The sequence below is a fragment of the Streptomyces harbinensis genome, from assembly GCF_900116145.1.
In the GTDB taxonomy this organism is placed as follows: domain Bacteria; phylum Actinomycetota; class Actinomycetes; order Streptomycetales; family Streptomycetaceae; genus Streptomyces; species Streptomyces carpaticus.
Genome location: NZ_FPAB01000005.1, coordinates 225934 through 281533 on the forward strand (window position 1 = coordinate 225934; position 55600 = coordinate 281533).

The 55600-nt window shown below is 73.8% G+C and carries 54 protein-coding genes, 3 tRNA genes and 1 pseudogene (2 of these 58 running past the window's edge); 37 read left to right on the forward strand and 21 right to left on the reverse strand.

Going from position 1 to position 55600, the window contains the following annotated elements; genetic code table 11:
- Positions 1-257 carry the 3' portion of a DUF4231 domain-containing protein gene (locus BM385_RS15990; protein ID WP_254791603.1) on the forward strand. The gene continues 235 nt to the left of window position 1, outside the view, so 257 of the gene's 492 nt are visible here — the last part of the coding sequence; its start codon lies beyond the left edge, outside the window; its stop codon occupies positions 255-257.
- Between the two features lie 27 nt (positions 258-284).
- Here the strand turns inward: BM385_RS15990 and BM385_RS15995 are convergent, their stop codons facing one another.
- Together BM385_RS15995 and BM385_RS16000 are read right to left on the reverse strand one after the other, a co-directional pair.
- Positions 285-821: an NUDIX hydrolase gene (locus BM385_RS15995; RefSeq protein ID WP_019435645.1), complete on the reverse strand. Its 537-nt coding sequence runs from the start codon at positions 819-821 to the stop codon at positions 285-287.
- A complete protein-coding gene (locus BM385_RS16000) occupies positions 818-2290 on the reverse strand; it encodes a zinc-dependent metalloprotease (RefSeq protein WP_019435646.1) in 1473 nt (490 codons plus the stop codon). The genes BM385_RS15995 and BM385_RS16000 overlap by 4 nt, the downstream gene beginning before the upstream one ends.
- Positions 2291-2423: 133 nt before the next feature.
- On the opposite strand from BM385_RS16000, the gene BM385_RS16005 reads away from it, so the two are divergent.
- From BM385_RS16005 to BM385_RS16020, 4 genes are all read left to right on the forward strand, one after another.
- The gene (locus tag BM385_RS16005; RefSeq protein WP_026047760.1) at positions 2424-3563 is read left to right on the forward strand and encodes an SDR family oxidoreductase; all 1140 of its coding nucleotides are present in this window, start codon (positions 2424-2426) and stop codon (positions 3561-3563) included.
- A gap of 160 nt (positions 3564-3723) precedes the next feature.
- Positions 3724-4167 (forward strand): molybdenum cofactor biosynthesis protein MoaE, encoded by a 444-nt coding sequence (locus tag BM385_RS16010; RefSeq protein WP_093843440.1) that lies wholly within the window; start codon positions 3724-3726, stop codon positions 4165-4167.
- A gap of 104 nt (positions 4168-4271) precedes the next feature.
- Positions 4272-4469: a hypothetical protein gene (locus BM385_RS16015; protein ID WP_019435649.1), complete on the forward strand. Its 198-nt coding sequence runs from the start codon at positions 4272-4274 to the stop codon at positions 4467-4469.
- A 25-nt stretch (positions 4470-4494) separates the two neighbouring features.
- Positions 4495-5586 (forward strand): YlbL family protein, encoded by a 1092-nt coding sequence (locus tag BM385_RS16020; RefSeq protein WP_093843441.1) that lies wholly within the window; start codon positions 4495-4497, stop codon positions 5584-5586.
- An 86-nt stretch (positions 5587-5672) separates the two neighbouring features.
- Here BM385_RS16020 and BM385_RS16025 read toward each other — a convergent pair whose 3' ends face one another.
- Entirely contained in the window at positions 5673-6233 is a 561-nt protein-coding gene (locus tag BM385_RS16025; protein WP_019435651.1) for a PPA1309 family protein, read from the reverse strand.
- A 129-nt stretch (positions 6234-6362) separates the two neighbouring features.
- Between BM385_RS16025 and BM385_RS16030 the strand changes: the two genes are divergently transcribed.
- The 5 genes and pseudogenes from BM385_RS16030 (at position 6363) to BM385_RS28385 (ending at position 12312) form a co-directional block, all read left to right on the forward strand.
- Entirely contained in the window at positions 6363-9320 is a 2958-nt protein-coding gene (locus BM385_RS16030; RefSeq protein ID WP_093843442.1) for a UPF0182 family membrane protein, read from the forward strand.
- Positions 9321-9387: 67 nt separating this feature from the next.
- Positions 9388-9461, forward strand: a tRNA-Met gene (locus BM385_RS16035).
- Between the two features lie 328 nt (positions 9462-9789).
- Complete coding sequence (locus BM385_RS16040) at positions 9790-11487, forward strand: tetratricopeptide repeat protein (RefSeq protein WP_093843443.1); 1698 nt, start codon at positions 9790-9792, stop codon at positions 11485-11487.
- A gap of 187 nt (positions 11488-11674) precedes the next feature.
- Positions 11675-11797 (forward strand): annotated as a pseudogene (locus BM385_RS28380) (alpha/beta fold hydrolase); the annotation flags it as partial.
- A gap of 122 nt (positions 11798-11919) precedes the next feature.
- The gene (locus BM385_RS28385; protein ID WP_367889605.1) at positions 11920-12312 is read left to right on the forward strand and encodes an alpha/beta fold hydrolase; all 393 of its coding nucleotides are present in this window, start codon (positions 11920-11922) and stop codon (positions 12310-12312) included.
- Between the two features lie 19 nt (positions 12313-12331).
- Here the strand turns inward: BM385_RS28385 and BM385_RS16050 are convergent, their stop codons facing one another.
- Complete coding sequence (locus tag BM385_RS16050) at positions 12332-13840, reverse strand: MDR family MFS transporter (protein WP_093843444.1); 1509 nt, start codon at positions 13838-13840, stop codon at positions 12332-12334.
- A 191-nt stretch (positions 13841-14031) separates the two neighbouring features.
- Between BM385_RS16050 and BM385_RS16055 the strand changes: the two genes are divergently transcribed.
- Positions 14032-14622 (forward strand): TetR/AcrR family transcriptional regulator, encoded by a 591-nt coding sequence (locus BM385_RS16055; protein ID WP_019435656.1) that lies wholly within the window; start codon positions 14032-14034, stop codon positions 14620-14622.
- Here BM385_RS16055 and BM385_RS16060 read toward each other — a convergent pair.
- Positions 14619-15227 carry an SACE_7040 family transcriptional regulator gene (locus BM385_RS16060; RefSeq protein ID WP_093843445.1) on the reverse strand — a complete coding sequence of 203 codons (609 nt, stop codon included), beginning with the start codon at positions 15225-15227 and terminating at the stop codon, positions 14619-14621. The two genes, BM385_RS16055 and BM385_RS16060, sit on opposite strands and share 4 nt — an antisense overlap.
- Before the next feature lie 82 nt (positions 15228-15309).
- Between BM385_RS16060 and BM385_RS16065 the strand changes: the two genes are divergently transcribed.
- From BM385_RS16065 to BM385_RS16085, 5 genes are all read left to right on the forward strand, one after another.
- On the forward strand, positions 15310-16938 hold the full coding sequence (locus tag BM385_RS16065; RefSeq protein WP_093843446.1) for a carboxyl transferase domain-containing protein: 1629 nt from the start codon (positions 15310-15312) through the stop codon (positions 16936-16938).
- Positions 16939-16961: 23 nt separating this feature from the next.
- Positions 16962-19004, forward strand: a complete 2043-nt coding sequence (locus BM385_RS16070; RefSeq protein WP_093843637.1) for an acetyl/propionyl/methylcrotonyl-CoA carboxylase subunit alpha — start codon at positions 16962-16964, stop codon at positions 19002-19004.
- 14 nt (positions 19005-19018) lie between these two features.
- On the forward strand, positions 19019-19948 hold the full coding sequence (locus BM385_RS16075) for a hydroxymethylglutaryl-CoA lyase (RefSeq protein ID WP_093843638.1): 930 nt from the start codon (positions 19019-19021) through the stop codon (positions 19946-19948).
- Between the two features lie 3 nt (positions 19949-19951).
- The gene (locus BM385_RS16080; RefSeq protein ID WP_019435661.1) at positions 19952-21115 is read left to right on the forward strand and encodes an acyl-CoA dehydrogenase family protein; all 1164 of its coding nucleotides are present in this window, start codon (positions 19952-19954) and stop codon (positions 21113-21115) included.
- 149 nt (positions 21116-21264) lie between these two features.
- The gene (locus BM385_RS16085; RefSeq protein ID WP_019435662.1) at positions 21265-22164 is read left to right on the forward strand and encodes a DUF4429 domain-containing protein; all 900 of its coding nucleotides are present in this window, start codon (positions 21265-21267) and stop codon (positions 22162-22164) included.
- Between the two features lie 17 nt (positions 22165-22181).
- On the opposite strand, the gene BM385_RS16090 is transcribed toward BM385_RS16085, so the two are convergent.
- Together BM385_RS16090 and BM385_RS16095 are read right to left on the reverse strand one after the other, a co-directional pair.
- Positions 22182-22898, reverse strand: coding sequence for a hypothetical protein (locus BM385_RS16090; RefSeq protein WP_093843447.1), 717 nt, complete (start codon positions 22896-22898; stop codon positions 22182-22184).
- 35 nt (positions 22899-22933) lie between these two features.
- Positions 22934-23938, reverse strand: coding sequence for an ABC transporter substrate-binding protein (locus BM385_RS16095; RefSeq protein WP_093843448.1), 1005 nt, complete (start codon positions 23936-23938; stop codon positions 22934-22936).
- 122 nt (positions 23939-24060) lie between these two features.
- Here BM385_RS16095 and BM385_RS16100 point away from each other — a divergent pair, with 122 nt between their 5' ends.
- The 5 genes from BM385_RS16100 to glmS all read left to right on the forward strand — a co-directional run bounded on the left by BM385_RS16100 (position 24061) and on the right by glmS (position 29309).
- Positions 24061-25128: a FecCD family ABC transporter permease gene (locus tag BM385_RS16100; protein WP_093843449.1), complete on the forward strand. Its 1068-nt coding sequence runs from the start codon at positions 24061-24063 to the stop codon at positions 25126-25128.
- Entirely contained in the window at positions 25125-26213 is a 1089-nt protein-coding gene (locus tag BM385_RS16105) for a FecCD family ABC transporter permease (protein WP_093843450.1), read from the forward strand. The genes BM385_RS16100 and BM385_RS16105 overlap by 4 nt, the downstream gene beginning before the upstream one ends.
- 1 nt (position 26214) lies before the next feature.
- The gene (locus BM385_RS16110; protein ID WP_019435667.1) at positions 26215-27066 is read left to right on the forward strand and encodes an ABC transporter ATP-binding protein; all 852 of its coding nucleotides are present in this window, start codon (positions 26215-26217) and stop codon (positions 27064-27066) included.
- Positions 27067-27145: 79 nt separating this feature from the next.
- On the forward strand, positions 27146-27421 hold the full coding sequence (locus BM385_RS16115; RefSeq protein ID WP_026047765.1) for a hypothetical protein: 276 nt from the start codon (positions 27146-27148) through the stop codon (positions 27419-27421).
- Between the two features lie 67 nt (positions 27422-27488).
- On the forward strand, positions 27489-29309 hold the full coding sequence (gene glmS, locus BM385_RS16120; protein ID WP_093843451.1) for a glutamine--fructose-6-phosphate transaminase (isomerizing): 1821 nt from the start codon (positions 27489-27491) through the stop codon (positions 29307-29309).
- Positions 29310-29662: 353 nt separating this feature from the next.
- Here the strand turns inward: glmS and BM385_RS16125 are convergent, their stop codons facing one another.
- Positions 29663-30184, reverse strand: a complete 522-nt coding sequence (locus tag BM385_RS16125) for a universal stress protein (protein ID WP_026047766.1) — start codon at positions 30182-30184, stop codon at positions 29663-29665.
- Between the two features lie 645 nt (positions 30185-30829).
- On the opposite strand from BM385_RS16125, the gene BM385_RS16130 reads away from it, so the two are divergent.
- From BM385_RS16130 to BM385_RS16145, 4 genes are all read left to right on the forward strand, one after another.
- Positions 30830-31948, forward strand: a complete 1119-nt coding sequence (locus BM385_RS16130) for a GlxA family transcriptional regulator (RefSeq protein WP_019435671.1) — start codon at positions 30830-30832, stop codon at positions 31946-31948.
- A gap of 85 nt (positions 31949-32033) precedes the next feature.
- On the forward strand, positions 32034-32630 hold the full coding sequence (orn, locus tag BM385_RS16135) for an oligoribonuclease (RefSeq protein ID WP_019435672.1): 597 nt from the start codon (positions 32034-32036) through the stop codon (positions 32628-32630).
- A 163-nt stretch (positions 32631-32793) separates the two neighbouring features.
- Positions 32794-32866 (forward strand) — tRNA-His (locus BM385_RS16140).
- A gap of 194 nt (positions 32867-33060) precedes the next feature.
- Complete coding sequence (locus tag BM385_RS16145; RefSeq protein WP_093843452.1) at positions 33061-34053, forward strand: AraC family transcriptional regulator; 993 nt, start codon at positions 33061-33063, stop codon at positions 34051-34053.
- Positions 34054-34734: 681 nt separating this feature from the next.
- Here BM385_RS16145 and BM385_RS16150 read toward each other — a convergent pair.
- The gene (locus BM385_RS16150; RefSeq protein WP_175543008.1) at positions 34735-35076 is read right to left on the reverse strand and encodes a hypothetical protein; all 342 of its coding nucleotides are present in this window, start codon (positions 35074-35076) and stop codon (positions 34735-34737) included.
- A 114-nt stretch (positions 35077-35190) separates the two neighbouring features.
- Here BM385_RS16150 and BM385_RS16155 point away from each other — a divergent pair, with 114 nt between their 5' ends.
- The 3 genes from BM385_RS16155 to rsgA all read left to right on the forward strand — a co-directional run bounded on the left by BM385_RS16155 (position 35191) and on the right by rsgA (position 38352).
- A complete protein-coding gene (locus BM385_RS16155; RefSeq protein WP_093843454.1) occupies positions 35191-35913 on the forward strand; it encodes a M50 family metallopeptidase in 723 nt (240 codons plus the stop codon).
- A gap of 69 nt (positions 35914-35982) precedes the next feature.
- The gene (aroA, locus tag BM385_RS16160; protein ID WP_019435675.1) at positions 35983-37329 is read left to right on the forward strand and encodes a 3-phosphoshikimate 1-carboxyvinyltransferase; all 1347 of its coding nucleotides are present in this window, start codon (positions 35983-35985) and stop codon (positions 37327-37329) included.
- A 15-nt stretch (positions 37330-37344) separates the two neighbouring features.
- Positions 37345-38352 (forward strand): ribosome small subunit-dependent GTPase A, encoded by a 1008-nt coding sequence (gene rsgA / locus BM385_RS16165; RefSeq protein ID WP_093843455.1) that lies wholly within the window; start codon positions 37345-37347, stop codon positions 38350-38352.
- 173 nt (positions 38353-38525) lie between these two features.
- Here the strand turns inward: rsgA and BM385_RS16175 are convergent, their stop codons facing one another.
- Together BM385_RS16175 and BM385_RS16180 are read right to left on the reverse strand one after the other, a co-directional pair.
- A complete protein-coding gene (locus tag BM385_RS16175; RefSeq protein ID WP_254791605.1) occupies positions 38526-39329 on the reverse strand; it encodes a sensor domain-containing protein in 804 nt (267 codons plus the stop codon).
- Positions 39330-39378: 49 nt separating this feature from the next.
- On the reverse strand, positions 39379-40437 hold the full coding sequence (locus tag BM385_RS16180; RefSeq protein ID WP_093843457.1) for an NAD(P)H-dependent flavin oxidoreductase: 1059 nt from the start codon (positions 40435-40437) through the stop codon (positions 39379-39381).
- A gap of 103 nt (positions 40438-40540) precedes the next feature.
- Between BM385_RS16180 and BM385_RS16185 the strand changes: the two genes are divergently transcribed.
- Both BM385_RS16185 and BM385_RS16190 read left to right on the forward strand, forming a co-directional pair.
- Positions 40541-41299 (forward strand): ABC transporter ATP-binding protein, encoded by a 759-nt coding sequence (locus tag BM385_RS16185; protein WP_093843458.1) that lies wholly within the window; start codon positions 40541-40543, stop codon positions 41297-41299.
- Positions 41300-41997: 698 nt separating this feature from the next.
- A complete protein-coding gene (locus tag BM385_RS16190; protein WP_437438503.1) occupies positions 41998-44331 on the forward strand; it encodes an FtsX-like permease family protein in 2334 nt (777 codons plus the stop codon).
- Here the strand turns inward: BM385_RS16190 and BM385_RS16195 are convergent.
- On the reverse strand, positions 44321-44965 hold the full coding sequence (locus BM385_RS16195) for a LuxR C-terminal-related transcriptional regulator (RefSeq protein ID WP_093843460.1): 645 nt from the start codon (positions 44963-44965) through the stop codon (positions 44321-44323). The genes BM385_RS16190 and BM385_RS16195 overlap by 11 nt on opposite strands.
- A complete protein-coding gene (locus BM385_RS16200; RefSeq protein ID WP_093843639.1) occupies positions 44953-46116 on the reverse strand; it encodes a sensor histidine kinase in 1164 nt (387 codons plus the stop codon). Before BM385_RS16200 ends, BM385_RS16195 begins: the two co-directional genes overlap by 13 nt.
- 108 nt (positions 46117-46224) lie before the next feature.
- On the opposite strand from BM385_RS16200, the gene BM385_RS16205 reads away from it, so the two are divergent.
- Both BM385_RS16205 and hisN read left to right on the forward strand, forming a co-directional pair.
- The gene (locus tag BM385_RS16205; RefSeq protein WP_026047768.1) at positions 46225-46404 is read left to right on the forward strand and encodes a hypothetical protein; all 180 of its coding nucleotides are present in this window, start codon (positions 46225-46227) and stop codon (positions 46402-46404) included.
- 22 nt (positions 46405-46426) lie between these two features.
- Entirely contained in the window at positions 46427-47245 is an 819-nt protein-coding gene (gene hisN / locus BM385_RS16210) for a histidinol-phosphatase (RefSeq protein WP_019435683.1), read from the forward strand.
- A 172-nt stretch (positions 47246-47417) separates the two neighbouring features.
- Here the strand turns inward: hisN and BM385_RS16215 are convergent, their stop codons facing one another.
- A complete protein-coding gene (locus BM385_RS16215; RefSeq protein WP_019435684.1) occupies positions 47418-48881 on the reverse strand; it encodes a catalase in 1464 nt (487 codons plus the stop codon).
- Between the two features lie 158 nt (positions 48882-49039).
- Between BM385_RS16215 and BM385_RS16220 the strand changes: the two genes are divergently transcribed.
- The 3 genes from BM385_RS16220 (at position 49040) to tesB (ending at position 50555) form a co-directional block, all read left to right on the forward strand.
- The gene (locus BM385_RS16220) at positions 49040-49465 is read left to right on the forward strand and encodes a Fur family transcriptional regulator (RefSeq protein ID WP_019435685.1); all 426 of its coding nucleotides are present in this window, start codon (positions 49040-49042) and stop codon (positions 49463-49465) included.
- Positions 49466-49509: 44 nt separating this feature from the next.
- Positions 49510-49583 (forward strand) — tRNA-Met (locus BM385_RS16225).
- A 78-nt stretch (positions 49584-49661) separates the two neighbouring features.
- On the forward strand, positions 49662-50555 hold the full coding sequence (gene tesB, locus BM385_RS16230; RefSeq protein WP_019435686.1) for an acyl-CoA thioesterase II: 894 nt from the start codon (positions 49662-49664) through the stop codon (positions 50553-50555).
- 40 nt (positions 50556-50595) lie between these two features.
- On the opposite strand, the gene BM385_RS16235 is transcribed toward tesB, so the two are convergent.
- The 3 genes from BM385_RS16235 to BM385_RS28220 are packed head-to-tail and all read right to left on the reverse strand — an operon-like array spanning position 50596 to position 52534.
- A complete protein-coding gene (locus BM385_RS16235) occupies positions 50596-51540 on the reverse strand; it encodes a GNAT family N-acetyltransferase (RefSeq protein WP_139275183.1) in 945 nt (314 codons plus the stop codon).
- Positions 51541-51550: 10 nt separating this feature from the next.
- Positions 51551-52342 carry a phosphatase gene (locus BM385_RS16240; RefSeq protein WP_019435688.1) on the reverse strand — a complete coding sequence of 264 codons (792 nt, stop codon included), beginning with the start codon at positions 52340-52342 and terminating at the stop codon, positions 51551-51553.
- A 57-nt stretch (positions 52343-52399) separates the two neighbouring features.
- On the reverse strand, positions 52400-52534 hold the full coding sequence (locus tag BM385_RS28220) for a hypothetical protein (RefSeq protein ID WP_019435689.1): 135 nt from the start codon (positions 52532-52534) through the stop codon (positions 52400-52402).
- Positions 52535-52587: 53 nt separating this feature from the next.
- On the opposite strand from BM385_RS28220, the gene BM385_RS16245 reads away from it, so the two are divergent.
- Positions 52588-52851: a helix-turn-helix domain-containing protein gene (locus BM385_RS16245; protein WP_019435690.1), complete on the forward strand. Its 264-nt coding sequence runs from the start codon at positions 52588-52590 to the stop codon at positions 52849-52851.
- A gap of 86 nt (positions 52852-52937) precedes the next feature.
- On the opposite strand, the gene BM385_RS16250 is transcribed toward BM385_RS16245, so the two are convergent.
- From BM385_RS16250 to BM385_RS28225, 4 genes are all read right to left on the reverse strand, one after another.
- The gene (locus BM385_RS16250; RefSeq protein WP_093843461.1) at positions 52938-53192 is read right to left on the reverse strand and encodes a Txe/YoeB family addiction module toxin; all 255 of its coding nucleotides are present in this window, start codon (positions 53190-53192) and stop codon (positions 52938-52940) included.
- The gene (locus tag BM385_RS16255; RefSeq protein ID WP_093843462.1) at positions 53189-53470 is read right to left on the reverse strand and encodes a type II toxin-antitoxin system Phd/YefM family antitoxin; all 282 of its coding nucleotides are present in this window, start codon (positions 53468-53470) and stop codon (positions 53189-53191) included. Before BM385_RS16255 ends, BM385_RS16250 begins: the two co-directional genes overlap by 4 nt.
- A 122-nt stretch (positions 53471-53592) precedes the next feature.
- Positions 53593-54363 carry a 23S ribosomal RNA methyltransferase Erm gene (gene erm, locus BM385_RS16260; RefSeq protein ID WP_380979086.1) on the reverse strand — a complete coding sequence of 257 codons (771 nt, stop codon included), beginning with the start codon at positions 54361-54363 and terminating at the stop codon, positions 53593-53595.
- Positions 54364-54447: 84 nt separating this feature from the next.
- Positions 54448-54576 (reverse strand): hypothetical protein, encoded by a 129-nt coding sequence (locus BM385_RS28225; RefSeq protein ID WP_259453444.1) that lies wholly within the window; start codon positions 54574-54576, stop codon positions 54448-54450.
- A gap of 123 nt (positions 54577-54699) precedes the next feature.
- On the opposite strand from BM385_RS28225, the gene BM385_RS16265 reads away from it, so the two are divergent.
- Positions 54700-55600 carry the 5' end (the start) of an ABC transporter ATP-binding protein gene (locus BM385_RS16265; protein ID WP_093843464.1) on the forward strand. It continues 2846 nt past the right edge of the window, so only the first 901 of its 3747 coding nucleotides appear in the window; its start codon is at positions 54700-54702; the stop codon falls past the right edge of the window.

The window sequence follows — 55600 nt, forward strand, 5'->3', positions numbered from 1 at the left end:
GGCTGACGCTGTTCATCGGCGGCTTCCGGCAGCTCTTCAACGATCAGGAACGCCACATCCTGGCCGCCGAGGCCTGGGTCCGGCTGCGGCTGGCGACCCAGCGGTACCGGCTGCTGCCGGCGCCGGAGCGGGACGAGGCCGCCCGCCGCCGCCTGCTGGAGCGGATCGAGTCGGTGGCCACCGCCGAACTCCGGGGCTGGGCCGGCGCCCACCGGGGCGCGCGGACGGCCGCCCCGCCCGAGGACGCCGGACCGTGACGGGCGCACGCCCCCGGCCGGGGCGGCTCAGCGCAGCGCGGCCCGGGTGCGCTCCAGCAACCGCACCACCGAGGCGTCCGCGACCTCCCGGACCTCCTCGTAGCCGAACCAGCGCAGTTCGAGCGATTCCTCGCTCACCGTCTCCCGCGCACCGGAGGGCGCCAGCGCCGCGTACTGGACGTCCAGGTGCGTCGCGCACGGCGTGTCGTGCCGGTCGAGATTGACCGGCTCCGGCAGCAGCCGCAGACCCGGTACGCCCGACTCCTCGGTCGCCTCGCGCAGCGCGGCACCGGCCAGCGAACGGTCGGCCGGCTCGCAGTGGCCGCCGGTCTGGAGCCACATCCGCAGCTTGCGGTGCAGGGTGAGCAGCACCCGCTCCCGCTCCGGGTCCACGATCAGCGCGCTCGCCGTCAGATGACCGGCTCCGCAGGACTTCCACATGCCGTCCGGGTGCGCGGCCAGATGCTCCGTGTACGCGGCGCGCAGTTTGTCCTGCGCACCGTCCGGCGCCTGCCACGCGGCCAGCACCCGGGCCGCGTCCCGGTGCAGCGGATCGGCGCTCATGCGGGACGGCCCCCGCCGTTCCCGGTGCCCGTCCCGCCGTCGTCCTCGCCGCCGTCCCGCTTCTCCGGGCCGCCCGCCGCGCCGCCGTCCGTCTCCGCGCCGCCCGTCTCGCGGCCACCGGCCTCCGGACGCGGCGACTCCGTCGCCTCGCCCAGCATCCGGTCCAGCTCGGAGAAGTCCGGCTGCTCACGGTGGACGAACCCGTCCGGGTCGGCCAGATCCTCCGCAGTGGGCAGCAGATCCGGGTGCGCCCACAGCGCCTCCCGGCCCGACACCCCGCGCGCGTCCGTCAGCGACGCCCACAGCCGGGCCGCGTCCCGCAGCCGGCGCGGGCGCAGTTCGAGACCGATCAGCGTCGCGAACGTCTGCTCCGCCGGGCCGCCGGTCGCCCGGCGCCGCCGCAGCGTCTCGCGCAGCGCCGAGGCCGCCGGCAGATGCGGCTCGGCCGCCGCGTGCACCACGGCGTCCACCCAGCCCTCGACCAGCGCGAGCGCCGTCTCCAGCCGGGCCAGCGCCGCCTTCTGCTGCGGGGTGTCCTCCGGCTGGAACAGGCCCTGCTGCAGCTTCTCCTGCAACTCCTCGGGCCGGCTCGGGTCCAGCTGCCCGACCAGGCCCTCCAGCTTGTCGGTGTCCACCTGGATGCCGCGCGCGTACCCGTCCACCGCGCCGAACAGATGCGAGCGCAGCCACGGCACATGCGCGAACAGCCGCTGGTGCGCGGCCTCGCGCAGCGCCAGATACAGCCGCACCTCGTCCTGCGGTACGCCCAGGCCCTCGCCGAAGGCCGCCACGTTCACCGGAAGCAGCGCCGCCTTGCCGGCCGGGGCCAGCGGCAGCCCGATGTCGGTGGAGCCCACCACCTCACCGGCCAGCATCCCGACCGCCTGGCCGATCTGGGTGCCGAACATCGCGCCGCCCATCGAGCGCATCATGCCCAGCAGCGGGCCGGCCATGGCCCGCATCTCCTCGGGCAGCACATCGCTCATCGCCGCCCCGACCCGCTCCGCGACCGGGTCCACCAGCTCCTTCCACACCGGAAGGGTCGCCTCGATCCACTCGGCGCGGCTCCAGGCCACCGCCGTGCCCGCGCCCGAGGGCAGCGCCGTCACCCCGTCCAGCCACAGGTCGGCCAGCCGCATGGCCTCCTCGACCTGCTCCCGCTCGTGCCGCCCCACGCTGGCGTCCTTGGAGCCGTCGGCGGCGCCCTGCGCCACCGTCTGCCGCGCCACGTTCTGCGCCAGCTCCCAGTTCACCGGGCCGCCCTCGTAACTCAGCAACTGCCCCAGCTGCTGGAACGCGGCGCCCAGGTCCTGCGGGCTCATCTGGCCGCCCGCCCCCAGCGAACCGAACATCGCGGACAGCGGGTCGCCGCCCGGCAGCTCTCCGCCGCCCTGGCCGTCCTTCTTCTTGCCGGAGTCGCCGTCGTCGGGGTCATCCGGGAGGCCGAATCCGAAGGGGAAGTTACTCACGGGAATCCTCGGCTCTGTGTCGTCGGACGGAACCAACGTGCCTGAATCGCTGGTCTCTGCCTCCAGCCTAGACACCTCTCAGGCAGGATGGGGCCTGCGCACGTCGTACTGAAACAACCGCTGGAGAGATCCTGTGAGTTCCCCGGAGCCAACCGTTCGCGCAGCGCGAAACGCCCCCAGGGCGCCGCTGACCGTCGCGGTCACCGGCGCCGCCGGCGGGGTGGGGGCGCTGCTCACCGAGCGGCTGCTCGCCACGCCCGGCGTCCAGCGGGTGCTGGCGCTCGACGAGCGTCTCGGGGACGCCAGGGGCGCCGAATGGCACACCCTGGACGTCCGCGACCCCGCCATCGCCGACCTGCTGCGCAGCCGCGGCGTCTCGCGGGAGAGCGGCGACCACGACAGCCCGGTGGACGTGGTGGTGCACCTCGCGCTCGACCTCGATCTGGAGTCGGACCCGGCCGTCCGCTCCGCGTACAACGTGCGCGGGACGCAGACGGTGCTGACCGCCGCCGCGGCGGCCGGGGTGCGGCGGGTGGTGCTGGTCACCTCCGCCATGGTCTACGGGGCGCTGGCCGACAACCCGCTGCCGCTCGCCGAGGACGCGGAGCTGCGCGCCACGGCCGAGGCCACCTGCGTCGGGGACTTCCTGGAGATCGAGGACCTGGCCCGCCGGGCGCCGCGCGCGCACCCCGGGCTGAACGTCACGGTGCTGCGGCCCGCGGTGCTGGTGGGCGGCACGGACACGGCGCTGACCCGGTACTTCGAGTCGCCCCGGCTGCTGGTGGTGGCCGGCTCCCGGCCGCGCTGGCAGTTCTGCCATGTGCAGGACCTGGTCGGGGCGCTGGAGTACGCGGCGCTGGAGCGGGTCGAGGGCGAGCTGGCGGTGGGCTGCGACGGCTGGCTGGAGCAGGAGGAGGTCGAGGAGCTGTCCGGCATTCGCCGCATGGAGCTGCCCCCGGCCGTCGCCCTGGGCGCGGCGGGGCGGCTGCACCGGCTGGGCCTGACGCCCTCACCGGCCGGCGACCTCGCGTACACCATGCATCCGTGGGTGGTCAGCGGCAGCAAGCTGTACGAGGCGGGCTGGCGTCCGGAGTGGACGAACGAGGAGGTGCTGGCCGAACTCCTCACCGAGGTCGCGGGCCGGCACACGGTCGCCGGGCGGCGGCTGGGCCGCAAGGACGCGGCGACCACCCTGGGCGCGGCCGGTGCCACGGTCGCCCTGGTCGGTACGGCGGCGCTGGTGCGCAGGGCGCGCAAGGCCCGCCGCCGCTGAGGACCGGCCCCGTCGCCCTTCGCCCGCCACGCGGCGCGGTGGGGCGGTGGTGTGTCCGGTGGCCGGTGGTGTTGGGTGGGGAGCCGGAGCGCACGCGGGTGCGCACCGGCGCACGCGCACCGTGGGCACGCACCCTGGCAGGAAGGCAGGCGAAGCCATCATGAGGTCGTCCGGTCCGTTGCGGCTGCTCGCCGTCCGGGAGGAGCCGCTGTCCGTCGACGAGGTGTTCCGCGCGGTGGGGGACGACGCGGCCGGCGGGACGGCGCTGTTCGTCGGCACCGTCCGCGACCACGACGGTCACCCGTCCGGCGCAGCCGTCACCGCGCTGGAGTACTCCGCCCATCCCGGCGCCGAGGAGGCGCTGCGCACGGTCGCCGGGAAGGTGGCCGCGGACTTCCCCGTCCGGGCGCTGGCCGCCGTGCACCGCACCGGCACGCTGGCGGTCGGCGACCTGGCCGTGGTGGTGGCGGTGTCCTGTCCGCACCGGGCCGAGGCGTTCGCCGCCTGCCGCCGCCTCATCGACGACCTGAAGCGGGAGGTGCCCATCTGGAAGCGGCAGACGTTCGACGACGGCACCGAGGACTGGGCCGGCGCGTGCGGATGATCACACGCCCGGGGGCGTGCGCTGCTCCAGTTGCGTAACCCCTACCGCCGTACGAGCGTTGTCCTGCCGAAGCATTCAGCACTCGCCGAGGTGGGAGGTCGGTCATGGCCGTGCTGGTATGGCTGCTGATCCCGGTCGCCGGTGCGCTGGTGGCCGGCCTGTGGAGCGCCTGGGCCGTCCGCTACCGGACCGGCGCCGGCGGCATCGCGGACGCCGCGGGGGTACGCGGCTACGACCGGTTCCGGGCCGCCATGGAACGCTCCCCCTTCCCGTCCGCCGGACGGGCCCCGGCCGACGGCTGAGGGGCCGTTCCCGTACTGTCAAGACATGCCACGCCGCACCGCGACGCTGCTGACGTCCACCCTGCTGCTGATAGCTCTGCTGACCGCCGGAGTGCTGGTCAAGGTGCCGTACTCGGAGATGTCGCCCGGCCCGACCGTCAACACCCTGGGGGAGTACTCGGGCGAGCCGGTGCTGAGCATCGAGGGCCACGAGACGTACGAGGCCACCGGCCACCTCAACATGACCACCGTCCGGGTCACCGGGATCAACTACCGGATGAACCTGCTGGAGGCGATGGGCGGCTGGCTGGCCGGCGACCGCGCCGTGGTGCCGCACCGCACGCTCTACCCGGAGGACGTCAGCGCGGACGAGGTGGAGCAGGAGAACGCCGAGCAGTTCAGCCGCTCCCAGGAGAGCGCCAAGGTGGCCGCGCTCAACCAGCTGGGCATCGAGTACACCACCCAGACCATCGTGGACTCGGTGGTCAAGGACAGCCCCTCCGAGGGCCGGCTGCACGCCGGTGACGCCATCGTCGCCGTCGACGGCACGAAGATCAGCGATCCGGCGCAGGTGGCCGAGGAGGTCACCAAACACACCGCGGGCGAGGACGTGGTGTTCACCATCGTGCCCGCGGAGGCGGCGGAGGCCGCCCGGGACGCGGGGGAGGACCTGCCCTCCCGGACCGAGGACGTCACCATCACCACCGGCACGGCCGACGACGACGGGCGCGCCATCGTGGGGATCGTGGCCGGGGTGGCGCACACCTTCCCGTTCACCATGGACATCGAGCTGGCCGATGTCGGCGGCCCCAGCGCCGGGCTGATGTTCTCGCTCGGCCTCATCGACAAGCTGAGCCCCGAGGACCTGACCGGCGGCGCGTTCGTGGCCGGCACCGGGACGATCGACGACGCGGGCACGGTCGGCCCGATCGGCGGCGTCACCATGAAGACCATCGCGGCCCGGGACGCGGGCGCCGAGTACTTCCTCACCCCGAAGGACAACTGCGCCGCCGCCGCGGCCGACAAGCCGGGCGGGCTCACGCTGATCGAGGTGGCGGACCTCCGGGGCGCGCTGGACGCGCTGGAGAGCATCAGGACGGGTGACACGGCCGCGCTGCCGCAGTGCGCGCGGGGCTGACGCCCCGTCGGCGCGGCCCGTCCGCGCCACCCGCCCGGGTTGTTATCGCTTTGTTACGCCACCGGTGTCCCGCCGGTCGCCCCGGCTCACTCCTCGAAGGTCGCCGACAGCGCCGCGGCCAGCCCCGGGACCAGATCGGTGCCGGTCAGGACCTCGGTCTCGGTGTCCTTGTCCCGGAATCGCAGGGCCGATTCGCGGCTGCCGTCGCGCAGCACCGCGACCGTCATCCGGACCTCGCGCCGCTCGGGGTGCTCGGCCACCCAGGCGGCCAGCCGCTCCTCCGCGCCCTCGCGGGCCAGTTCCTCCGGGACGGCCTGCTCGGCGGACGGCGGCAGCATCAGCCGCTCCACCACGAGGGCGCAGCCGGCCACCGCGTCCGGCCAGGCGATGGTGGCGAGGAATTCGTCCAGCGGCACTCCGGCGGGAAGTTCCTCCTGCTCAATGGGGGTGAGTTCGCTGCTCTCCGCGAGTTCGAGCCGGTCGGCCAGGCCCGGCTCGCTGGCGCGCAGCCGCGCGGTGTCCACGAGGGCGAAGAGCAGAGCGGGCCGGTCCCAGCCGAGCCCGGAGGCGTAGGTGTCGATCTCCAGTACGGCCCGGGTGAGGGGTGAGGCGGCGGCGGGCGTGTGGGGCGTGTTGTCCATGGGCATATCGTGCCTTCCCGGGCCCCGGAAACGGGAACCGAGTAAAGCTTGAGTAAGTTAGCTCAGTGGGCAACCCCTGGGCTGCCCGGCTTCATCAACCCGCGAATCTTTGAGGTGCGCACCTTGGCTTTCCAGATGCCGGACCGGGGCTCGGGCCGCCCCAACGGTCCGAACGGGCCCAGAGGCCCCCGAGGTCCGGGGGGACGGGGGTTCAACGTAGGGCGTCCGTCCCGGGGCGCCCGGAGCCTGCTGATCACCGCGGCCATCCTGGCCGGTCTGGCCATTCTCTTCGCGATGTTCGCGGGGTTCTGGACGGACTGGCTGTGGTACAGGTCGGTCGATTACACCAGCGTCTTCCGCACCCAGCTCTTCACCCGGATCGTGATGTTCGCGGTCTTCGGTGTGGTGATGGCGCTGGCGGTGGGGCTGAACATCTGGCTGGCCCACCGGCTGCGCCCGCCGCTGAGCGCGATGTCGATGGAGCAGCAGAACCTCGACCGCTACCGGATGAGTATCGCCCCCTTCAAGAAGTGGGTGCTGCTCGGGGTCGCCCTTCTGGTCGGTCTGATCGCGGGCGGCTCGGCGTCGGGCCAGTGGCGCACCTGGCTCCAGTACGTCAACGGCACGTCCTTCGGGGTCACCGACCCGCAGTTCAACAAGGACGTGTCGTTCTTCGCGTTCGACCTGCCGTTCTACCGGTTCCTGCTTGGCTTCGGCTTCGCCGTGGTCGTGGTGTCGCTGATCGCCGCCGCCCTGGTGCACTACCTGTACGGCGGACTGCGGGTGACCACCCCGGGCAACCGGATCACCCCGGCGGCCACCGGGCACCTGTCGGTGCTGCTGGGCCTGTTCGTGTCGCTCAAGGCGGTCGCGTACTGGTTCGACCGGTACGGCCTGGCGCTCAAGAGCAGTGACCTGCGGGACAACACCGGCTGGACCGGCCTGCGCTACGTCGACGCCAACGCGTACCTCCCGGCCAAGACCATCCTGACGATCATCGCCGCCATCTGCGCGGTGCTGTTCTTCGCCACCCTGTGGCGCCGGGTGTGGCAGCTGCCGGTGCTCGGCCTCGGTCTGCTGGTGCTGTGCGCCGTGCTGATCGGCGGCGTGTACCCGGCGCTGGTGCAGCAGTTCCAGGTGAAGCCGAACGAGGTGGCCAAGGAGACGCCGTACATCCAGAAGCATCTGGACGCCACCAAGCAGGCGTACGACATCGCCGACGCCCAGTTGCAGGACTACACGGGGGTCAGCGACGCCGATCCGGAGACGCTGCGCAGCGCGGTGTCCACCACGGCCAGCATCCGGCTGCTCGACCCGAGCGTGGTCTCGCCGGCGTTCCAGCAGATCCAGCAGGTCCGCGGGTACTACCAGTTCCCGGCGACCCTGGACGTGGACCGCTACCCGAGCGCCGACGGCGAGGGCGAGACGGACACCGTCATCGGTCTGCGCGAGATGAACGTCAACAACGTTCCCGAGCGGAACTGGATCAACGACCACTTCCGCTACACCCACGGTTTCGGTGTGGTGGCCGCCAGCGGCACCGACGTGCTCAGCAACGGCCAGCCGGCCTTCATCGAGCAGGACCTGCCGCCGGAGGGCGACCTCGGCGAGTACGAGCCGCGCATCTACTACGGCGAGTACACCACGCAGTACTCGATCGTGGGCGGCCCGCAGCAGGAGATCGACTACGCCGGTGAGGAGGGCGAGGTCGAGTACAGCTACACCGGGGACTCCGGTGTGCCGCTGGACAACTACTTCAAGCGCGCCGCGTACGCCCTCACGATGAGCGAGCCGCAGATCCTCTACTCCGGGGCGATCGGCGACGGTTCGCGCATCCTGTACAACCGCACGCCGAAGGAGCGAGTGCAGGCGGTCGCGCCGTGGCTGACGATCGACGGGGACCCGTATCCGGCGGTCGTGGACGGCCGGGTGCTGTGGATCGTGGACGCGTACACCACGACCAACGGCTACCCGTACTCCTCGCGCACCACGCTGGGCGAGGCCACCGAGACCTCGCTGACGGACGAGCGCGGCCAGGTGGTGGCCCAGGAGAACCGGGTCAACTACATCCGCAACTCGGTCAAGGCCACGGTCGACGCGTACAACGGTGAAGTCACCATGTACGAGTGGGACACCGAGGACCCGGTCCTGAAGACCTGGATGAAGTCCTTCCCGGGCACCGTGGAGGCGCGCGACCAGATCAGCGACCAGCTGATGGACCACCTGCGGTACCCGCAGGACCTGTTCAAGGTGCAGCGTGATCTGCTCCAGCGCTTCCACGTGGACAGCGCGGCGCAGTTCTACAGTGGTTCGGAGCGCTGGCAGGTGCCGGACGACCCGACCCACCGGGGTACCTCGGTGCCGCCGTACTACCTGAGCATGAAGATGCCCGACCAGGACGAGCAGACCTTCTCGCTCACCACCACCTTCACGCCGCTCGGCCGTGACACGCTCGCGGCGTACATGGCGGTGGACGCGGACACCAGAAGCGACGAGTACGGGACGATGAGAATCCTCACCCTGCCGTCGAACACCACGGTGTGGGGTCCGCAACAGGTGCAGTCCCGGTTCAACTCCGATCCGGTCATCGCCCAGGAGATCAACCTGCTGAGCCGGGGTGACTCGGAGGTCGAGTACGGCAACCTGCTGACCGTGCCGCTGGAAGGCGGACTGCTGTACGCCGAGCCGGTGTACGTGCGCGGTGCCGGCACCAACTACCCGCTGCTGCGGAAGGTGCTGGTGACCTACGGCGAGCAGACCGCGTTCGAGGACACGCTGGACGCGGCGCTGGATGTGGTGTTCGGGGTCGCCGAGCCCTCACCGCCGCCGGAGGACGGCGAGGAGCCGCCGGAGGGCGAGGAGCCCCCGCCGACTCCGCCGGGCGGTGGCACCGCCGAGGAGCTGGTCCAGGAGGCCCAGACCGCCTACGAGGAGGGCCAGACGGCGCTCCAGAACGGTGACTGGGCGGCGTACGGCGAGGCGCAGGCGCGTCTTGAGGAGGCGCTGAGCCAGCTGGCGGAGCTGCAGTCCACGGACTCGGCCGCGCGCAACGAGGACGAGGAACAGGACGGCGGCGAGACGGCCGACGGGTAAGGAGCGGCTCCACCCCGTGGTAGTGTTCTACTTGTTCCCGCAAGGGGGCAAAGCAACACCAACACGGCGCGGGGTGGAGCAGCTCGGTAGCTCGCTGGGCTCATAACCCAGAGGTCGCAGGTTCAAATCCTGTCCCCGCTACTGCGTGAGGGCCCGGAACCAGTCAGGTTCCGGGCCCTCTTCGTCGTGTGCGCGCGCACCGGCGCGCGCCCGGTGGCGGTGGGCGCGCGCGAAGCGTCCCGGCTTCTTCCGTTCCTGGTCAACTCGCTGTGTCGCTGCGGCTGTTCTGTCAGTGGACGACGGCATACTGCGTGACGACGGACCGAAGCATCCGATTCGGCATCAACTCCACACCTGCTGCGGCGTTTGGATGTATCCATATCGGGAAGTCGACAAAACGCTCAAGTGACTTCACTGGCTGCGGTATACCAGGTGTACGCAGGTTTCAGGTGGTGCGATTATGGACCTTATGGGGGACAAGGCAGGGTTCGAGAGCAGCCATGCGGCCGCGCTGGAAGGCGCGCGGCTGCTGCGCTTGGGCGATCTGGAAACCGCCGAGCCGCGCCTGCGGGCCGCGGCGGCGGAGGGGGAGCGTTCCGCCGCGAACAACCTCGGCGTGCTGCTCTCCCAGTCGGGACGGATGGACGAGGCCGCCGAGTGGTGGCGGATCGCCGCGGTCGCCGGCTCGGCCCCGGCCGCCCACGCGCTCGGCCGGCTGCACCGGGAGCGCGGCGACGAGACGGCCGCCGAGTTCTGGCTGCGCCAGGCGGCCGAGAGCGGCCATGCCTCGGGCGCGTACGCGCTGGCCGCGCTGCTGGACCACCGGGGGGTGGCGGAGGCCGAGCGCTGGTTCCGGACGGCCGCCGAGCGCGGGCACCGGGAGGGCGCGTACCGCTACGCCGAACTGCTGGCGGTCGCCGACGGCGGGAAGGCGGCCGAGCCGTGGTTCCGGCAGGCGGCGGCGCGCGGGCACCGGCGGGCCGCGCTGCGGCTGGGCGCGCTGCTGGAGGCCGATGGCGCGCTCGGCGAGGCGAGCCACTGGTACCAGGCCGCCGCCGAGGCGGGCGAGGCCAAGGCCGCCGCCGCGCTGGGGTTCCTGCTGCGGGACGCCGGGGAGGCGGACGGCGCCGAGCAGTGGTGGCGGCGGGCCGCGCGGGACGGCGACGGCCCGGCGGCCAACGCGCTGGGCGCGCTGCACGCCGAGCGCGGCGAGCGGCAGGAGGCGCAGCGCTGGTACCGGGCGGCGGTCGAGGCCGGCGACATGAACGGCGCGTTCAACCTGGCGCTGCTGAGCGTGGAGGCCGGCCGGATGGCGCAGGCCGAGCAGTGGTACCGCCGTGCCGCGTACGCCGGGCACCGCGAGGCGGCCAACGCGCTGGCGGTGCTGCTGCTCCAGCGCGGCGACGCCTCCGGCGCCGAGCCGTGGTTCTCCAAGGCGGCCGAGGCGGGCAGCGTGGACGCGGCCTTCAACCTGGGCATCCTGCACGCCGGGCGCGGTGAGGCGGGCCTGGCGCGGCGCTGGTACGAGCAGGCGGCGGCGGCCGGGCACGCGGAGGCGGCGCTCCAGATCGCGGTCGGGCTGCTGCGGCCCGGCTCCGGCGAGGCCGATCTGCACCGCGCGGAGGAGCAGTTGCGGGTGGCGGCGGACGGCGGCAGCGTCGAGGGCGCGTTCCGGCTCGCGGTGCTGCTGGAGCGGCGGGCGCTGCGCTCCGGCGAGGCCGGGGCGGAGCCGGCCACGGCCGGCGAGCCGGGCGAGGCGGCGGACGCGGAGCCCGAGCACGAGCGGTGGTACGAGCGGGCGGCCGAGCGCGGTCACCGGCGGGCCCAGGTGCGGCTGGGGATGTGCGCGGCGGCCCGGGGCGACGTGGTCACGGCGGCCCGCTGGTACCGGGCGGCGGCGGAGGCCGGCAGCCGCAACGGCGCGTTCAACCTGGGCCTGCTGCTGGCCCGGGAGGGCAGCGAGCCGGAGGCGGCGCTGTGGTGGACGCGGGCGGCGGAGGCCGGCCACGGCCGGGCGGCCCTGCGGCTGGCGCTGCTGGCGTCCCGCCGCGGCGACCTGGACGCGGGCGGCAACTGGTGCACCCGGGCGATGGAACTGGGCCCACCCGAGGTCGCGGCCCGCGCCTCCCGCCTCCGGGAGGCCCTGCGCCAGGAACTGACGGCCTGACGGCCCCGCCGCCGCCCGGTCCCACCGGGGCGGTGGCGGGGCCCGGCCGGTGGTCGCGGAGAATGGCGGGGTGGGTGAGTTCGCCGTTGCCGCAGACGAGGTCCCGATCGCGTATCAGGTGTCCGGCGCCGGGGAGCCGCTGGTGCTGCTCGCCGGGCAGTCCAACAGCCATGGGTGGTGGGACCCGGTGCGCGCGGACTTCGCCGCCGCGTACCGTACCGTCACCCTCGACTGGCGGGGGACCGGGGACAGCGACAAGCCCGATGTGCCGTACAGCACCCGGGGTTTCGCGGACGATGTGATCGCCGTACTGGACGCGCTCGGCATCGAACGGGCCCACGTGTACGGGACGTCGATGGGTGGCCGGGTGCGCCCTGGGGGCACCTCCCGGACGAAGTCTGGGGGAGGCTGGCGGCGGCGTACCCGGAGCGGGTGCGCGCCCTCGTGCTGGGCTGCACCTCGCCGGGCGGTCCGTTCGCCGTGGAGCGCGGCAACGACGTGCGGCGTTCCCTCGCGCAGGGCACGCCCGCCGAGATCCGGCGCGCGCTCATCGACCTGATGTACACCCCGGAGTGGACGGCCCGGCACCCCGGTCCGTACGCGACGCTCGGCGACCGGGCCATGCCCGGCTTCGCGCGGCGGCGGCATCTGCTGGCCAGCAACGGCCACGACGCCTGGGAGGCACTGCCGTCGATCACCGCCCGCACCCTGGTGGTGCACGGCACCGCCGACCGGTTCAACCCGGCGGCCAACGCCCCTCCCCCAGACTTCGTCCGGGAGGTGCCCCCATCGCCGGCCGGATCCCGGGGGGCCGGGTCGAGCTGATCGACGGGGCGCGGCACGCCTACTTCGAGGAGTTCTCCGCCATCGCCTCCCCGCTGGTGCGGGACTTCCTCGGCGCCGGCTCGTCGTAACCGCGCAGCGGCACCTGGCGGATGAACCAGGCCAGCACGAACCCGGCCGCCGCGACCGCGCCCGCCCACCAGAAGGTGGTGATCACCCCGCCGGTCACCGCCTCCTGGAAGATCTCCCGGGCCCGCTCCGGCAGGGACTTCAGCAGTTCGGGCGTCATCTGGGTGACGTCGCCGCCCAGTTCGCCCGCCTCGCGGGTGACGTGCGAGGTGTACAGCGCGCCCAGCAGCGAGACGCCGAGCGAGCCGCCCATGTTGCGCAGGAACGTCACGGCGCCGGTGGCCGCGCCGATGTCCCGGGCGGGGGCGCTGTTCTGGGCGATCAGGGTGGTGGTCTGCATCAGGCAGCCCATGCCGAGGCCGAGCAGCACCATGTAGCCGGCGGTGACGGTCCTGGAGGTGCCGGTGTCGATGGTGGCGAACAGCGCGAGGGCCAGCACCAGCATCGCGGTGCCGGCGATCGGCAGTGCGCGGTAGCGGCCGGTGCGGCTGATGAACTGCCCGCCGGCCAGGGACATTACCATGGCGGCGATCATCATCGGCATCAGCAGCAGTCCGCTGTTGGTGGCCGAGGAGCCCTGGACGAATTGCTGGTACTGCGGCAGGAACGTCACGCCGCCGAACATCACGAACCCGACCACCAGGGCCAGCGCCCCGGCGAGGGTGAAGTTGGCGGACCGGAACACCGACAGCGGCATCACCGGCTCGGCGGCCCGCCGCTCCACCAGGACGAAGGCGGCGAAGGCGGCCACCGTCAGCGCGGCGAGCCCCAGGATCTGCGGTGAAGCCCAGGCGTACTCGGCGCCGCCCCAGCTGGTGATGAGCACCAGGGCGGTGATCCAGGTGGTGAGCAGGGCCGCGCCGGTCCAGTCGATACGGGGCCGGGTCGCGCCGGTGGCGGCGGCGCCGCGCGGCAGCCGGGCCAGGGTGTACCAGCAGACCACCAGGGTGACCAGGCCGAGCGGCAGGTTCACGTAGAAGGCCCAGCGCCAGCTGAGGTGGTCGGTGATGAAGCCGCCGACCAGCGGGCCGCCGATCATGGCGACCGGCATCACGGCCATCATCATGCCCTGGTACTTGCCGCGTTCGCGCGGCGGGACGATCTCGGCGATCACGGCGAGGACCCCGACCATCAGCCCGCCGGCGCCCAGGCCCTGGAGCGCGCGGAAAGCGATCAGCTGGGCCATGTCCTGCGCGAGGCCGGCCAGCACGGAGGCGAGCAGGAAGATGCCGATCGCGGACAGGAAGGTGATCCGGCGGCCGTAGAGGTCGCCGAGCTTGCCCCACAGCGGGGTGGCGGCGGTGGAGGCGAGCAGATAGCCGGTGGTGACCCAGGCGAGATGGTTCAGCCCGCCGAGGTCGCCGACGATGGTGGGCAGCGCGGGGGCCACGATCATGTTGTCGAGCATCGCCAGCAGCATGGCGATGATCAGACCGCTCATGGTGAGCGTGATCTCACGCGGAGTGAAGGCGGGTGTTGCGGGGGTATCGGGCGGCGTGGCTGAGGCCATGAGGGTGGTCCGTCCAGCTGGTATATCACTTACCGGTCGGTCAGTAAGTTAGCTTAGGCCGATAGGGTGTGCAACAGACGTTCGGGCAAGGCCGGGTCAAGAAACGGCGAAGGGCGGTAGTCATGGCAGGCGCGGGGCGCCGCTCGGGGCAGGACACCAAGGCGCGGATCCAGGAGGTGGCGCTGGCCCTGTTCACGGAGCGGGGGTACGAGTCCACCTCGATGCGGGAGATCGCCGAGCGGCTGCACATCACCAAGGCCGCCCTGTACTACCACTTCAAGAACAAGGAGGACATCGTCGTCTCCCTGTTCGGCCGGCAGATGGCCGCGGTGGACGACCTCATCGACTGGGCGGCCGGCCAGCCGCCGGGCCCGGATCTGCGCCGGGAGGTCGTCGAGCGCTGGATCGCGCTGAGCACCGAGCTGGGGGTGCGGATGTTCCGGTTCGCGATGACCAACCAGCATGTGCTGCGCGAGCTGAAGCCGCGCCGGGAGGGCGCCTTCGAACGGTTCCAGGTGCTGCTGGACGTCATCACCGACCCGGACGCCCCGGTGGCGGAGCAGCTGCGTACCCGGATGGCGCTGCTCAGCGTTCAGATGTGCCTGATGGCGGGGCGCGGCCTGGATGTGACGGACGAGGAGCTCACGGGCGCCGCCCGCGAGCTCTCCCTGGAACTCCTCGGCCCGCCGGCCGGGGCCGGAACCGGCGGCTAAGCCGGTACGTCCGCCGCGCCCGCCGCCGCGAAGGCCCCGGTGGCCAGCCGGTGCAGCAGTGCGGCCGTCTCCTCGCGGTCCTGCGCGGCGCCGGGGCGCACCAGGTGCGGGGTGGAGTTCAGCAGCCCGAACACGGCGTGCACGGCCGCCCGCGCCTGCCGCTCGGCGAGCCCGGGGTGCACCTCGCGGACGACCTCCACCCACAGCTCCACGTACTGCCGCTGCAACTGCCGCACCTGTTTGCGGTCGGCCTCCGGCACCCGGTTCAGCTCGCGGTCGTGCAGGACGATCAGCGCCCGGTCGTCCAGCGCGAAGTCGATGTGCCCGGCGATCAGGGCGTCCAGCGCGGCCTCCGGGGCGAGCCCCGCCGCCCTGGCCTCGGTCACCCGCTGCCGGCCGCCGTCCCGCAGCCGGCTGCTGATGCCCACCAGCAACTCGGTGAGCATCGCCTCCTTGCCCGCGAAGTGCCGGTACAGCGCCGGCCCGCTGATGCCGACCGCCGCTCCTATCTGGTCGACCCCGATGCCGAGGAAACCGTGCTCGGCGAAGAGCCGGGACGCCTCGCGCAGGATCTGTTCTCTGCGGGTGCCGGCATGCGTGTTCATGAACCGATTGTAGACAGCCCGGTTAGCGAGCGTTAACCTGACGCTCGGCACACCATTCCGCACAGCTGGTAAGGGAGGCCGAGTGAACGTCCGGCAGGCCCAGGCCCCGGTGCTCCGCAGCGCCGCCGACCCCGCCTCGGCGGCGTACCGCGCCAACGAGGCCGCCCACCGGGAGCTGGCCGCCCGGCTGCGCGAGAAACTCGCCGCCGCCCGGCTCGGCGGCGGCGCCCGCGCCCGCGCCCGGCACACCGCCCGCGGCAAGCTGCTGCCACGCGAGCGGGTCGACGCCCTCCTCGACCCCGGCTCGCCCTTCCTGGAACTGGCGCCGCTCGCCGCCGACGGCATGTACGACGGCCAGGCCCCGGCCGCCGGGGTGATCGCCGGCATCGGCCGGGTCAGCGGCCGGCAGACCGTCATCGTCGCCAACGACGCCACCGTCAAGGGCGGCGCGTACTTCCCGATGACCGTCAAGAAGCATCTGCGCGCCCAGGAGATCGCCCTGGAGAACCGGCTGCCCTGCCTGTACCTGGTCGACTCCGGCGGCGCGTTCCTGCCCCTCCAGGACGAGGTGTTCCCCGACCGCGACCACTTCGGCCGGATCTTCTACCACCAGGCCCGGCTCTCCGCCGCCGGCATCCCGCAGATCGCCGCCGTCCTCGGCTCCTGCACCGCCGGCGGCGCCTATGTCCCCGCCATGAGCGACGAGGCCGTCATCGTCCGCGACCAGGGCACCATCTTCCTCGGCGGCCCGCCGCTGGTGAAGGCCGCCACCGGCGAGGTCGTCACCGCCGAGGAACTGGGCGGCGGCGACGTCCACACCAGGACCTCCGGCGTCACCGACCACCTCGCCGACAACGACGCGCACGCGCTGCGCATCGTCCGCGACATCGTCGCCACCCTGCCCGCCGCGCCCGCCCCGCCCTGGGAGGTCACCGCTCCCGAGCCGCCCGCCGCCGACGAGGCCGGGCTGTACGGCGTGGTGCCCGCCGACCCCCGTACCCCCTACGACGTGCGCGAGGTCATCGCCCGGCTGGTGGACGGCTCCCGCTTCCACGAGTTCAAGGAACGCTACGGGCCCACCCTGGTCACCGGATTCGCCCGCATCCACGGCCACCCGGTCGGCGTCGTCGCCAACAACGGCATCCTCTTCTCCGAGTCCGCCCAGAAGGGCGCCCACTTCATCGAGCTGTGCGACCAGCGCGGCATCCCGCTGCTCTTCCTCCAGAACATCTCCGGCTTCATGGTCGGCCGCGACTACGAGGCGGGCGGCATCGCCAAGCACGGCGCCAAGATGGTCACCGCCGTCTCCTGCGCCCGCGTCCCCAAGCTCACCGTCGTCATCGGCGGCAGCTACGGCGCGGGCAACTACTCGATGTGCGGCCGGGCGTACGGCCCCCGGTTCCTGTGGATGTGGCCCGGCGCCAAGATCTCCGTGATGGGCGGCGAACAGGCCGCCTCCGTGCTGGCCACCGTCAAACGCGACCAGCTGGCAGCGCGGGGCGAGGAGTGGCCGGCCGCCGAGGAGGAGGCGTTCAAGGAGCCCATCAGGGCCGGCTACGAGGCCCAGGGCAACGCGTACTACGCCACCGCCCGGCTCTGGGACGACGGGGTCATCGACCCGCTCCAGACCCGTACGGTGCTCGGTCTCGCGCTCACCGTGTGCGCGGGCGCGCCGCTGGGCGAAGCCGGCTACGGCGTCTTCCGGATGTGAGTGGAGGAGCAGCAGTGAACGCGCTGATGGACAGTGTGCTCGTCGCCAACCGGGGCGAGATCGCGGTACGGATCATCCGCACCCTGCGCCGGCTCGGCATCCGCGCCGTCGCCGTGTACAGCGACGCGGACGCCGGCGCCCGGCATGTGCGCGAGGCGGACGCGGCGGTACGGATCGGGCCCGCGCCGGCCGCCGACAGCTATCTGTCGGTGGAGGCGCTGCTGGACGCCGCCCGCCGCACCGGGGCCGCCGCCGTGCACCCCGGCTACGGCTTCCTCGCCGAGAACGCCGCCTTCGCCCGCGCGGTGACCGGCGCGGGACTCACCTTCGTCGGCCCGCCCGCCGACGCCATCGCGCTGATGGGCGACAAGATCCGCGCCAAGGAGACGGTGGCGGCGGCCGGGGTGCCGGTGGTCCCGGGCGCCTCCGGCGCCGAACTGGCCGCCGAGGCCCGCAAGCTGGGCATGCCGGTGCTGCTCAAGCCCTCGGCGGGCGGCGGCGGCAAGGGCATGCGGCTGGTGCGCGAGGAAGCCGCCCTGGAGGAGGAGATCGCCGCCGCCCGGCGCCAGGCGCTGGCCGCCTTCGGCGACGACACGCTGCTGGTGGAGCGGTGGATCGAGGCTCCCCGGCACATCGAGATCCAGGTGCTGGCCGACGGGCACGGCACCGTCCTGCACCTCGGCGAGCGCGAGTGCTCCCTCCAGCGCCGGCACCAGAAGATCGTCGAGGAGGCGCCCAGCCCGCTGCTGGACGCCGCCACCCGCGCCGCGATGGGCGAGGCCGCCGTCGCCGCCGCCCGCTCCTGCGGCTACCGGGGCGCCGGCACGGTGGAGTTCATCGTCCCCGGCGCCGACCCGGGCGCGTACTGCTTCATGGAGATGAACACCCGGCTCCAGGTCGAACACCCGGTCACCGAACTCGTCACCGGGCTCGACCTGGTGGAGTGGCAGCTGCGGATCGCCGCCGGGCAGCCGCTGCCGCTGCGCCAGGACGCGGTCGCGCTGACCGGGCACGCCGTGGAGGCCCGGCTGTGCGCGGAGACCGCGCGGGTCGCGGAGGACGGCTCCCGGGTGGACTTCCTGCCCTCGGCCGGCCGGGTCCACGTGCTGCGCGAGCCCTCGGGGGAGGGGGTACGCGTCGACTCCGGGCTGTCGGGCGGCCCCGGCGGCGACGAGGTGGGCACCGCGTACGACCCGCTGCTCGCCAAGATCGTCGCGTACGGCCCCGACCGGCCCACTGCGCTGCGCCGGCTGCGCGCGGCGCTGGGGGAGACGGTGGTGCTGGGGGTGGACACCAACGCCGGGTTCCTGCGCCGGCTGCTGGCCCACGAGCGGGTCGCGGCCGGGGAACTGGACACCGGCCTGGTGGACGCGGCGGCCCCGGAGCTGGTGCCCCGGCAGGTGCCGGACGAGGTGTACGCGGCGGCGGCGCTGCTGCGGCACGCCGCGCTGGAGCCGGCCGCCGACCCGGCCACCGGCTGGATCGACCCGTTCGCGGTGCCCTCCGGGTGGCGTCTGGGCGACGAGCCGGCCTGGACCGCGTACCCGCTGCGGGTGCCGGGGCGGGAGGCCGTCACGGCGTGGGTGCGGCCCGGCGAGGCGCGGATCGGGGACGGCGACCCGGTGCCCGCGCGGCTGCTGACCGGCGGCGGGTCCGGGCCCGGGTCCGGGTCCGGTGACGTTCACGTGGAGTACGCGGGGTACACGTATCACTTCGCCTGGGCGCCGGAGCCGCCCGACGGACTGTGGCTGGGCCGGGACGGCGACACCTGGCAGCTGCGCGCCCACGACGCCCTGGCCGGGGCCGGCGGCACCGCCGCCGAAGCCGGCACCGACACCCTCACCGCCCCCATGCCCGGCACCGTCACCGTGGTCAAGGCCGCCGTCGGCGACGAGGTCACCGCCGGGCAGAGCCTGCTGGTGGTCGAGGCCATGAAGATGGAACACCTGATCACCGCCCCGCACGCCGGCACCGTCACCACCCTGGACGTCACCCCCGGCACCACCGTCGCCATGGACCAGGTGCTGGCCCAGGTCGCCGCCCACCAGGACGAGGAGGCCGTGTGACCGGCGAACTCCCCATGCGGTTCCGCGACGACGCGCTGCCGCCCCGGGTCCGTATCCACGAGGTGGGCCCCCGGGACGGCTTGCAGAACGAGCCGTCCCGGGTGCCGGTCGCCGTCAAGGCGGAGTTCATCCACCGGCTGGCCGACGCCGGGCTCACCACCATCGAGGCCACCAGCTTCGTCCGCCCCGACCTGGTGCCCCAGCTCGCCGACGCCGCCGAGCTGATGCCACTGCTCGGCGACCTCGGCGAGCGCGGGGTGCGGCTGCCGGTCCTGGTCCCCAACGAGCGCGGCCTGGAGCGGGCGCTCGCCCTCGGCGTCCGCGAGGTCGCCGTGTTCGCCAGCGTCACCGAGTCCTTCGCCCGCGCCAACCTCAACCGCACCGTGGACGAGAGCCTCACCCTCTTCGAGCCGGTGGTGAGCCGCGCGCTGCGCGCCGAGGTCCCGGTGCGCGGCTACCTCTCCATGTGCTTCGGCGACCCCTGGGAGGGCCGGGTCCCGGCCGACCGGGTGGTCCGGGTCGCCCTGCGGCTGCTGGAGCTGGGCTGCGCCGAGCTCAGCCTCGGCGACACCATCGGGGTGGCCACCCCCGGCCATGTGGCCTCCCTGCTCAGCGCGCTGAAGGACGCCGGGATCCCGGCCACAAAGCTGGCCGTCCACTTCCACGACACCTACGGCCAGGCGCTGTCCAACACCCTCACCGCCCTGCGGCACGGTGTCACCACCGTCGACGCCTCCGCCGGGGGGCTCGGCGGCTGCCCGTTCGCCAAGAGCGCCACGGGCAACCTCGCCACCGAGGACCTGCTGTGGATGCTCCAGGGCCTTGGCATCGACACCGGCGTCGACCTGCGGCGACTCGCCGCCACCAGTGACTGGCTGGCCGCACACCTCGGCCGGCCCAGCCCGTCGCGCACCGTCCGCGCGCTCTCCCACAAGGAGTCCTGACCCATGGCACTGGACCACCGTCTGACCCCCGAGCACGAGGAACTGCGCCGCACCGTGGAGGCGTTCGCCCACGACGTGGTCGCCCCGCGCATCGGCGCCTACTACGAGCAGCACGCCTTCCCCTACGACATCGTGCGCGAGATGGCCGCCATGGGCCTGTTCGGGCTGCCGTTCCCCGAGGAGTACGGCGGTATGGGCGGCGACTACCTGGCGCTGTGCCTGGCCCTGGAGGAGCTGGCCCGGGTGGACTCCTCGGTGGCCATCACCCTGGAGGCGGGCGTCTCGCTCGGCGCGATGCCGCTGTACCGGTACGGCAGCGAGGAGCAGAAGCGGGAGTGGCTGCCGAAGCTCTGCTCCGGCGAGATGCTGGGCGCCTTCGGGCTGACCGAGCCCGGCTTCGGCTCCGACGCCGGGGGTACCCGTACCACTGCGGTACGGGACGGGGACAGCTGGGTGATCAACGGCACCAAGTGCTTCATCACCAACTCCGGCACCGACATCACCGGCCTGGTCACCGTCACCGCCGTGACCGGCCGCACTGCGGACGGCGCGCCGCTGATCTCCACCATCGTCGTGCCCTCCGGCACCCCCGGCTTCACCGTCGCCGCCCCGTACTCCAAGGTCGGCTGGAACGCCTCCGACACCCGCGAACTGTCCTTCAGCGACGTCCGGGTGCCCGCCGCCAACCTGCTCGGCGAGGAGGGACGCGGCTACGCCCAGTTCCTGCGCATCCTGGACGAGGGCCGGATCGCGATCTCCGCACTGGCCACCGGGCTCGCCCAGGGCTGCGTGGACGAGTCGGTGCGCTACGCCGGGGAGCGGGAGGCGTTCGGCCGTCCCATCGGCGCCAACCAGGCCATCCAGTTCAAGCTCGCCGACATGGAGATGCGCGCCCACACGGCCCGGGTGGCGTGGCGGGACGCGGCCTCCCGGCTGCTGGCGGGCGAGCCGTTCAAGAAGGAGGCGGCGATGGCCAAGCTGTACTCCTCGGACGTGGCGGTGACCAACGCCCGCGAGGCCACCCAGATCCACGGCGGCTACGGCTTCATGAACGAGTACCCGGTGGCCCGGATGTGGCGGGACAGCAAGATCCTGGAGATCGGCGAGGGCACCAGTGAGGTGCAGCGCATGCTGATCGCCCGCGAACTGGGCCTGGGCCGGGGGTGACCACGGGGCGGTGACGGCCCCGGAACGGCCGGTTCCGGGGCGCCCGTGCGGCGGTCATATGCGGGCCGCCGGTGTCCGGATCCGGTCGCCGCGGCGGCTGACCGAGGGCGGAATTTTGCGTTCGCGGGCTGCTGGCACAATCTGGAGGCATGGCTGAGATCACCCAGCGAGCCGGTAACTGGTATTTCGACGGCTCGGTGCTGCGCATCGTCCCCGGGCACGGGAAGGGGGTGCATGCGCTGCGGACCGCCCTCGGGGAGCTGACCGTGCCGCTGGAGGCGGTGGCGGGCGTCTCCTTCGAACCGGGGCGCAAGCACGACAGGCTGCGGCTGAGCCTGCGGGAGGGCGCGGACCCGCTCACCCAGGCGACCGGCGGCAAGCTGCCGGCGGCGGCCGACCCGTACCTGCTGGAGGTGCCGCACGAGCGGGCGGACGCCGCCAGGGAACTGGCGGCCGAGATCCGGGCGGCGCTGGAGACCGAGCGGGTGCCCGGCACCCCGACCGACCACTATCTGCTCCCCGGGCCGCAGACGCCGATCACGCTGCACGCCTCGGACGGTGAGGCCACCTTCGACGGGGAGCGGATCCGCATCGACTGGGGCTGGGGTGCGGACGACATCAAGAAGAACAGCGGCGCCCGGGTCATCGCGCTCGGCGACCTGGCCTCGGTCGAGTGGGCGCCGCCGCGCATAGAGAACGGCTTCGTCCGGCTGCACCCCAAGGGCGCGCACTCCACCTCCAAGCCGTCCCACGACCCGAACTGCGTGGTCATGTGGGGCTGGCGCGAGGTGAAGGACGTCACCGAGTCGGCGCTGTTCGTGGCAGCCCTCACCGCCGCGCTGCCGCACCCCTCGACGACCGGGGGCGCCACCGCCCCGACCGCGCCCGCCGTGGCCGAGCCGCTGCCGCGCGCGGCGGATGGCGACACCGGCAGCGAGCAGGACGCGGTGCTGCGGCGGCTGTGGGAACTGGGCGAGCTGCACGACACCGGGGTGCTGACCGACGAGGAGTTCGGCGCCGCGAAGAAGGCGCTGCTGAACCGGCTCTGACCGCTCGTGGACAGGCCCTAGCCGCTCACGCCCTCCGGCTGGACGGGGGCGCCGTCGCCCACCGGGGGGAGGTCGCCCCGTTCCCCGGGGGACGGCTGCGGACCCGAGGCCGGTTCCTTGCCGGGCTGTGCGCTCCCGGCCTGGCCGGCCGTCGGCTGCGCCTCGCCGGCGAGGTCGCGCGCGGCCTCCTCCTGCGCGCTCACCACCTCGGCGGCGTCGGCGGGCCTGGCCGCCTCCAGGGCCGCCCGCAGCACGTCGGGGTCGATGTCCGGATCGGTGGTGATGACGGAGACCCGCAGCCCGTCCAGGATGCGGTGGAACTCGGTGATGCCGGCCGCCTTGTCGGCGCTGATCCCGGTGTCGGCCGCGCCCGGCTCGGCCCGCTCCACCCGCAGTTCGATCGTCGAGCCGGAGGCGGCGACGTAGCTGACGCCCCAGCCGTCCTCGCCGACCACCCCGGCCGACTGCGGGGCCAGGGTGTAGCCGGGGATCTCGGTCAGCTGGATCAGCCCGGGATCGACCCCGGGGAAAACGGTCTCCTCGCCGGTGCCGGCCGGGGACTCCTCCGGCGGCTGCGCGGGGGAGGACGAGGCCGGCGGAGCGCCGGACTCCTCGGTCACCTCGGAGGCGGGCGCGGCCGGTGTTTCGGTGCCGCAGGAGGCCAGTGGCAGGGCGAGCACCGGCAGCAGCAGGACGGCCGCCGGCAGGCGGCGGACGGAGCGCGTGGCGATCATGTCCGCATTCTCCGCCCGCCGGCCGCCCGGGCGTGCTATTCCGCCGTGTCCACGCCGAAGATCTCCGCCATGTCGTCCAGTACCTGGTGTGCTCCCTGGAGGGAGACCGAGGTCATCCAGATCGCGTCCTCGACCTCGTGGACGTTCCCCTCGGCGACGGCGCCGAGCCGCTGCCACAGCGGGTTCGCCAGGAAGCGCTCCTTGCGCTCCTCGCCGCCCGCGTAGGTGGTGTAGAAGATCACGTCCGCGTCGGCCAGCTCGATCTGCTCCTCGCTGATCTCGATGTTGAACTCCTCGGGATCGCGCTGGTTCTCCGGCCGGGCGAGCCCCATGTCGGCCAGGATGATCCCGGAGAAGGTGTGCGGCAGGTAGATCCGGGTGGGGCCGTCCAGGAAACGGACGACGGAGACGGTCGGGTCGCCGTGCGCGGCGTTCACGGCCTCGCCGATCGCCGCGGCCCGGGTCTCGTACGCGGACAGCTGCTCGGCCGCCGCGTCCTCCTCGCCGAGCACCTCGCCGACCAGCGCGATGTTGTCCTTCCAGGTCGGCCCGGTGGTGGGGACGAAGACGGTGGGCGCGATCTGCGAGAGCGTCTCGTACAGCTCGTCGTGGCGCACGGTGGCCGAGACGATCAGGTCCGGCTCCAGCCGCATGATCTCTTCGAGGTTGGGGCTCTCCAGCGGGCCGACGTCCACGGTGTCCGCGACCGCGTCCCCCAGGTACGCGGGGAAGCCGTCCAGGTTCCGGTAGCCGCCGACGCCGCCGACCAGGGTGCCGTCCAGCGCGACGACCGCCTCGACCAGGCTGTTGTCCAGGGCCACGATCCGCTGCGGCTTGGCCGGGATCTCGGTCTCGCCCTTGTCGTGCTCGACGGTGCGCGGGAACGCGCCGTCCGCGGCGGCATCGGGGGAGGGGGCCGCGTCGTCCGCCGGGCCACCCGGGCTGTCGGACCCGCAGCCGGCCAGCCCGGCCGCCAGCGCGGTCATCAGCGCGAACGCGCCGACGCGGTGGCGCCAGCGGCGCCGGAGGAGGGTGGTCACGGGTCTCTCTTTTCCATTAGGTAAGGCTTGCCTTGGTAAAAGCTGTGTGAGCATAGCCAGCGGCCGGTGGCACAGGGAAGACGGGGGTGGGGGAAATGCGTAAGTCAGGTCTGCCTTACCTTGTGGACGTGTCCGACACCCCAGCCGCCGCCCAGGCGCCACCGGCCCCGGCCCCGCCACCGCCCGCCCGGCGCGGCGCGGCCCGTTCCGTCGCGCTCACCGTGCTGGTGCTCGCGCTGGTCGTCGCCGTGTTCGCCTCCCTGGCCGTCGGCAGCAAGTCCGTCGCCCTCGGCGATGTGTTCGCCGCGCTCGGCGGCAGCCGCGAGGGCGACGCCGTGGTCGTCCGCGACCTGCGGGTGCCGCGTACGGTGCTCGGGCTGCTGGTCGGCCTCGCGCTCGGCGCCGCCGGTGCCGTGGCCCAGGACATCACCCGCAACCCGCTGGGCGACCCCGGACTCATCGGGGTCAGCGCCGGGGCGGCCTTCGCCGTCGCCGCCGGCATCGGCCTCTTCTCCCTCACCCACTCCTACCAGTACATCTGGTTCGCCTTCCTCGGCGGCGCCCTCGCCGGACTGCTCGCCTACACCGTCGGCGGCACCGGGTACGGCGGCGCCACCCCCGCCAAACTCGCCCTCGCCGGCGCCGCCGTCACCCTCTTCCTCGGCTCCTTCACCAGCGCCCTGGTCCTGCTCGACGTCAACACCCTGGACCAGTACCGCTCCTGGGCTGTCGGCTCGCTCGCCGGCCGCAACGCCGACCTCGGCCCGCAGCTCGCGCCGTTCGTGATCGCCGGACTGATCCTGGCGCTCGCGCTCAGCGGCCGGCTCAACGCGCTGGCCCTCGGCGACGACCTGGCCACCACCCTCGGCGCGAGAGTCCGCACCACCCGCGCCCTGGGCGCCGTGGCCGTCATCGTGCTCACCGGCGCCGCCGTCGCCGCCGCGGGCCCGGTCACCTTCGTCGGCCTGGTCATCCCGCACCTGGTGCGCGCCTTCACCGGCCCCGACGCCCGCTGGCTGATCCCCTGCTCCGCGCTCGGCGGCGGCGTCCTGCTGCTGGCCGCCGACGTCATCGGACGCGTGGTCGCCCGGCCCGGCGAACTGGAGGCGGGCGTCGTCACCGCCGTCATCGGCGCTCCCTTCCTGGCCGTCATGGTCAAGCGCGGCAAGCTCAGGGAGCACACCCGATGACCGCACCCGCCGCCACCCGCCGCCCCCGGGCACGCGCGCTCACCGCCGAGGCCGGGCCGCTGGGGCTGCGCGTCCCGGTCAGGACCGCCCTCACCTGCGCCGCCCTGCTGCTGGCCGGTTTCGCCGCCTTCCTCGCCTCGGTCGTGATGGGCACCTACGCCGTCCCGCTGAACGACGTCCTGGGCGCCCTCTTCGGCTACGGCGACGGCGCCGCCGATCTCGTCGTCCACACCCTGCGGCTGCCGCGCGCCCTGACCGCCATGCTCGCCGGGATCGCCTTCGGGCTGGCCGGCGCCGTCTACCAGGCCGTCACCCGCAACCCGCTGGCCTCCCCCGATCTCATCGGGATCTCCGCCGGGGCCGGTGCGGGCGCGGTGGCCACCATCCTGTTCGGCGGGGTCACCGCCGCCGGCGCCGGCACCTTCGGCGCGGTGCCCTACGGGGCGCTGGGCGGCGCGCTGCTGACCGCCGCCGTCATCTACGCCTTCGCCTTCCGGGGCGGCACCATCACCGGCTACCGCTTCGTCCTGGTCGGCATCGCCGCCGCCGGGGCGCTGGCCGCGCTCACCCGCTGGATGCTGGCCCGCGCCGACATCGACCAGGCCGCCCGCGCCATGGTGTGGCTCACCGGCTCCCTCAACGGCCGCAGCTGGTCGCACGTGGAGTGGATCGGGTACGCGCTGCTGATCCTGCTGCCGCTCACCCTCGCGCTGGCCCGCGCGTACCAGCTGCTCCAGTTCGACGACGCGACCGCGCTCAGCCTGGGCATGCGGCTGCACCGGGCGCGGATCGTGCTGCTGATCGCCGCCACCTGTCTGGCCGCCGTGGCCACCTCGGTGGCGGGCCCGGTGGCCTTCGTGGCGCTGGGTGCCCCGCAGATCGCCCGCCGGCTGGCCGGCACCGCCGGGGTGCCGCTGGTGACCTCCGGGCTGATGGGCGCCGTCCTGCTGCTCGCCGCCGACCTGGCCGGGCGGCTGGTGCTGGCCCCGACCGAACTGCCGGTCGGCATCGTCACCGGCGCCGTGGGCGCCCCGTACCTGCTGTACTTGCTCGCCCGCTCCAACCGGGCCGGAAGGGGAGGCTGAGATGACCGCGGAGACCGAGACCGGGACCGGGACCGCCGGGACGGAGGCGGAGGCCGGTGCCGCCCGGATCGGCGCCGCCGGGCTGCGGCTGGAGTACGGCGACCACGTGGTCGCCCGCGATCTCGACCTGTCCGTCCCGGACGGCAAGGTCACCGTGCTGGTCGGCCCGAACGCCTGCGGCAAGTCCACCGCCCTGCGCGCCCTGGCCCGCCTCCTCAAGCCCGCCGCCGGATCCGTCCTGCTGGACGGCCGCGACATCGCCGCGCTCGGCGCCCGCGACGTGGCGCTGCGGCTCGCGCTGCTGCCGCAGTCCCCGGCCGCCCCCGACGGGATCACCGTCCGGGACCTGGTGGCCCGCGGCCGTACCCCGCACCAGCGCTGGTGGCGCCAGTGGTCGGCCGCCGACGAGGAGGCCGTGGACGCGGCGCTGGCCGCCACCGGGGCCACCGCCCTCGCCGAGCGGTCCCTGGACGAGTTGTCCGGCGGCCAGCGGCAGCGCGTGTGGATCGCGATGGCGCTCGCCCAGGACACCGGGGTGCTCCTGCTGGACGAACCCACCACCTATCTGGACCTCGCCCACCAGGTGGACGTCCTGGAGCTGGTCGCCCGGCTGAACCGCGAGCGCGGACGCACCGTGGTGATGGTGCTGCACGAGCTGAACCTCGCCTGCCGGTACGCCGATCATGTGATCGCCATGCGGGACGGCACGGTCGCGGCGGCCGGCCCGCCCGCCGAGGTGATCACCCCCGAGCTGGTACGGGAGGTGTTTGGGCTGCGGGCCGCGGTGATCACCTGCCCGGTGGCCGGAACCCCGCTGGTCATCCCGGAGCTGGACGCCCGCGGCACGCCGTAACGCATGAGAAACGCCACGCCCCTGCCCGATATCGGGCAGATTTGTTGCGGAAACCGTCCTTGATCCGCACTATCGAGGGGTGCTCGAACGTCGGACCCCACACGAGGAACTCGTGGATCACCTGGTGCGCAGCACGCCGCTCGCCCGGGGCGAGGCCGCGCGTGTCGTCCTCGACGTGCTGGCGTACTTCGACGAGACCATCGAGGAGTACACCCGCCGCCGCCACCGCGAACTGCAGGGGCGGGGACTGACCAATCCGGTGATCTTCGCGCGGATCGCCGAGGAGCTGACCCACCGCGCGGTGGCCCCGCCGCGACTGTCGGAACGGCAGCTGCGACGGATCGTGTACGGCTGAGCGCCGTCCACCGAGTGCGCACAGCGGCCCGCCACAAGGAACCAACCCAGCCAGGAGGACACCCCTTATGTGTGGAATCGTCGGATATATCGGGAAGCGGGATGTCGCACCCCTCCTCCTGGAGGGCCTCCAGCGCCTGGAGTACCGCGGCTACGACTCGGCCGGCATCGCCATCCACAGCAGCGGCAAGGGCGGCGGTCTGAAGACCGTCAAGAACAAGGGCCGCGTCCGTGACCTGGAGGCCAAGGTCCCCGCCCGCTTCGCCGGCACCACCGGCATCGCCCACACCCGCTGGGCCACCCACGGCGCCCCCAACGACATCAACGCCCACCCGCACACCGACGCCGCACAGCAGGTCGCCGTCGTCCACAACGGCATCATCGACAACTCCGGCGAACTGCGCGCCAAGCTCACCGCAGACGGCGTCGAACTCGTCTCCGACACCGACACCGAGGTGCTGGCCCATCTCATCGCCCGCGCCCAGTCGCAGACCCTGGAGGAGAAGGTCCGCGAGGCGCTGCGGCACATCGAGGGCACCTACGGCATCGCCGTGCTGCACGCCGACTTCCCCGACCGCATCGTGGTCGCCCGCAACGGCTCCCCGGTGGTGCTGGGCATCGGCGAGAAGGAGATGTTCGTCGCCTCCGACGTGGCCGCGCTCATCAGCCACACCCGCCAGGTGATCACCCTGGACGACGGCGAGCTGGCCACCCTCAAGGCCGACGACTACCGCACCTACACCACCGACGGCTCCCGTACCGCCGCCTCGCCCACCACCGTCGAGTGGGAGGCCGAGAGCTACGACATGGGCGGCCACGACACCTACATGCACAAGGAGATCGCCGAGCAGGCCGAGGCCGTGGACCGGGTGCTGCGCGGCCGGATCGACGACCGGTTCGCGACGGTGCGGCTCGGCGGCCTCAACCTGGACGCCCGCGAGGCGCGCACCATGCGCCGGGTGAAGATCCTCGGCTGCGGCTCCGCCTACCACGCCGGCCAGATCGGCGCCCAGCTGATCGAGGAACTGGCCCGCATCCCCGCCGACGCCGAACCGGCCAGCGAGTTCCGCTACCGCAACGCGGTCGTCGATCCGGACACCCTGTACATCGCGGTCAGCCAGTCCGGTGAGACATACGACACACTCGCCGCCGTGCAGGAGCTGAAGCGCAAGGGCGCACGGGTGCTCGGGGTGGTGAACGTGGTCGGTTCGGCCATCGCGCGCGAGACGGACGGCGGGGTGTACGTGCACGCCGGGCCCGAGGTGTGCGTGGTGTCCACCAAGTGCTTCACCAACACGGCGGTGGCCTTCGCGCTGCTCGCCCTGCACCTGGGCCGGATCCGGGACCTGTCGGTCTCGGACGGCAAGCGGATCATCGAGGGCCTGCGCAAGCTGCCCGGCCAGATCGCCGAGATCCTCGCCGACGAGCAGCGCATCGCCAAGCTGGCGGCCGACTTCGCCGACGCCAAGAGCATGATGTTCGTCGGGCGGGTGCGCGGCTACCCGGTCGCCAAGGAGGCGTCGCTCAAGCTCAAGGAGGTCTCCTACATCCACGCCGAGGCGTACCCCGCCTCCGAGCTGAAGCACGGCCCGCTGGCGCTGATCGAGCCCGCCACCCCGACCGTGGCGATCATCCCCGACGACGACCTGCTGGAGAAGAACCGGGCCACCCTGGAGGAGATCAAGGCCCGCAGCGGGCGGATCCTGGCGGTGGCGCACAGCGAGCAGGAGAAGGCCGACGACACCATCGTGGTGCCGCGCAACGAGCCTGAGCTGGACCCGGTGCTGATGGGCATCCCGCTCCAGCTGCTCGCGTACCACACGGCCCTGGCGCTGGGCCGGGACATCGACAAGCCGCGCAACCTGGCGAAGTCCGTCACCGTGGAGTGACCGGCGCCGCCGCGCGCACAGAGCGGCGGCCCCCGGAGAGGGTGCGTGCCACCATACGCACCCCCGGGGGCCGCCATCTCGCGCCGGCGTCGCCCATTACGCCGGCGTGGGGGACAGCCGCCGCCGGGTCCGTCACCTCCCGGCGGCGGCCAGAGGTCTCTGCTCCCTGTATGCCCCTCACAAGCGCACAATCCACCCCGCCGGGGGCAGGAATTTGCGGAAACGTCCCGGCGCCGGGGGCGGGGCACGCCGGGGCACGGCGCGGCTGCGGAGCGGGACCGGCCGGGCGGCGCGGTACGGGCGCGCCCGGGGGCGGGACGGACTACGGCGGCCGGCGGGGGCGCCGGCGGCCGTCAGGGGATGACGATGACCGGGCGGCGCGCCCGGCGGGCCAGCCGGCCCGACACGGAACCGAACAGCCGCCCCAGCAGCCCCTGGGTGGTGCCCACGACGATGGCGTCCGCCTCGTACTCCTGGCCCACCTCCTCCAGCTCGTGACAGATGTCGCCGCCACGCTCCAGGAGGACCCAGGGGATGTCGGTCAGCAGGTCGGAGCAGGCCAGCTCCAGACCGATGACCTCGGTGCGGTGATCGGGGATGTCCACCAGGGCGGGGGGTTCGCAGCCCGCCCAGACGGTGGTCGGCAGCCGGTTCGCCACATGAACGATGATCAGCCCGGAGCCGGCGCGGTGGGCCATGCCAATGGCGTATGCGAGAGCACGCTCACTGGTGGTCGAACCGTCGAATCCGACTACGACACCATGCTGAAATGCCGGGTCGCGGGAGTAGCGCTCATCGTCGGCGGACGCGGGGGTGGACGACGGATCGGCGAGACGCTTGCGATCCGTGGGTTCTGGGAGCTCGTATCCAGCCATCAGTGCCTCGGCGGGCGGTCAGCGAGGGAACCTCGTGAGCACGGCAGGGACAGGTGTGGGACACGGAAGGGCCCACGTCAAGGCTGTTTCCTCAGCCACAAGCCCACCTCCAGAGTACGACGTACATTGCTGGTTCCCGCTGACGCCGTTGTCAACCCCGCGAACCGTGACCGAGCAGCATGCCCCACCGCGGGGCGGGGCGCAATGGCCGCCGCGCTCTTGTGTGCGACCGATGCCGGAGCGTAACGATACGGTGTCTGCGACGTTGCCGGCGACCCGCCGGGACGTCCCATCACCGGCCGGGGGTCTTGTTGACGACTTTTATTTTCAGCCAACTTCCCCACTACTGAAACACCTTGCCCACCCGCCCCGCCAACCCCACGGTCCCACGGGGAAACGGCGAGGCACCGGGGCCACCGGCCACCGGCGTCGCGGAGCACGACGAGAAGGCGCACTTCCCCCAACTCCTCGTACGTGTAACGCTTCCTGATCGACTGCTTCGCGCCACGTTGCCATGTCGATTTAGCGCCGAGTGATGAACTTGTCCCGCCGACCTCATCCGACACAGTAGATTCGATCTTGGCAATCACGTCGGGGGAAACGTGCAGGACCGAGAGGATGCGACGACCGAGGGAACTGAGGAGCATGAGCCAGGACCCAACGCACGGCCCCGAGCCCGCCGTCAAGCTCGCTGCCCGGCGCCGCCGCGAGATCGTCGCGGTGTTGCTGTTCAGCGGCAGCCCCATGTTCGAAAGTTCCATCCCGCTCTCCGTCTTCGGCGTCGACCGACAGGACGCCGGAGTCCCGCGCTACCGCCTGCTGGCCTGCGCCGGGGAGGAAGGGCCGCTGCGCACCACCGGCGGACTGGAACTGCGCGCGCCCTACGGCCTGGGAGCCATCTCCCGCGCCGGAACCGTCATCGTCCCCGCCTGGCGGTCGATCACCGGACCGCCGCCCGCCGCCGCGCTCGCCGCGCTGCGCCGGGCGCACAGTGAGGGCGCCCGTATCGTCGGGTTGTGCACCGGCGCGTTCGCGCTCGGCGCGGCCGGCCTGCTGGACGGCAGACCGGCGACGACCCACTGGATGTACGCCCCCACGCTGGCCAAACGGTATCCGTCGGTCCACGTGGACCCCCGGGAGCTGTTCGTCGACGACGGTGACATCCTCACCTCCGCCGGCACCGCGGCGGGGATCGATCTGTGCCTGCACATCGTCCGCATGGACCACGGCCCCGAAGCGGCGGCGGCCCTGGCCAGACGGCTGGTGCTGCCCACCAGGAGAGGGGGGAACGGCAACGGTGCCGACAGTGGTCAGCCACGGCACCTGGACCGGTCTTTACCGGAGGACATCGGCGCCGACCCGCTGGCCGAAGTGGTGGCCTGGGCGCTGGAGCACCTCCACGAACAGTTCGACGTGGAGACGCTGGCGGCGCGTGCCTACATGAGCCGCCGCACGTTCGACCGGCGTTTCCGTGCCCTCACTGGGAGCGCTCCCCTGCAGTGGCTGATCACCCAGCGGGTGCTCCAGGCCCAGCGGCTGCTGGAGGTGTCCGACTACTCGGTGGACGAGGTGGCGGGCCGTTGCGGGTTCCGCTCCCCGGTCGCCCTGCGCGGCCACTTCCGGCGGCAGCTGGGGGCCTCCCCGGCGGCCTACCGGGCCGCCTACCGGGCCCGGCAGCAGGAGTCGGCGGCCGGCCGCGCCAAGCCGGTGACCGACGGTTTCTCGCCCCGGGTACCCGGCCAGCGGGGCCGCCCGGTGGCCTGAGCGCCGCACGTGCCGGGCGGCCCGCCCCACCGGGGGCGGGCCGCCCGCCACGGCGCTTCCGAACACCCGGCGTAGGGTTGTTCGCATGAACGACCGGATGGTGTGGATCGACTGCGAGATGACAGGTCTCTCGCTGATCGACGACGCGCTCATCGAGGTGGCCGCGCTGGTCACCGACTCTGAGCTGAACGTACTCGGGGAGGGCGTGGACGTCGTCATCCGCCCGCCCGCCGCCGCGCTGGCCGGCATGCCGGAGGTGGTGCGTGACATGCACACCGCCTCGGGGCTGCTGGACGAGCTGGACGACGGCACCACGCTGGAGGACGCCGAGCGGCAGGTGCTGGAGTACATCCGCACCCACGCCCCGGAGGCCGGCCGCACCCCGCTGTGCGGCAACTCGGTCGGCACCGACCGGGGCTTCCTCGCCCGGGACATGCCGGACCTGGAGGGGCACCTCCACTACCGGATCATCGATGTCTCCTCGCTGAAGGAACTGGCCAGGCGCTGGTACCCCCGCGTGTACTTCAACAGCCCGCCCAAGGGCGGCCGGCACCGGGCGCTGGCGGACATCAAGGAGTCGATCGCCGAGCTGCGGTACTACCGGGAGGCGCTGTTCGTGCCCCAGCCGGGGCCGGACTCGGACACCGCCAAGCGGATCGCCGCCCGGTACGGCGCCGACTGACGCCGCCCCGGGGGCGTGCGGGTGGTGCGGCGCCGGGCGCGTGCCGCGCCGGTATCGCGCCGGTACCCCCGGAGGGAACGCGGGAGCGAAGTGCCCCGCGCACCCTGTACACTCAATACGGCCGAACGGAGAGGGCGGGAAACCGCCTCCCGAAACGGTCATGGTGGGTGTAGCTCAGTTGGTAGAGCACCTGGTTGTGGTCCAGGTGGCCGCGGGTTCGAGTCCCGTCACTCACCCTTCTCGGTACAGAGGGCCCGGTTCCGTAGTGATACGGAACCGGGCCCTTCCGCGTGTGCGTGCCGGGGGCGGTCAGGGCCCGGCCGAGGGCCCCGCCCCGGGGCCACCCTCGTTCCGCTGTCGGGGCGTTCGGCATGGTGGTGATGATGGAGGCGGCTGTGACGCGACAGCTGAACCTCCCAAGGAGAGCCGCATGCTTCCCTCCACCCTGCTGGACAGCGACCATCTGGAGCCCGGCGAGCGTTTCGAGTTCTGGCGCCACGCCCTCAGCACCGTCATCGCCCCGATGGAGATCACCAGCGACCGCACCGCGGACTTCGAGGGCCGGATGCGGCTGATCATGCTGGAGGACATCCATGTGTTCCCCGTCACCATGCGGGCCGCCGCGGCCCGCCGTACCGCCCGGCTCATCCGGCAGTCGGACCCGGACCTCCTCCACCTCGCGCTGCTCGCCCCCGGCGCCAACCCGCTGGCGGTCAGCCAGCACACGGCGCGCGACGTCACCGGGCCGGGGGAGCTGTACCTGGTGGACACCTCGCGGCCCTTCACCGTCCGGGCCACCTCGTCCGGTCTGCCGCTCAGCGGGCACTGCGTCGAGATACCCAAGAGCCGGCTGAGCCTGCCCCCGCGCACCCCCGTCGGCCGGATCCTGGGCCGCTCGCTGTCCGGCACCCGCGGCTTCGGCGGGCTGCTCGCCCACCTCCTCGGCCACCTCGGCGCGCAGCACCACACCTACCGGCCCTCCGACGCGCCCCGGCTCGCCACCGCCCTCACCGACCTCGTCACCGGCGTCATCACCCAGAACCTCGACGCGGGCCCGCCGCCCGACCCGGCCGTGGCGGAACGCACGCGGTTCCTCGCCATCAAGGAATTCATCGAAAGACACCTGGCCGATTCCGCGCTGACCCCCGCCGCCGTGGCGGCCCACCATCACCTCTCCACCCGCCATCTGCACCGGCTCTTCCAGCAGCACGGCACCAGCCCGGCCGCGTACATCCGCCGCCGGCGGCTGGAACAGGCCCATCACGACCTCAGCACCCCCGCCCGCACCCCGATCCAGACCGTCGCCCACCGGTGGGGTTTCACCTCCCACGCCCACTTCACCCGCGCCTACACCCGGCAGTTCGGGGTGTCCCCCACCCGGACCCGCCGCCGGGTGCTCGACCAGCAGCGGCCCGGGTCCTGACCGGCACCGTCACACCGGCCGGTGTCCCCGGCCGGGCCGGACGCCGGGTTCTTGACCGACAGCGACAAGGATCTTGACCATCCCCGCCACAAGGCGCCCCCGAGGTGGCCAAGTGCCGGGCGTGGCGGTGGAATAGCACCCATCAGCAGGTGAACGGCGCGCCGGGGAAGGCGTGGTGTTCTCCGTCGCGCGCGGAGGATGGAGGAGCGGCACCATGCGACCGGAGAGGTATCCGGGAGCGCCGGTGCGCCCGATCGCCCCGGGCGGGCATCGCCGGCGCCGACCGGCGAGCGGCCGGCCGGCACCACCGCCGTGCCTGCTGACGGGCCGACCCCACGACGGCCCACAGACGTGATCGCCGGCCCGGAATCCCGGGTCACGGTCCCGCGCCGCGTCACCTTCCACCGACGGCGGTCGCGTACCGGTGACGACGTCCGGGCCGCTGCACACCTCTGACCAGGGTGGGCAGCCCGGAGCCCGGCCGGCCGGGGTGGCCCGATGGGGAATCCGTGCGGCACGACCGCGCGGCGGGCCACCCCCGCGGCCGGATGGGGCCGGCCCCGACCGGGGCCGGCCCCGACCGGGGCGCCCGGGCCTCGGACGGCGCCGGGGCGGGCGCCGATCCGCTCCGCGCCGGGAGGACCCGGCCGGCAGGTACCGGGGGTGTCCGGCGGACCGGACTCAGTCGCCGCCTCCGCCGCCCCCGTCACCGCCCCCGCCACCGCTGTCCCCGCTTCCGCCGCCACTGCCGCCGTCGCCGCTGTTGCCGCCGTTCCCGCTGTCGCTTCCCCAGCTCCAGCCCCAGCCGGACCCGCTGCCCCCGCTGTCGTGGGAGGCCGCGCCGGGGTCCGCCGTCCCCGCACCGCCCGGCCGCCGGCCGCCGCCCTTCGGCTGCTCGCCCCGGAAGGCCCGGACGGCGACTCCCGCCACCGTCACCAGCACCACGAGGCCGAGCACCACCAGTACGCCCATGCGTTCCCCCTGTCCGTTCCGTACGGTCTCCGCCGCCGGGTTTTCACGCATTCACATGTTGTCCACAGGCCCGGACGGGCCGTGGGCAGCCTCCCATAGGATCGCCTGGCAGGAGTGGGGGATCCGGGGAGCACCGGAGAGTACCGGGAAAGGGGATGGGACACCGTGGAGATCGCTGACCTCTCGGAGCTGTGGGACCGGGTCACCGGCACCCAGCCCGCGCCCGAGCTGTGGCTGGTGCTGGCGACCGCCGCCGTCGCGCTGGCCGTCGTCACGCCCTACGGCGTGTGGCGGGTCGCGCGGAACACCATCACCATCGCCCACGAGGGCGGCCACGGCCTGGTGGCCCTGCTCACCGGCCGCAAACTGGAGGGCATCCGGCTGCACTCGGACACCTCGGGGCTGACCGTCTCCCGGGGCAAGCCCACCGGCCTCGGCATGATCCTCACCGCCGCCGCCGGCTACACCGCGCCCTCGCTGCTCGGCCTGGCCGGCGCCGCGCTGCTGTCGGCCGGCCGGATCACCGCCCTGCTGTGGGGTGCCACCGCGCTGCTGCTGGCCCTGCTCGTCATGGTGCGCAACGCCTACGGGATGCTCACCGTGCTGCTCACCGGCGCGCTGTTCCTCCTCGTCTCCTGGCTCACCGACCCCGAGGTGCAGGCCGCGTTCGCCTACGGCGTGGTGTGGTTCCTGCTGCTGGGCGGGGTGCGGCCGGTGTGGGAGCTCCAGGCCAAGCGGCGGCGCGGCGGCGCCGGTGACTCCGACGCCGACCAGCTGGCCCGGCTGACCCGCATGCCCGCGCCGATCTGGCTGCTGTTCTTCCACGCCGTCGTGCTGGCCTGCCTGATAGCCGGCGGCGGCAGCCTGCTGGATGCCGCCGCACCCTGACGTTCCGGCCCCCGCCGACCGGGGCCCACGCCCGCCGATCACCGCCCGCCGCGCACTAAAGTGAGCACCATGACCGACCACAGCCTGACCGCCGACCACTGGCCCGCCCCGCTCGCCTCCGAAGCGGTGGAGGCCACCGTCACGGTGCCCGGCTCCAAGTCGGTCACCAACCGCGCGCTGATCCTCGCCGCGCTCGCCGCCGACCCCGGCTGGATCCGCCGCCCGCTGCGCTCCCGCGACACCCTGCTGATGGCCGAGGCGCTGCGGTCGCTGGGCATCGGCATCGAGGAGACCGTCTCCTCCAGCTCCGCCGTCGCCGGGGCCCCCGAGGGCCGCGGCGAGTCCTGGCGGATCATCCCCGCCACCCCGCAGGCGCCCGCGACCGTCGACGTCGGCAACGCCGGCACCGTGATGCGGTTCCTGCCGCCGCTGGCCGCGCTCGCCGAGGGCCCGGTCCGCTTCGACGGCGACCCGCGCTCGCACGAACGCCCGCTGCACGGCGTCATCGACGCGCTGCGCGCACTCGGCGCCCGCGTCGACGACGAGGGGCGCGGCGCGCTGCCGCTGACCGTGCACGGCGCCGGCTCCCTCGACGGCGGCCCGGTCGAGGTGGACGCCTCCGCGTCCTCCCAGTTCGTCAGCGCCCTGCTGCTGTCCGCACCGCGCTTCAACCAGGGCGTGGAGGTGCGCCACACCGGCGCCGTCCTGCCCTCCCTGCCGCACATCCGGATGACCGTCGACATGCTGCGCCGGGCCGGTGCCCAGGTCGACTCCCCCGAATCGGGCGGCGAGCCGAACGTGTGGCGGGTGGCGCCCGGCGCGCTGCTCGGCCGCGATCTGGTCGTCGAGCCCGACCTCTCCAACGCCCAGCCGTTCCTGGCCGCCGCCCTGATCACCGGCGGCAGCGTCACCATCCCCGACTGGCCGTTCCACACCACCCAGCCCGGTGACGCGCTGCGCGAGATCTTCTCCGCGATGGGCGGCGACTGCGTGCTGGACGACCGGGGCCTGACCCTCACCGGCAGCGGCCGGATCCTCGGCATCGACATCGACCTCGGCGACGTCGGCGAACTGACCCCCGGCATCGCGGCGGTCGCCGCGCTGGCCGAGAGCGAGTCGGTGCTGCGCGGGGTGGCCCATCTGCGGCTCCACGAGACCGACCGGCTGGCCGCGCTGACCCGGGAGATCAACGCCCTGGGCGGCGATGTCACCGAGACCGCCGACGGGCTGCGGATCCGCCCGCGCCCGCTGCACGGCGGGGTGTTCCACACCTACGACGACCACCGGCTGGCGACCGCGGGCGCCGTGCTCGGCCTGGCCGTGAAGGACCTGGAGGTGGAGAACATCGCCACCACCGGCAAGACCATCCCCGACTTCCCCGAACTGTGGCACGGCATGCTGGCGGGGCGCGGATAGGCCGGGCGGCACACGATGCGCCGGTACGGCAAGCACACCGATGAGGACGACGTCCGGGTCCGCCCCTCCCGGCACGGCAGCCGCCCCCGCACCCACCGGCGGCCGGCGCACGAGGACGCGGCCGAGGGGTTCGTCCTGACGGTGGACCGGGGCCGGATCACCTGCCTGGTGGGCGAGGTGACCGTCACCGCCATGAAGGCCCGCGAGCTGGGCCGCAAGGCGGTGGTCGTGGGCGACCGGGTCGCGGTGGTCGGCGACCTGTCCGGCAAGCGCGACACCCTGGCCCGCATCGTGCGGGTGGAGGAGCGGACGTCGGTGCTGCGGCGCACGGCGGACGACGACGACCCGTACGAGCGGGTGGTGGTCGCCAACGCCGACCAGTTGGCGGTGGTCACCGCGCTCGCCGACCCCGAGCCCAGGCCCCGGCTGATCGACCGCTGCCTGGTGGCCGCCTACGACGCCGGCCTGGAGCCGCTGCTGATCCTGACGAAGGCCGATCTCGCCCCCGCCGGGCCGCTGCTGGAGACCTACGCCCCGCTCGGGGTGCGCCACGTGGTGACCAGCGCCGAACGCTTCGAGGACGCGGCCTTGGTGGAGCCGGTACGGGAGCTGCTGGACGGGCGGATCACGGCGTTCGTCGGGCACAGCGGCGTCGGCAAGACCACCCTGGTCAACGCCCTGGTGCCCGAGCGGCAGCGGGCCACCGGCCACGTCAACGCGGTGACCGGACGCGGCCGGCACACCACCGTCTCGGCGCTGGCCCTGCCGCTGCCGGACGCCGCCGGCTGGGTCATCGACACCCCCGGCGTACGGTCCTTCGGCCTCAACCACATCGATCCGTCCCGGGTCATCCACGCCTTCCCCGACCTGGAGCCGGGTGCGGAGGGCTGCCCCCGGGCGTGCAGCCACGACGAGCCGGACTGCGCGCTGGACGCGTGGGTGGCCGACGGCCACGCCGATCCGGCGCGGCTCTACTCGCTGCGGCGGCTGCTGGCGACCCGGGAGCGGACGGCGGGCGACTGACCGCCCCGGGCGCCGGCCCGGCTCCGGCCGGGCTCACGGCGTCGCGGTCACGGGTGCGGGTCCGGGCACGGGTGCGGGCACGGGTACCGCTGGTATCTGGGCGTGGGCTCCGGTCCGGCTCACGGCGTCACGGTCACGGATCGGGTACCGGCCCCCCGGGGCTCCGGCCCGGGTCATACGGTCGCGGCGGTCCCGGTGGTCCCGGTGGTCCCGGTGGTCGCATCGGCCCCGGCGGTCGCTGTGGTCGCGGTGGTCCCGGCTGACGGATCGGCCCCGGCGGTCGCGGTCGTCCCGGCTGTCCCGGCGGAAGCGGTCGCCGTCCCGGTCCGCGCGGCGGCGGCGACGGCGGCGCGGTGGGCGGCCGTACGGTTCGTCAGCAGCACACCGGCCAGCGAGCGGTTCAGCGCCACCATCCCACGCACCACCGGCATCGAGGTCGCCAGCAGGAGGGCGCCGACGGCGGTCATGAAGACGGCCTCGCCCGCGTACGAGTCGTTCCCCGTCATCAGCTCCAGCAGCCCCTGGTGGTCCTCCCCGCGCGGCAGGGCCCAGCCCCAGGCGACGAACAGCACACCGCCCACGCCGCCCACCGTCCAGACGACGGCCAGGCAGAAGCCGGCCACCCGCAGCGGCAGCGCCAGCACCATGTGCGCCAGGTCCCGCCACGACTGCGGCTCCGCCAGCGAGCGGACGACGCGGCCGAGGCCGGTACCGCCGGTGGTGCGGTAGTGGTGCGGCGGCAGCGGCCGGCCGGGCAGCGCCTCCAGTTCGCGGCGCTCCACCCGGGCCATGCCCCGGGCGGCCCGCAGCGTACCGGCGAGCACCGGGATGCCGCCCACGATCACCAGGGTGCCCAGGCCCAGAGCGAAACCGGTGACGGCCACGGTGAAGGCCACGATGCCGACCGGCAGGCCCCGCAGGAGGTAGGACAGTTCGCGCCGGAACCGGCCGGCGGCCGGGGGAGTGGAGTAGCTCATGCCCTCAACCCTCGCGCCCCCGCGCCGGGTTCACCAGCGGCCTGGGACGTCAGCCGGGGGTGGTGCTGAGTACACCCTCCGCCTCCCGCCACAGCCGCCGGGTCAGTTCCCCGGCGGGCTCCTCGGTGCTGTACCGGTGGCCGGTGCCCGCCCACAGGCTCAGCCCCTCCGGGTCCCCGGCGGCGGCCGACGCCGCGCGCAGCGGCCGGGTCAGCTGGTGCACCAGCGGGTACCCGGCCGGGGCGGCGGCGGTGTACGCGTTCAGGAAACGGTTGCGCAGCCCGCGCGCCGGACGGCCGGAGAACGCGCGGGTGACGGCGGTCGACGCGAAAGCGCCCGGGGCCAGCGCGGCGCGGTAGGCCGCACCCGTACCCGCCTCCGGCGCCCGCAGATAGGCGGTGCCCAGCTGCGCCGCCGCCACCGTGTCGCACCGGCGCAGCACGGCCGCGAGGTCCGCGCCGGTGGCCAGCCCGCCCGCCGCGATCAGCGGACGGTCCGTCACCTCCCGCACCCGCTCCAGCAGCAGCGGCAACGGCGTGTCGTCCGGGTCGGCCTCCGGGTCGAAACCGCCCCGGTGGCCACCCGCCTCCGGGCCCTGCACACACAGCGCGTCCACCCCCAGGGCCGCGGCCTGCGCCGCCTCGTCAGGGGTGGTCACCGTGCACACCACGGCCGTACCGGCGGCCCGCAGCGCCGCCACCGTCGCGGCCGGCGGCGCGCCGAAGGTGAACGAGACCACGGGCACCGGATCGGCCAGCAACAGCGCCAGCTTCGGCTCCCAGTGGTCGGTGTCGTGGACGTCCGGCTCCGGCAGCGTCACCCCGTACCGCGCGGCCTCCGCCGCCAGTTCGGCGCGGTAGCGCAGCACCGGGCCGAGATCGTCCGGCAGCGGGCGGGGCACGAAGACATTGACGCCGAACGGGGCCGCCCCGACCAGCTCCCGGGTGCGCGCCACCCGGTCGGCCAGCGCCTCGGGGGTGAGATAGCCGGCGGCCAGGAAACCGAGCCCCCCGGCCCGTACCACCGCCGCCACCAGCTCCGGGGTGGCCGGCCCGCCGGCCATCGGCGCCTGCACGATCGGGATGTCCAGCTCACGCAGTTCGAACATGCCCGCAGCGTAACCACCCCGAGCGGGGTGGAGTCCGCTCCACCCCCGGCAGGGGTGCGGGCAGGCTCGTGGCGGCCGGGCCGCCGCTCCTAGCGTTCTGGCCATGCGAGAAGAGAACACAGGGGCGGTGCCGGCGCTGCGGCTCGACGGCGTGCGCCGGGTGTACCCGGGCGGCGGCGGGCCGGGGCCGGCGCTGGACGGGGTGGACCTGGAGCTGGCGCGCGGCCGGTTCCTGGCGGTGCTGGGCCGCTCCGGGTCGGGCAAGTCCACGCTGCTGCGCTGCGCGGCCGGACTGGAACGGCCCACGGCGGGCACCGTCCGGCTGGCCGGAACGCCGCTGGCCGGGCTCCGGCCCAAGGCGCTCACCCGGCTGCGCCGGGACCGCATCGGGTTCGTCTTCCAGGAGCTGAACCTGGTGCCGTCGCTGACCGCGCTCCAGAACGCCGCGCTGCCGCTGCTGCTCGCCGGGGCGGACGAGCGGGACGAGCGGACGCGGGCCCGGGCGCTGCGCGTACTGGACGAGGTCGGGCTGGCCGACCGTGCCGACGACCCGCCGCACCGGCTCTCAGGCGGCCAGCGGCAGCGGGTGGCGATCGCCCGCGCCCTGATCACAGCCCCGGAGATCGTCTTCGCCGACGAACCGACCGGCGCCCTGGACCCGGTGACGGCGGACGAGGTCCTCGGCCTGCTGCGCCGCGCGGTGGACGCGTACGGCCACACGGTGGTGATGGTGACGCACGACCCGGCCGCCGCCGCGTACGCGGACGAGGCGATCGTCCTGGACCGGGGACGGATCGTCCGGCGGCTCGCCGCGCCGTCCGCGGCAGGGGTGCTGGGCGCGCTGCGGGCGGTGGCGGCGTGAACGGCGCGACGGGCGACGGCGCGCGCTCCGGCGCGCGTGGCGCGAGGGGCCGGGCGGGCGCCGCGGCGGTGCTGGCCCGGGCGGCGCTGCGCCATCAACGGCGCTCCTGGCGCACCGTGTTCGTGGCCGTCCTGGCCACCTCGCTGCTGCTGGGCTGCTTCGCGCTCGCCGTGACGACGGTCGCGCTGGGCCGCCCGGCGGTCGAGCGGTACGCGGCAGCGCCGGTCGTGGTGACGGCCGATCAGACCACCCGCCACCGGGGCGCGCAGGCACCGCTCACCGAACGGCTCCGGATCCCGGCCTCGGTGGCGGACCTGCTGCGGTCGGTGCCGGAAGTGGCCCGGGTCGTCACGGACCGGGAGTTCCGGGTGCCGGCCGACGACGGCACCACCTACCCGGGACGGCTGTGGGAAGCGGCGGAACTCGCCCCATGGGAACTGCGCGAGGGGCGGGCCCCGGAGGCGGCCGGCGAGGTCGTCGCGTCGGCGGACCTGGACCTGCCGGTCGGCGCCCGGGTGGCCGGATACCGGGTGGTCGGGGTCACGGACGGCCCGGCCGCGCTGTGGTTCACGGCGCCGGAGGCAGCCCGCCTCGGCGGCCAGGACACCGTGGACGTGATCGGTGTGCTGCCCGGACCGGGTGTGTCGACCGGCGCGTTGTCCACGGCGGTGCGGGAGGCCCTGGACGCGGCTGGCGCGGTGGACGCCCGGCCGGCCGATGAGCGCCCGGCGGACGACACCGGGGAACTGCGCGTCCTCACCGGAGACGGCCGGGGCGCGGCGGAAGCACTGGGGGCCGCGCCGCTGTGGCGGGATCTGCTCGCGCTGTTCGGCGCGATCAGCGGCACTGTCCTGATGGTGGCCGGACTCGTCCTGGCGACCCTGATCACCCGGGCGCTGCGGCACCGCGCCGGTGAACTCGCCCTGCTGCGGGCGGTGGGCGCCCAGCCGGGCCAGCTGCGCGCGACGGTCTGCCGCGAGGCGACGGCGGTGGCACTCCCCGCCGCGCTGCTGGGCGCGGCGCTGGCGGTACCGGTGTTCGCGCTGCTGTGGCGCCCGGTGACGGCCCAGGCCGCGACGGCCGGCCTCACCCTCCCGGTGGTGCCCTGGGCGCTGCCCGCACCCCTGCTCACCGCGGCCCTCACGGTGGCGGCGGTCGCCCTGGCCGCCCTCCCGGCCACCGCTGCCTCCGGCCGCCCCACCACCCCGCGAGGCTCCGGAAAGAACCAGCCGCCCGGCGGCCCGGCCCCGGACGGGGGCCGCGCCGTACCCCAGCCGACCGCCGCAAGGCGCCTCCTGCCGCAGCGACGGCAGCCGGCCGCCCCGGAGCCGCCGTCCCGGCCCGGTGCCACCGGGGCTTCCACCTCCGGCGCGGCGGAGGCAGCGGCTGTGGCCCCCGCCCCACGGGCCGCAGCCGGACGGCGGCCGGCCCGGCTCACGGAAGCCTCGGCGGAGCCCCGGGCAACCGGCGGCACGACCGCGACGAGGCGCCTCCTGCCGCAGCGACGGCAGCCGGCCGCCCCGGAGCCGCCGTCCCGGCCGGATGCCACCGGGGCATCCGCCTCCGGTGCGGCGGCTGTGCCGGACGGGGCGGCCGTGGTTCCACCCCCAGAGGCCGGAGCCGAACGGCGGCCGGCCCGGCTCACGGAAGCCTCGGCGGAGCCCCGGGTATCCGGCCGGGTCACCCTGGCGCCGGACGACGGGCCGGGCCACGACCGGGGCACGGCGAGCCCCGGGTCGGCGGTGCCTGCCGACGCCGGTCGCACGGACACCCACGGACCGCGGGCCGGCCGGACGCCGGACCGGCTCGGCGGGAGCCGGAGCACCCCCGGCCGTGCGGGTGCTGCGGCGGATGGACCTGAACGGGGGGCGGGGACCGGCTCGCCCACCACCCCCGCGCCCGTCGCGCCCGCCGCGCCCCCCACCCCCGCGGCCGGGTCCGCCGGGCGGCGGATCGGGGGGCTTGTCGTTCTCGGGCTCGGGGCCGCCTCCGCCGGGAGTGCCGTCGCGCTGCCGGGGGACGGGGCCGCCGCCGCTGCCGGGGCGGCTGTGGTGGTCATGGTCATCGGGTGCGCGCTGCTCGGGCCGTGGATCGCCGGGTGGGTGCTCGGCCTGCTCGCCCGGCCGCTGCGGCGGCTCGGCGGGGCCGGTGGGTGGCTGGCCGTGGCGCACGGGCGGGCCGACTCCGCGCGGCTCGGCGCGGCCATCGTGCCGATCGTGCTGGTGACCGCCTTCGCCGTCGTCCAGCTCGGGGCCGACGCCAGTGTCCGGCACGCCACCGCGGAGCAGGCCCGGGCGGCGGGGAGCGCGGAGGGGGCGCTGGCCACCACCGTGCTGACCACCCGCAGCGAACTCGGCGATCCCGTCATCGACCGGCATCCCGCCCTCGGCGTCACCGCCGAGGAGCTGCGCGCTCTCGACCCCGGCGTCCGCGCCGGTGATCTCGGCGCGCTCGGCCCCGGCACCGTGGCCGTCGGCGCCGACCGGGCCCGTGCCCTGGGCGCCGGCGTCGGGGACACCCTCACCCTCCGGTACGGCGACGGCAGCGAGGCCCGGCTGCGGGTGGTGGCCGTGTACGAACGCTCCCTCGCGCTCGGCGCGTTCCTCCTCGACCGCGGGCAACTCGCTCCCCACGTCACCGACCCGGACGCCCCGCCCGCGCCGACCCCCGCCCAGGATCTGGAACGTCGCCTGTCCACCGCCGCCGTGGCCGCCATCGCCGCCCTCGCGCTGCTCGCGGTGTGCTCCACCCTCACCGTGATCACCGTCGCCCGTCGCCCCGAACGCGACCTGCTGCGCCGGGTGGGCGCCGGACGCGGCCAGCTGGGCATCATGCTGGCCGTCGAGGCCGCCGTGGTGGCGGTCACCGGGCTGCTGCTCGGCGCCGCCGTGGCCGCGCTGCCGCTCACCGCGTTCAGCTGGGCGACCCTGCACGCCCCGCCCCATCTGCCGCCCGGTCAGGCGGCGGCCCTGGTGGCGGCCGTCGTCCTCACCACCGCCGCCGGGTCGCTGCTGCCCGCGCTCAGGCGTTGAGGTAGGCCAGCACCGCGCGGACCCGGCGGTGACCGGTGTCGGTGGGCGGCAGGCCGAGCTTCAGGAAGACGTTCCCGATGTGCTTGTGGACGGACCGCTCGGTGATGACGAGGGCCGCGGCGATCGTCGCGTTGTCGTGGCCCTCGGCCATCAGCCGCAGCACCTCGCGCTCGCGCGGGGTGAGCCCCGCCAGCGGATCGCCGCGCCGCTGCCGCGACATCAGCTCGGTGACGACCTCCGGATCCAGCACCGTGCCGCCGGCCACCACCCGGTCCAGCGCGTCCAGGAAGTCGTCCACCCGGCCCACCCGGTCCTTCAGCAGGTAGCCCACGCCGCGGGCCCCGCCGCCGAGCAGTTCGGCGGCGTACGTCTGCTCCACGTACTGCGAGAGCACCAGCACCGGCAGGTCCGGAAGCCGCTCGCGCGCCGCGAGCGCCGCCCGCAGCCCCTCGTCGCGAAAGCCGGGCGGCAGCCGTACGTCGAGCACCGCCGCGTCCGGGCGGTGTGCCAGCAGCAGCGGCAGCACCTCGGGCCCGGTGGCCGCCACCGCCGCCACCTCGTGACCGGCCGACCGCAGCAGCAGCACCAGCCCCTCCCGCAACAGGGCGTTGTCCTCGGCGATCACCACACGCACGGCAGCTCCACTTCGATCACGGTCGGCCCCCCGGGCGGGGACGACACGGCGACGGTTCCGTCCAGGGCGGCCACCCGGCGGCGGATGCCGGTCAGGCCGCTGCCGCGCGTCTCGTCCGCGCCGCCGCGCCCCCGGTCGGCCACCCGCACCCGCAGCGCGCCGGCGCGCGCGTCGCGGACGATGTCCACGGTGGCGTGGCCGGCGCCGCTGTGCCGGGCGGCGTTGGTCAGCGACTCGGCGACCACGAAATAGGCGGCGGTCTCCACGGCGGCCGGGGCGCGCGGCCCCGTCTCGATCTCCGGCGCGACCGTGACGGCCACCTCCAGGCCGCTGCCCGCCGCCAGCGCCCGGACCGCGCCGGCCAGCCCCCGGTCGGTGAGCACCGGCGGGTGGATGCCGCGCACCACGTGCCGCAGTTCGCCCAGCGCCTCCTCGGCCTGGTCCTGCGCCTCGTCCAGCAGCCGGCGCGCCGTCTCCGGGTCGCGCTCGTACGCGCGCCGGGCCAGCCCCAGCCGCATGGACAGCGCCACCAGATGGGCCTGCGCGCCGTCGTGCAGGTCGCGTTCGATCCGGCGCAGTTCGGCGCCGTGCGCCGTGATCGCGCCGGCGCGCGTGGCCGTCAGCTCCTCGACCCGCTCCGCGAGCCGCGCCGCGGGCGAGGGCAGCAACAGCGCCCGCGACCAGCTCGCCTGGAGGTCCGCGAGCCGGCCGATCAGCGGCAGCACCACCGCCGGGCGGCGCAGCAGCCCGTGCCAGACGCCGTCCACCAGCACCCCGACCGACCACAGGATCAGCGCCAGGTACATCAGCCCGAGCCCGTACACCAGTTGGGCGCCCACCCAGCGCAGATCGCGGTGCGTGCTGGGATCGGTGACCGCGACCCGCACCCGCTGGAACAGGCCGCCGGTCAGCGGCGGGTAGTGCTCGGGGACCGGGATGCCGCTCCAGGCGGCGCTGCGCCGCCGCTCGAACCCGGCGGTGGCGCGCACCAGCAGCACGAACTCGGGCAGGGCGGCGGCCCCGATCACCAGCAGGGAGACGGCCCCGGCCGCGAGCGCCAGTCCGACCAGGAGGTAGCAGAACAGCCCGATCGCGCTGCCGATCAGCAGCTGGATCGTGGCCCGCCAGGTCGATTCGAGCAGCTCGCGCACCCGGACAGCGTAGGTGAGCGGCGGGCGCGGCACGGTGGAGCCCGCTACACCATCGGTCCGGGAGCCCACCGGATGGGCACGGCCCGCCCCGCGCACCAGACTGACGGCATGAAGTCATTGCTGTGGTGCGTCTTTGTCCTCGCCCTGATCATCAACCCGGTCATCAATCTCACGCTGTCCGACGGCCCGCTCCAGATCGTGCTGTCCCTCGTCTCCGGGCTGACGGTGCTCGCCTCCGGCACCGGCCTGTGGCTGCTGCGCGACCGGGGGGAGACGGGGGCGTACTGAACGGCCGGGGATACTGGTGCGCATGGCCGACTACCACGACGATCTGCGGCTGGCCCATGTGCTGGCGGACGCCGCCGACGCGCTCACCATGGACCGGTTCAAGGCGATCGACCTCCAGGTGGCCACCAAACCCGATATGACGCCGGTCACCGAGGCGGACCGGGCGGTGGAGGAGCTGATCCGTTCCCAGCTGGGCCGGGCCCGGCCCCGGGACACGGTGCTGGGGGAGGAGTACGGCACCACGCAGGGCGGCGGCACCGGACGGCGCTGGATCGTCGATCCGATCGACGGCACCAAGAACTATGTGCGCGGTGTGCCGGTGTGGGCCACACTCATCGCGCTGCTGGAGCAGGACGAGGACGGCAGGGAGCGCCCGGTCGTCGGGGTCGTCTCCGCGCCGGCGCTGCACCGGCGCTGGTGGGCGGCGCTGGGCACCGGCGCGTACACCGGGCGCGGGCTGACCTCGGCCACCCGGATCCGGGTCTCGCAGGTCGCGGACGCGGCGGACGCGTCGTTCGCGTACTCCTCGCTGACCGGCTGGCAGGAGCGCGGGAAGCTCGGCAGCTTCCTGGAACTGTCCCGCAAGGTGTGGCGGACCCGGGCGTACGGGGACTTCTGGCCGTACATGATGGTCGCCGAGGGATCGGTCGATCTGTGCGCGGAACCGGAGCTGTCGGTGTGGGACATGGCGGCCAACGCCATCATCGTCACGGAGGCGGGCGGCCGGTTCACCGGCCTGGACGGGACGGACGGGCCGCTCGGCGTGGACGGCGCCGCCTCGAACGGGCTGCTGCACGAGGTGCTGCTGGCGCATCTCGGGTACGTGCCGGGCGCCGACTGAGGCACCACCGGGCGCCGTCACCGCTCCGTACGCGTACGGCGCCCCGTACGGACGGCCGTCCGCCCGAGCGCGCGCCCCGGCGCCGCTTCGGCCGGCCCGCGCCCGGACAGGCCGGAGCGGCCGTCCCCGCCCACGGGGAACGGCCGCTCCGGTGGGGTACGGCAGGCGCCGGTCAGCCGCGGAGGGCCTGAACCGCGGTCTGGAGTCGCTTGCCGTAGTCTTCGTCCGCCCGGCGGAAGTTCTCGATCGCGCGCTCGGCGATGTCGTCCCGCGACACCTGGGCGATGAAGCCGGCCAGGTTGTTGATCAGGCGTTCCTTCTCGTCCTCCGACATCAGCCGGTAGAGGTTGCCGGCCTGCACGAAGTCGTCGTCCTCGGCGTGCGAGGGCGCCTCGTGCCCGTCGGCGGTGCCGGTGACCGGGGTCGGCGCCCACAGCGGGCGGCCGGTCTCGGCCGGGCCGCCGAAGGAGTTCGGCTCGTAGTTCTTCGCGCCGCCGTGCCGGCCGTCGTACATCACACCGTCCCGGCCGTGGGTACGGGCCTCGGTGGCGTGCGGGCGGTTGACCGGCAGGTGGTCGGCGTTGATGCCGACCCGGTAGCGGTGGGCGTCGCCGTAGGCGAACAGCCGGCCCTGGAGCATCTTGTCGGGCGAGGGGCCGATGCCCGGCACGAAGTGGTGCGGGGAGAAGATCGACTGCTCGACCTCGGCGAAGATGTTCTGCGGGTTGCGGTTCAGCTCCAGCTTGCCGATCTCGATCGGCGGGTAGTCCGCGTGCGGCCACACCTTGGTGAGGTCGAACGGGTTGAAGCGGTAGTTCGCCGCTTCCTCCGCCGGCATGATCTGCACCTGCACGGTCCAGGTCGGGAAGTCACCGTTCTCGATGGAGACGCGCAGGTCGCGCTGGTGGCTGTCCGGGTCCTGCCCGGCCAGCACCGCCGCCTCCTCCGAGGTCAGGTTCTTGATGCCCTGGTCGGTCTTGAAGTGGTACTTGACCCAGAAGACCTCGCCGGCCTCGTTCGTCCACTGGAAGGTGTGCGAGCCGAACCCGTCCATGTGCCGGTAGGAGGCCGGGATGCCCCGGTCGCCGAACAGCCAGGTCACCTGGTGGGTGGACTCGGGCGACAGACCCCAGAAGTCCCAGACGTTGTCCGCCTCCTGGGAGCCGGTGTACGGGTCGCGCTTCTGGGTGTGGATGAAGTCGGGGAACTTGATGGCGTCCTTGATGAAGAACACCGGGGTGTTGTTCCCGACCAGGTCGTAGTTGCCGTCCTCCGTGTAGAACTTCAGCGCGAAGCCACGCGGGTCACGGACGGCGTCGGCGGCGCCCAGGTTGCCGGCCACGGTGGAGAAGCGCAGGAAGACCTCGGTCTCCTTGCCGATCTCCGACAGGAACTTCGCCCGGGTGTACGGCGTGACGTCGGCCGTGACCGTGAAGGTGCCGTACGCGCCGGCGCCGCGCGCGTGCACGATGCGCTCGGGGATGCGCTCCCGGTTGAAGTGGGCCAGCTTCTCGATGAGCAGCTGGTCCTGGATCAGGCCCGGGCCGCCCGCGCCCGCCGTCTGGCTGTTCTGGTTGTCGGCTACCGGCGCCCCGGCCTCCGTGGTGAGCGGTCCCGCCGCGGTCTGGTCGGTCATCCCTGTTCACGCCCTTCGTTCATGCAATCCTCGGCGACTTCGGTGCGGACTCTTGGCCTCCGCTGAATCCGATCCTATATTGGACTTTGTCCAAGTCAAGACGTGGCCCGAACTCGTATCGCATCAGGGCCTCGGGAGGCTCACGCTAGGGTGGAACCATGAGTGACCTGCTACAACGACTCCGGGACCGGGGCTGGCGGCTCACCGCGCAGCGGCGCGTCATCGCCGAGGTACTGGACGGGGAGCACGTCCACTACACGGCCGACGAGGTGCACGCGCGGGCTGTCGCACGCCTGCCGGAGATCTCGCGCGCCTCCGTCTACAACACCCTCGGTGAACTGGTGGCGCTCGGCGAGATCATCGAGGTCACCACCGACGGCCGTGCCAAGCGGTACGACCCCAACGCGCACCATCCGCACCAGCACCTGGTCTGCTCCGGCTGCGGCACCATCCGTGACGTACGCCTCACCACCGACCCGCTGCGCGCGCTGCCGGAGGACGAGCGGTACGGCTTCACCGTCTCGGAGGTGGCCGTCACGTACTACGGCAGCTGCCCGGTGTGTTCGGGTGCCGCCGGCGGCTGATTTGCTCCCGGGCGGTGGCGGACGCTACAGTAAAGGCACAACGACGCGGGGTGGAGCAGCTCGGTAGCTCGCTGGGCTCATAACCCAGAGGTCGCAGGTTCAAATCCTGTCCCCGCTACGGAAGCCGAAGGGCCCGGATCCGATCAGGATCCGGGCCCTTCGCACGTTCGCCGGGCGAACGGGGAGAATCGACGCCATGGACGCTACTCTTCAGTATCTTCTCGACCTGCTCGATCTGGAGCGGATCGAGCAGGACATCTTCCGGGGCGCCAGCCACCCCTCGGTCATCCCCCGGGTCTTCGGGGGCCAGGTCGCTGCCCAGGCCCTGGTCGCCGCCTGCCGCACGGTCGATCCGGACCGGCTGCCGCACTCGCTGCACTCCTACTTCCTGCGCGGCGGCGACCCGGGCGCCCCCATCGTCTACACGGTGGACCGCATCCGCGACGGCCGCTCCTTCGCCACCCGCCGGGTGGTGGCGGTCCAGCACGGGCAGCCGATCTTCCATCTGTCGGCGTCCTTCCAGCTGCCCGAGGACGGCCTGGAGCACCAGGAGCCGATGCCGCCGGCCCCCGACCCGGAGACCCTGCCGGACGGCGAGGAGGTGCTGCGCCGGTACGCCGACCGGTTCGCGCACCCGGCCGTGGCGGACCTGCTGCTGGAGGCACGGCGCGCGGTCGACCTGCGGTACGTGGCGGAGCCGCCGTTCGCGACGCCGGGCCGGCGGCGCGAGCCGCGCTCCCAGGTGTGGTTCCGCACCAACGGCAAGCTGGACGGCGACCGCGACGACCCGATGCTGCACATCTGCCTGGCGACGTACGTCTCCGACATGACGCTGCTGGACTCGGTGCTGCTCGCGCACGGGCGCGGCGGCTGGTCGGTGGGCGATGTGGTGGGCGCCAGCCTGGACCACGCGATGTGGTTCCACCGGCCGTTCCGGGCGGACGAGTGGCTGCTGTACGACACGGACTCGCCGACGTCGGGCGGCGGGCGCGGGCTGGCGCGCGGCCGGATCTTCACCCGGGACGGGCAGCTGGCGGTGTCGGTGATCCAGGAGGGCGTGGTCCGCGTCCCCCGGGAGGAGAGCGCGTAGCGCCGGGCGGCGTACCGGCGTACGGGGGAGGGCCGCGCCGTCAGCGGTGCGGTGCCGGCCGCCGGACCCAGGTGGTCCACAGCGGTCGGTAGCCGGCGCGGTGCCAGAACGGGCCGGACAGCGGGTTCAGGGCCGCGTAGTGCAGCAGCGTGTGGGTGGCGCCCGCCTCGGCGAGGGCGAGGTGCGCGGTACGGACCAGGGCCGTACCGGTACCGGCGCCGCGGTCGGCCGCCTCCACCATCAGGGTGGCGAGATAGCCCGCGCGGCGGCCGGAGGTCAGCCGGGCGGCCCAGGCGGCGTTCGCGGGCGGCTCGGCGTGCAGCAGCCCGGTGATCCGCCCGTCCCGCTCGGCGACCCACACCCAGGCGGCGGGGTCCGCCAGCCGCTGCCGGGCGTGCCGGCCGGACGCCTCGCGCCGTACCGTCCCGCCGAACTGCTCGTCCCAGCGCAGCTCGTCCAGCCACAGCGCGACCGCCCGGTCGAGCTCGGCCGGATCGCGCGGCACCAGCGGTCTGACCAGCGGATCGCCGGCGCCGGGCGGGCCGGTGTCCGCGGGGTGCGCGCCCGTGGTGCGGACGGCCGTCACCGTCTTCGGCGTGAAGCCGTGGGCCAGCAGCACCGGGGTGACCTCGGTGTCCCGGCTCGGCCAGGTGAACACCGCCTCGGCGTCCCCGGCCGGGTGGCCCCCGGCGGCCATCCGCTTGTCCCAGGCGGCCAGCAGCCCGTCCAGCGCGCGGGCCGGGTCGGGGCCGGTGAGCCGGGCGTGCAGTTGGTGGCGGTCGAGCGCCGACCAGCTCGCCTCGTACGCCGCCGGGTCCAGGCGGCGGCGCCGGTAGCGGGCCTCGGCGCCCGGGAGGGTGAAGGTGATGTCGCCCTCGGCGGGCTCCGGCAGGGCGTGGACGGCGGGCAGCAGCGGATCGAGGGCCCGCAGCCGGGTGTCCCTGGGCGTTCTCGTGCTCGTGCTCGTACGCGTCACGGACGTCACGCCCGGGAGCCTACGCGAGTCCGGCCGCGTGCAGGAGGTAGGCGGTCATCGGCTCGTAGTAGCGCGGATTGGTCACGTGATCGTCCAGCGGGACGCAGACCGACAGGGTGCCCTCGGCCTCGGCGAGGAAGAGCGCCGGGTCGTTGCAGTCCGCGTAGCCGATGGCGTCGATGCCGTACTGCGCGGCGCAGCCCGCCCAGCCGTGGTCGGCGACCACCAGATCCGGCGGCGCCTGGCCGTCCGCCGCCAGGGCGTCCAGGATGGCGGCCATCGGGTGCGGGGAGTGGGTGTGCCACAGGGTGGCGCCGCGCTCGTACATCGCCACCCCGGCCATCTGCGCGACCACCCCCTCGTCGGCGGTGAGCCCGATCGGCACCTTGACGATGTCGCAGCCGGCGGCGGCCAGCGCGAAGCCGGTGCGGGCGTGCACGTCCAGCAGCCCGCCCGGGTGCCCGGTGGCCAGCAGCACCCGCTGCCGGCCGTCGGCGGCCTTGCGCAGGGTGGTGGCCGCGCGCTCCAGGGCGTCGATGGTCAGCTCGGGGTCGATGGTGTCCTGGCCCTGCCGGTGCTCGGGGTCCTCGTTGACGCCGCAGCGCTCGGCCATCACGGCGAGCACGTCCTGCTCGTCCGCCCAGCGGTCGCCGAGTTCCAGGCCCAGCCAGTAGTGCCGGTTGCCGTTGGCCAGTTCCCGGTAGTGGGAGAGGTTGTTCTCCCGGGGGGTGGCCACGTCTCCGGCGATCCGGGCGCGTATGAGGTGTTCGGTCAGTTCCGGGCGGGAGGGCACGTAGGACAGGGGCGGCATACGGCCAGTATCGCCCCGGTGGGGGTGGTTGTGGGCGCCTGTCGCCGAGCTGTGATCTCAGGGAAGGGTGCGGATACCGGGACCGTCGTGAGTGATGGCCACGGTGTGCTCGACGGGGGCGGCGCGCGAGCGGACGGCGCGGGCCGCCTCGGTACCGGCGGCCGGGTCCGCGTCGGTCTCGATCTCCGCCATGAGAGGGCTTCCGCCCGGGGCGCGCCAATTTCTATACCGGTAGTATCACGGGCATGGTACGCAACCCCCTGACGCCCGAGGAACGCGAGCGCGGCCGGCGGCTCGGCCTGCTGCTGCGGGAGGCGCGCGGCGGACGCAGCATGACCGAAGTCGCGATGGCCGCCGGCGTCTCCCCCGAGACCCTGCGCAAGATCGAGTCCGGCCGGGCCCCGACCCCCGCCTTCTTCACCGTCGCCGCACTGGCCGAGGTGCTCGACGTCCCCCTGGACCAGCTGACGCGCCGCTGCACACCCGACGAGACGGCGGCTGTGGCGTAGGGGGTGCCGCCCGCGCCGGTCGTCGCCCAGCCCGGCCCGGATCGCGGAAGGGCTCGGGCACTGGGCACCGTGCCGCGGGGCGCCGTTCAGTAGTGGTAGCGGGCGGCCAGGATGATGATCTCCCGGTCGGTGACCAGGTAGACGAGGCGGTGCTCGTCGTCGATCCGCCGTGACCAGGCGCCTGGCAGGTGGTACTTCAGCGGCTCGGGCTTGCCGATGCCGGAGAAGGGGTCACGGCGGGTGTCCTCGATGAGCTTGTTGATCCGGGCGAGCATCTTGCGGTCGTTCCTGAGCCAGGAGGTGTAGTCCTCCCAGCCCTGATCCTCGAAGACGAGTCTCACTCCGGCACCGTTCCGGTGTCCGGTGCGTCGGGGTCGATCAGTTCGCGTTCGCTGACGCCGCGCCCGCTCAGGGCGTTCTCGTACGCCTTGAGCAGCCGGCGCGCGTTGGCGGGGGAGCGCAGCAGGTAGGACCCTTCGCGCAGGGCGGCGTAGTCCTCGGCCGACAGGAGGACGGCATTGCCGTGCCGGGACACGATCTCCACGGCGTCGTGGTCCTCGTTGACCTTCTTGATCAGCGGGAAGAGTTCTCTTCTGGCCTCGCTCGCGGTGATGGACATGGGCGGACCCCTTTCGGCAAGTGGTACCACATACCGTACCAGTCGCCTCGCCAGGTGCCGAGTGCCCGGCCGCACCCCGGTCGGCCCCGGCCGCAGCCCGCCCGGGCGGTCGCCGGCGCGGCTCAGTGGGCCAGTTCCCGGTACAGCCGCAGCCACCGCTCCGGTGGTACCCGGCCGCAGGGCAGGGCGCGGTCCAGGGCCAGGGCGCGGGTGCGGCGGCGGCCGTAGTGGTGGGTCAGGGTCGCGTGCAGGGAGCCGCCCCGGCCGGTGAAGCCGAGGTCGACGAACGCCCCGTACGCCTCCAGTTCGGCCGCCGGGAGCAGCGGGCGGTCCCTGCGGTCCAGGTGCAGCACGGCGGAGTCGGTGCGCGGGACCGGCACGAAGTGCCGGCGGTGGATGCGCGGGCCGAGCCGCCAGGCGTACCGGGGCCAGTTGCGGACGGTCAGCAGGGGCCAGCTGCCGAAGTCGCCGGTGCGTTTGCGGGCGTACTCCAGCTGGGTGAGGAGAGTGGCCGAGGTCAGGTGGGGTGCGGCCAGGCACCAGCGGACGATGTCGGTGGTCCGTGAGTACGGGATGTTGCCGACCACGGCGAAGGGTTCGCGGGGCGGCGTGGCGCGCAGGAAGTCTCCCTGGACGAGGCGGATGCGGGGGTGGGCGGGGAAGCGGCCGGCCAGCGTGCGGTCGATCTCGTAGGCGATGACCCGGCCGGCGGTGGCGGCCAGGGCGCGGGAGAGGTGGCCCTCTCCGGCGCCCGGTTCCACCACCAGTGCGCCGGGGCGCACGCCGGAAGCGTGCACGATCGTCCGGATGCTGGGGGCGTGATGCAGGAAGTTCTGCGACAGGGTGAGTCGGCGGCGTGCCACGTATGCGGTCCTCGGGGTGAGGACAGGCATCGCCCGGTTCGGCGGGCCTGTCCGTGTCGATGTGCTGACACCGGACGGCCCTGGTGGCGTGAGGACTCGGGAAAAAAGCTGAGGTCAGACGGCTGAGGCGTCGGGCGAGTCCTGGCGGACCAGGGCCGGACGCCGCACGCGCGGGCGGGGGGTGTGCTGGGCGGGCCACGCGGCGGCGCGCGGCCCGTTCACGATCGAGTTGAAGCACGACATGGATAAGACGATACGTTCCGTCGCGCGGAACGCGCACGTCCTTTTCTTCACACTGTTGCGGCGGGATGAAATGGCCCGAGGCTGGTGTTGAGCACTGCGGCAGCGATCTTCGGGAGGACACAGGTGGCGGACACCGATCGAAGCGGCACGGACGGCTGGATAAAACGCCTCACCGCGTACTGCTGGCGGCACCGCCGCAACATGCTGCTCTCCCTCGGCGCCTCACTCGCCGGCATGGGCGTCATGGCCCTCATGCCGCTCATCACCAAGGTCATCATCGACGACATCGTCGTGGCCGGCGAAGGCGGCCTCGCGCTGTGGATCACCCTGCTGATCGGCGCCGCCCTCGTCATCTACGGCCTCACCTTCGCCCGCCGCTACTACGGCGGGCGGCTCGGCATCGACGTGCAGCACGACCTGCGCACCGCGATGTTCCGCTCCCTCACCCGGCTGGACGGCCGCCGCCAGGACCAGCTCTCCACCGGCCAGGTCGTCGGCCGCGCCACCTCCGACCTCAGCCTCATCCAGAACCTGCTCTTCATGATGCCGATGGTCATCGGCAACTTCATGCTCTTCGCGGTCTCCCTCACCGTGATGCTCGTCCTCTCCCCGCTGCTCACCCTCGTCGCCCTCGCCGTCATCCCCCTGCTGTCCTGGATCGCCGTCCGCAGCCGCCGCACCCTCTACCCCGCCACCTGGCACGCCCAGAACCGGGCCGGCGCCGTCGCCGGCGTCGTCGACGGGGCGATCACCGGCGTCCGCGTCGTCAAGGGCTTCGGCCAGGAGGAACAGGAGAGCGGCAAGCTCCGCGCCATCAGCCGCGAACTGTTCGCCGCCCGGCTGCGCACCGTACGCCTCACCGCCCGCTACATCCCCGCCTTCAACGCCGTACCCGCCCTCGGCCAGGTCGCCATGCTGGCCCTCGGCGGCTGGCTCGCCACCCGGGGCGAGATCTCGCTGGGCACCTTCGTCGCCTTCTCCACCTACCTCGCCCAGCTCGTCGGCCCCGTCCGGATGCTCACCC

Coding starts and splice junctions, on each gene's coding strand:
- BM385_RS15995 (WP_019435645.1), bottom strand. CDS start 821: ATGAGCGCCGATCCGCTGCACCGGGACGCGGCCCGGGTGCTGGCCGCG.
- BM385_RS16010 (WP_093843440.1), top strand. CDS start 3,724: ATGAGGTCGTCCGGTCCGTTGCGGCTGCTCGCCGTCCGGGAGGAGCCG.
- BM385_RS16015 (WP_019435649.1), top strand. CDS start 4,272: ATGGCCGTGCTGGTATGGCTGCTGATCCCGGTCGCCGGTGCGCTGGTG.
- BM385_RS16020 (WP_093843441.1), top strand. CDS start 4,495: ATGCCACGCCGCACCGCGACGCTGCTGACGTCCACCCTGCTGCTGATA.
- BM385_RS16025 (WP_019435651.1), bottom strand. CDS start 6,233: ATGCCCATGGACAACACGCCCCACACGCCCGCCGCCGCCTCACCCCTC.
- BM385_RS16030 (WP_093843442.1), top strand. CDS start 6,363: ATGCCGGACCGGGGCTCGGGCCGCCCCAACGGTCCGAACGGGCCCAGA.
- BM385_RS16040 (WP_093843443.1), top strand. CDS start 9,790: ATGGGGGACAAGGCAGGGTTCGAGAGCAGCCATGCGGCCGCGCTGGAA.
- BM385_RS16050 (WP_093843444.1), bottom strand. CDS start 13,840: ATGAGCGGTCTGATCATCGCCATGCTGCTGGCGATGCTCGACAACATG.
- BM385_RS16055 (WP_019435656.1), top strand. CDS start 14,032: ATGGCAGGCGCGGGGCGCCGCTCGGGGCAGGACACCAAGGCGCGGATC.
- BM385_RS16060 (WP_093843445.1), bottom strand. CDS start 15,227: ATGAACACGCATGCCGGCACCCGCAGAGAACAGATCCTGCGCGAGGCG.
- BM385_RS16075 (WP_093843638.1), top strand. CDS start 19,019: ATGCGGTTCCGCGACGACGCGCTGCCGCCCCGGGTCCGTATCCACGAG.
- BM385_RS16080 (WP_019435661.1), top strand. CDS start 19,952: ATGGCACTGGACCACCGTCTGACCCCCGAGCACGAGGAACTGCGCCGC.
- BM385_RS16085 (WP_019435662.1), top strand. CDS start 21,265: ATGGCTGAGATCACCCAGCGAGCCGGTAACTGGTATTTCGACGGCTCG.
- BM385_RS16090 (WP_093843447.1), bottom strand. CDS start 22,898: ATGATCGCCACGCGCTCCGTCCGCCGCCTGCCGGCGGCCGTCCTGCTG.
- BM385_RS16105 (WP_093843450.1), top strand. CDS start 25,125: ATGACCGCACCCGCCGCCACCCGCCGCCCCCGGGCACGCGCGCTCACC.
- BM385_RS16110 (WP_019435667.1), top strand. CDS start 26,215: ATGACCGCGGAGACCGAGACCGGGACCGGGACCGCCGGGACGGAGGCG.
- glmS (WP_093843451.1), top strand. CDS start 27,489: ATGTGTGGAATCGTCGGATATATCGGGAAGCGGGATGTCGCACCCCTC.
- BM385_RS16125 (WP_026047766.1), bottom strand. CDS start 30,184: ATGGCTGGATACGAGCTCCCAGAACCCACGGATCGCAAGCGTCTCGCC.
- BM385_RS16130 (WP_019435671.1), top strand. CDS start 30,830: ATGAGCCAGGACCCAACGCACGGCCCCGAGCCCGCCGTCAAGCTCGCT.
- orn (WP_019435672.1), top strand. CDS start 32,034: ATGAACGACCGGATGGTGTGGATCGACTGCGAGATGACAGGTCTCTCG.
- BM385_RS16145 (WP_093843452.1), top strand. CDS start 33,061: ATGCTTCCCTCCACCCTGCTGGACAGCGACCATCTGGAGCCCGGCGAG.
- BM385_RS16150 (WP_175543008.1), bottom strand. CDS start 35,076: ATGCGTGAAAACCCGGCGGCGGAGACCGTACGGAACGGACAGGGGGAA.
- aroA (WP_019435675.1), top strand. CDS start 35,983: ATGACCGACCACAGCCTGACCGCCGACCACTGGCCCGCCCCGCTCGCC.
- rsgA (WP_093843455.1), top strand. CDS start 37,345: ATGCGCCGGTACGGCAAGCACACCGATGAGGACGACGTCCGGGTCCGC.
- BM385_RS16175 (WP_254791605.1), bottom strand. CDS start 39,329: ATGAGCTACTCCACTCCCCCGGCCGCCGGCCGGTTCCGGCGCGAACTG.
- BM385_RS16180 (WP_093843457.1), bottom strand. CDS start 40,437: ATGTTCGAACTGCGTGAGCTGGACATCCCGATCGTGCAGGCGCCGATG.
- BM385_RS16185 (WP_093843458.1), top strand. CDS start 40,541: ATGCGAGAAGAGAACACAGGGGCGGTGCCGGCGCTGCGGCTCGACGGC.
- BM385_RS16205 (WP_026047768.1), top strand. CDS start 46,225: ATGAAGTCATTGCTGTGGTGCGTCTTTGTCCTCGCCCTGATCATCAAC.
- hisN (WP_019435683.1), top strand. CDS start 46,427: ATGGCCGACTACCACGACGATCTGCGGCTGGCCCATGTGCTGGCGGAC.
- BM385_RS16215 (WP_019435684.1), bottom strand. CDS start 48,881: ATGACCGACCAGACCGCGGCGGGACCGCTCACCACGGAGGCCGGGGCG.
- BM385_RS16220 (WP_019435685.1), top strand. CDS start 49,040: ATGAGTGACCTGCTACAACGACTCCGGGACCGGGGCTGGCGGCTCACC.
- tesB (WP_019435686.1), top strand. CDS start 49,662: ATGGACGCTACTCTTCAGTATCTTCTCGACCTGCTCGATCTGGAGCGG.
- BM385_RS16240 (WP_019435688.1), bottom strand. CDS start 52,342: ATGCCGCCCCTGTCCTACGTGCCCTCCCGCCCGGAACTGACCGAACAC.
- BM385_RS28220 (WP_019435689.1), bottom strand. CDS start 52,534: ATGGCGGAGATCGAGACCGACGCGGACCCGGCCGCCGGTACCGAGGCG.
- BM385_RS16245 (WP_019435690.1), top strand. CDS start 52,588: ATGGTACGCAACCCCCTGACGCCCGAGGAACGCGAGCGCGGCCGGCGG.
- BM385_RS16255 (WP_093843462.1), bottom strand. CDS start 53,470: ATGTCCATCACCGCGAGCGAGGCCAGAAGAGAACTCTTCCCGCTGATC.
- erm (WP_380979086.1), bottom strand. CDS start 54,363: ATGCCTGTCCTCACCCCGAGGACCGCATACGTGGCACGCCGCCGACTC.
- BM385_RS28225 (WP_259453444.1), bottom strand. CDS start 54,576: ATGTCGTGCTTCAACTCGATCGTGAACGGGCCGCGCGCCGCCGCGTGG.